This window comes from Adlercreutzia rubneri (genome assembly GCF_009755265.1).
Lineage (GTDB): Bacteria > Actinomycetota > Coriobacteriia > Coriobacteriales > Eggerthellaceae > Adlercreutzia > Adlercreutzia rubneri.
On sequence record NZ_WPOO01000014.1, the window covers coordinates 1 to 57,671 of the forward strand.

At 63.3% G+C, this 57,671-nt stretch carries 47 protein-coding genes, 1 pseudogene and 1 riboswitch (1 of these 49 running past the window's edge); of the genes and pseudogenes, 40 read left to right on the top strand and 8 right to left on the bottom strand.

Annotation, left to right across the window (positions count from 1 at the left end; all coding sequences use genetic code 11):
• From GO707_RS08350 to GO707_RS12765, 4 genes and pseudogenes are all read left to right on the top strand, one after another.
• Positions 1 to 516, top strand: a pseudogene (locus tag GO707_RS08350) (N-acetylmuramoyl-L-alanine amidase family protein); the annotation flags it as partial.
• A 31-nt stretch (positions 517 to 547) separates the two neighbouring features.
• Positions 548 to 1,270: a glycosyltransferase family 2 protein gene (locus GO707_RS08355; protein WP_232325738.1), complete on the top strand. Its 723-nt coding sequence runs from the start codon at positions 548 to 550 to the stop codon at positions 1,268 to 1,270.
• A complete protein-coding gene (locus tag GO707_RS08360) occupies positions 1,271 to 1,636 on the top strand; it encodes a DUF2304 domain-containing protein (RefSeq protein ID WP_157012780.1) in 366 nt (121 codons plus the stop codon).
• 135 nt (positions 1,637 to 1,771) lie between these two features.
• Entirely contained in the window at positions 1,772 to 4,885 is a 3,114-nt protein-coding gene (locus tag GO707_RS12765; RefSeq protein WP_302403752.1) for a hypothetical protein, read from the top strand.
• Positions 4,886 to 4,973: 88 nt separating this feature from the next.
• On the opposite strand, the gene GO707_RS08370 is transcribed toward GO707_RS12765, so the two are convergent.
• On the bottom strand, positions 4,974 to 6,326 hold the full coding sequence (locus tag GO707_RS08370; protein WP_157012781.1) for a L,D-transpeptidase family protein: 1,353 nt from the start codon (positions 6,324 to 6,326) through the stop codon (positions 4,974 to 4,976).
• Positions 6,327 to 6,517: 191 nt separating this feature from the next.
• On the opposite strand from GO707_RS08370, the gene GO707_RS08375 reads away from it, so the two are divergent.
• Together GO707_RS08375 and GO707_RS12615 are read left to right on the top strand one after the other, a co-directional pair.
• A complete protein-coding gene (locus GO707_RS08375; protein ID WP_157012782.1) occupies positions 6,518 to 8,614 on the top strand; it encodes a GH25 family lysozyme in 2,097 nt (698 codons plus the stop codon).
• A gap of 165 nt (positions 8,615 to 8,779) precedes the next feature.
• Positions 8,780 to 10,483 (top strand): GH25 family lysozyme, encoded by a 1,704-nt coding sequence (locus tag GO707_RS12615; protein WP_198161056.1) that lies wholly within the window; start codon positions 8,780 to 8,782, stop codon positions 10,481 to 10,483.
• Positions 10,484 to 10,589: 106 nt separating this feature from the next.
• On the opposite strand, the gene GO707_RS08385 is transcribed toward GO707_RS12615, so the two are convergent.
• From GO707_RS08385 to GO707_RS08395, 3 genes are all read right to left on the bottom strand, one after another.
• Positions 10,590 to 11,534, bottom strand: coding sequence for a DMT family transporter (locus GO707_RS08385; protein WP_157012784.1), 945 nt, complete (start codon positions 11,532 to 11,534; stop codon positions 10,590 to 10,592).
• Positions 11,535 to 11,540: 6 nt separating this feature from the next.
• Entirely contained in the window at positions 11,541 to 13,364 is a 1,824-nt protein-coding gene (locus GO707_RS08390; protein ID WP_335878773.1) for an NTP transferase domain-containing protein, read from the bottom strand.
• 363 nt (positions 13,365 to 13,727) lie between these two features.
• Entirely contained in the window at positions 13,728 to 14,789 is a 1,062-nt protein-coding gene (locus GO707_RS08395; protein ID WP_157012786.1) for an acyltransferase, read from the bottom strand.
• Between the two features lie 116 nt (positions 14,790 to 14,905).
• Here GO707_RS08395 and GO707_RS08400 point away from each other — a divergent pair, with 116 nt between their 5' ends.
• Together GO707_RS08400 and GO707_RS08405 are read left to right on the top strand one after the other, a co-directional pair.
• On the top strand, positions 14,906 to 15,598 hold the full coding sequence (locus GO707_RS08400) for a flavin reductase (RefSeq protein ID WP_157012787.1): 693 nt from the start codon (positions 14,906 to 14,908) through the stop codon (positions 15,596 to 15,598).
• Positions 15,599 to 15,843: 245 nt separating this feature from the next.
• On the top strand, positions 15,844 to 17,013 hold the full coding sequence (locus GO707_RS08405; RefSeq protein ID WP_157012788.1) for an LCP family protein: 1,170 nt from the start codon (positions 15,844 to 15,846) through the stop codon (positions 17,011 to 17,013).
• 198 nt (positions 17,014 to 17,211) lie between these two features.
• Here the strand turns inward: GO707_RS08405 and GO707_RS08410 are convergent, their stop codons facing one another.
• The gene (locus GO707_RS08410; protein ID WP_157012789.1) at positions 17,212 to 17,580 is read right to left on the bottom strand and encodes an Hpt domain-containing protein; all 369 of its coding nucleotides are present in this window, start codon (positions 17,578 to 17,580) and stop codon (positions 17,212 to 17,214) included.
• Positions 17,581 to 17,952: 372 nt separating this feature from the next.
• Positions 17,953 to 19,098, bottom strand: a complete 1,146-nt coding sequence (tgt, locus tag GO707_RS08415; protein ID WP_157012790.1) for a tRNA guanosine(34) transglycosylase Tgt — start codon at positions 19,096 to 19,098, stop codon at positions 17,953 to 17,955.
• A 293-nt stretch (positions 19,099 to 19,391) separates the two neighbouring features.
• On the opposite strand from tgt, the gene queA reads away from it, so the two are divergent.
• From queA to GO707_RS08435, 4 genes are all read left to right on the top strand, one after another.
• On the top strand, positions 19,392 to 20,489 hold the full coding sequence (queA, locus tag GO707_RS08420; RefSeq protein WP_157012791.1) for a tRNA preQ1(34) S-adenosylmethionine ribosyltransferase-isomerase QueA: 1,098 nt from the start codon (positions 19,392 to 19,394) through the stop codon (positions 20,487 to 20,489).
• A gap of 349 nt (positions 20,490 to 20,838) precedes the next feature.
• Entirely contained in the window at positions 20,839 to 22,059 is a 1,221-nt protein-coding gene (locus GO707_RS08425) for a hypothetical protein (protein ID WP_198161057.1), read from the top strand.
• A gap of 373 nt (positions 22,060 to 22,432) precedes the next feature.
• Positions 22,433 to 24,073 carry an FAD-dependent oxidoreductase gene (locus GO707_RS08430; protein ID WP_198161058.1) on the top strand — a complete coding sequence of 547 codons (1,641 nt, stop codon included), beginning with the start codon at positions 22,433 to 22,435 and terminating at the stop codon, positions 24,071 to 24,073.
• A 174-nt stretch (positions 24,074 to 24,247) separates the two neighbouring features.
• Positions 24,248 to 25,672, top strand: coding sequence for a helix-turn-helix transcriptional regulator (locus GO707_RS08435; protein ID WP_157012794.1), 1,425 nt, complete (start codon positions 24,248 to 24,250; stop codon positions 25,670 to 25,672).
• 91 nt (positions 25,673 to 25,763) lie between these two features.
• Here the strand turns inward: GO707_RS08435 and GO707_RS08440 are convergent, their stop codons facing one another.
• Positions 25,764 to 26,084, bottom strand: a complete 321-nt coding sequence (locus GO707_RS08440; RefSeq protein ID WP_147272696.1) for a hypothetical protein — start codon at positions 26,082 to 26,084, stop codon at positions 25,764 to 25,766.
• Positions 26,085 to 26,345: 261 nt separating this feature from the next.
• On the opposite strand from GO707_RS08440, the gene secD reads away from it, so the two are divergent.
• From secD to GO707_RS08530, 18 genes are all read left to right on the top strand, one after another.
• Positions 26,346 to 29,042 carry a protein translocase subunit SecD gene (gene secD, locus GO707_RS08445; RefSeq protein WP_114539801.1) on the top strand — a complete coding sequence of 899 codons (2,697 nt, stop codon included), beginning with the start codon at positions 26,346 to 26,348 and terminating at the stop codon, positions 29,040 to 29,042.
• A gap of 162 nt (positions 29,043 to 29,204) precedes the next feature.
• On the top strand, positions 29,205 to 29,528 hold the full coding sequence (locus GO707_RS08450; RefSeq protein ID WP_114539800.1) for a DUF1292 domain-containing protein: 324 nt from the start codon (positions 29,205 to 29,207) through the stop codon (positions 29,526 to 29,528).
• Positions 29,529 to 29,551: 23 nt separating this feature from the next.
• Positions 29,552 to 29,776, top strand: coding sequence for a response regulator transcription factor (locus GO707_RS08455; protein ID WP_114539799.1), 225 nt, complete (start codon positions 29,552 to 29,554; stop codon positions 29,774 to 29,776).
• Positions 29,777 to 29,852: 76 nt separating this feature from the next.
• The gene (locus tag GO707_RS08460; protein ID WP_114539798.1) at positions 29,853 to 30,686 is read left to right on the top strand and encodes a hypothetical protein; all 834 of its coding nucleotides are present in this window, start codon (positions 29,853 to 29,855) and stop codon (positions 30,684 to 30,686) included.
• Positions 30,687 to 30,690: 4 nt separating this feature from the next.
• Positions 30,691 to 31,791: a hypothetical protein gene (locus GO707_RS08465; RefSeq protein WP_114539797.1), complete on the top strand. Its 1,101-nt coding sequence runs from the start codon at positions 30,691 to 30,693 to the stop codon at positions 31,789 to 31,791.
• Between the two features lie 186 nt (positions 31,792 to 31,977).
• The gene (gene nirJ2, locus GO707_RS08470; protein ID WP_157012795.1) at positions 31,978 to 32,991 is read left to right on the top strand and encodes a putative heme d1 biosynthesis radical SAM protein NirJ2; all 1,014 of its coding nucleotides are present in this window, start codon (positions 31,978 to 31,980) and stop codon (positions 32,989 to 32,991) included.
• Positions 32,992 to 33,160: 169 nt separating this feature from the next.
• On the top strand, positions 33,161 to 34,171 hold the full coding sequence (locus GO707_RS08475; protein WP_232325742.1) for an ABC transporter substrate-binding protein: 1,011 nt from the start codon (positions 33,161 to 33,163) through the stop codon (positions 34,169 to 34,171).
• Between the two features lie 21 nt (positions 34,172 to 34,192).
• The gene (locus tag GO707_RS08480; RefSeq protein ID WP_114539795.1) at positions 34,193 to 35,191 is read left to right on the top strand and encodes a FecCD family ABC transporter permease; all 999 of its coding nucleotides are present in this window, start codon (positions 34,193 to 34,195) and stop codon (positions 35,189 to 35,191) included.
• Entirely contained in the window at positions 35,184 to 36,080 is an 897-nt protein-coding gene (locus tag GO707_RS08485) for an ABC transporter ATP-binding protein (protein WP_232325744.1), read from the top strand. The genes GO707_RS08480 and GO707_RS08485 overlap by 8 nt, the downstream gene beginning before the upstream one ends.
• A gap of 180 nt (positions 36,081 to 36,260) precedes the next feature.
• Positions 36,261 to 36,413: riboswitch (FMN riboswitch) on the top strand.
• Positions 36,414 to 36,568: 155 nt separating this feature from the next.
• Entirely contained in the window at positions 36,569 to 37,210 is a 642-nt protein-coding gene (locus GO707_RS08490) for an ECF transporter S component (protein WP_407925152.1), read from the top strand.
• Entirely contained in the window at positions 37,210 to 38,046 is an 837-nt protein-coding gene (locus tag GO707_RS08495) for an energy-coupling factor transporter ATPase (protein ID WP_114540247.1), read from the top strand. The genes GO707_RS08490 and GO707_RS08495 overlap by 1 nt, the downstream gene beginning before the upstream one ends.
• The gene (locus GO707_RS08500; protein ID WP_114540246.1) at positions 38,022 to 39,020 is read left to right on the top strand and encodes an energy-coupling factor transporter ATPase; all 999 of its coding nucleotides are present in this window, start codon (positions 38,022 to 38,024) and stop codon (positions 39,018 to 39,020) included. The genes GO707_RS08495 and GO707_RS08500 overlap by 25 nt, the downstream gene beginning before the upstream one ends.
• Positions 39,013 to 39,822, top strand: a complete 810-nt coding sequence (locus GO707_RS08505) for an energy-coupling factor transporter transmembrane component T family protein (RefSeq protein WP_114540245.1) — start codon at positions 39,013 to 39,015, stop codon at positions 39,820 to 39,822. The genes GO707_RS08500 and GO707_RS08505 overlap by 8 nt, the downstream gene beginning before the upstream one ends.
• 171 nt (positions 39,823 to 39,993) lie before the next feature.
• Entirely contained in the window at positions 39,994 to 40,419 is a 426-nt protein-coding gene (locus GO707_RS08510; protein WP_114540244.1) for a pyridoxamine 5'-phosphate oxidase family protein, read from the top strand.
• A gap of 237 nt (positions 40,420 to 40,656) precedes the next feature.
• Positions 40,657 to 41,817 (top strand): acyl-CoA dehydrogenase family protein, encoded by a 1,161-nt coding sequence (locus tag GO707_RS08515; protein ID WP_157012797.1) that lies wholly within the window; start codon positions 40,657 to 40,659, stop codon positions 41,815 to 41,817.
• Positions 41,818 to 41,827: 10 nt separating this feature from the next.
• Positions 41,828 to 42,598, top strand: coding sequence for an enoyl-CoA hydratase/isomerase family protein (locus tag GO707_RS08520; protein WP_114540242.1), 771 nt, complete (start codon positions 41,828 to 41,830; stop codon positions 42,596 to 42,598).
• A 46-nt stretch (positions 42,599 to 42,644) separates the two neighbouring features.
• Positions 42,645 to 44,189 carry a class I adenylate-forming enzyme family protein gene (locus GO707_RS08525; protein ID WP_147272712.1) on the top strand — a complete coding sequence of 515 codons (1,545 nt, stop codon included), beginning with the start codon at positions 42,645 to 42,647 and terminating at the stop codon, positions 44,187 to 44,189.
• Positions 44,190 to 44,223: 34 nt separating this feature from the next.
• Positions 44,224 to 45,480: a CoA transferase gene (locus GO707_RS08530; RefSeq protein WP_114540240.1), complete on the top strand. Its 1,257-nt coding sequence runs from the start codon at positions 44,224 to 44,226 to the stop codon at positions 45,478 to 45,480.
• Positions 45,481 to 45,567: 87 nt separating this feature from the next.
• On the opposite strand, the gene GO707_RS08535 is transcribed toward GO707_RS08530, so the two are convergent.
• Positions 45,568 to 46,305 (bottom strand): TetR family transcriptional regulator, encoded by a 738-nt coding sequence (locus tag GO707_RS08535; protein ID WP_173113544.1) that lies wholly within the window; start codon positions 46,303 to 46,305, stop codon positions 45,568 to 45,570.
• Between the two features lie 354 nt (positions 46,306 to 46,659).
• Here GO707_RS08535 and GO707_RS08540 point away from each other — a divergent pair, with 354 nt between their 5' ends.
• The 10 genes from GO707_RS08540 to GO707_RS08585 all read left to right on the top strand — a co-directional run.
• Positions 46,660 to 47,415 (top strand): adenine nucleotide alpha hydrolase family protein, encoded by a 756-nt coding sequence (locus GO707_RS08540; protein ID WP_114540238.1) that lies wholly within the window; start codon positions 46,660 to 46,662, stop codon positions 47,413 to 47,415.
• Between the two features lie 15 nt (positions 47,416 to 47,430).
• Positions 47,431 to 48,315, top strand: coding sequence for an electron transfer flavoprotein subunit alpha/FixB family protein (locus GO707_RS08545; RefSeq protein ID WP_114540237.1), 885 nt, complete (start codon positions 47,431 to 47,433; stop codon positions 48,313 to 48,315).
• 12 nt (positions 48,316 to 48,327) lie between these two features.
• Positions 48,328 to 49,623, top strand: a complete 1,296-nt coding sequence (locus GO707_RS08550) for an FAD-dependent oxidoreductase (RefSeq protein ID WP_114540236.1) — start codon at positions 48,328 to 48,330, stop codon at positions 49,621 to 49,623.
• Entirely contained in the window at positions 49,620 to 49,916 is a 297-nt protein-coding gene (locus GO707_RS08555; RefSeq protein WP_114540235.1) for a ferredoxin family protein, read from the top strand. Before GO707_RS08550 ends, GO707_RS08555 begins: the two co-directional genes overlap by 4 nt.
• Positions 49,917 to 50,295: 379 nt before the next feature.
• The gene (locus GO707_RS08560; protein WP_173113539.1) at positions 50,296 to 51,660 is read left to right on the top strand and encodes a molybdopterin-dependent oxidoreductase; all 1,365 of its coding nucleotides are present in this window, start codon (positions 50,296 to 50,298) and stop codon (positions 51,658 to 51,660) included.
• Positions 51,661 to 51,669: 9 nt separating this feature from the next.
• The gene (locus tag GO707_RS08565) at positions 51,670 to 52,152 is read left to right on the top strand and encodes a hypothetical protein (RefSeq protein ID WP_147272711.1); all 483 of its coding nucleotides are present in this window, start codon (positions 51,670 to 51,672) and stop codon (positions 52,150 to 52,152) included.
• Positions 52,153 to 52,242: 90 nt separating this feature from the next.
• A complete protein-coding gene (locus tag GO707_RS08570; protein ID WP_114540232.1) occupies positions 52,243 to 53,709 on the top strand; it encodes a helix-turn-helix transcriptional regulator in 1,467 nt (488 codons plus the stop codon).
• 187 nt (positions 53,710 to 53,896) lie between these two features.
• On the top strand, positions 53,897 to 55,723 hold the full coding sequence (locus GO707_RS08575; protein WP_173113534.1) for an FAD-binding protein: 1,827 nt from the start codon (positions 53,897 to 53,899) through the stop codon (positions 55,721 to 55,723).
• A gap of 207 nt (positions 55,724 to 55,930) precedes the next feature.
• Positions 55,931 to 57,361 carry an alanine/glycine:cation symporter family protein gene (locus GO707_RS08580; RefSeq protein ID WP_157012799.1) on the top strand — a complete coding sequence of 477 codons (1,431 nt, stop codon included), beginning with the start codon at positions 55,931 to 55,933 and terminating at the stop codon, positions 57,359 to 57,361.
• A gap of 267 nt (positions 57,362 to 57,628) precedes the next feature.
• On the top strand, positions 57,629 to 57,671 hold the 5' portion of the coding sequence (locus GO707_RS08585) for an alanine/glycine:cation symporter family protein (RefSeq protein ID WP_157012800.1). Its footprint extends 1,388 nt past the window's final position; 43 of the gene's 1,431 nt are visible here — the first part of the coding sequence; it begins with the start codon at positions 57,629 to 57,631; the stop codon falls past the right edge of the window.

Consider the following 57,671-nt stretch of genomic DNA (forward strand, 5'->3'; position numbering starts at 1 on the left):
TACCTTGACGGCTCCGGCGCCATGCGGACCGGCTGGCAGAAGATCGGCGGCAAATGGTACTACCTCAAGGGCTCCGGCGCCATGGCCGAGGGCTGGGCCAGGGTCTCGGGCGCGTGGTACTACCTGCAGCCCGGCAGCGGCGCCATGGCCACGGGCTGGGCGAAGGCGGACGGCGCCTGGTACTACCTTGACGGCTCCGGCGCCATGCGGACCGGCTGGCAGAAGATCGGCGGCAAATGGTACTACCTCAAGGGCTCCGGCGCCATGGCCGAGGGCTGGGCCAGGGTCTCGGGCGCGTGGTACTACCTGCGGCCCGGCAGCGGCGCCATGGCCACGGGCTGGGCGAAGGCGGACGGCGCCTGGTACTACCTTGACGGCTCCGGCGCCATGCGGACCGGCTGGCTCAAAGATAAAGGCAAGTGGTATTATCTTACTGGATCGGGCGCTATGGCGACTGGCGAGAGAGTTATCGGCGGTGTATCCTATTCCTTCGATGACTCGGGTGCTTTGCGCTAACGAAGGTGTTGTTGAGTTATACTGAATGCCATTGGAAGTCAACGATCCCATGGGAGAAGAATTGAAGGTATTGGCCATCGTCCCCGCCTTTAACGAGGAAGAGAACATCGTATCGACTGTCGAGGATCTTTTGAGCAATGCGCCGGGGGTCGATCATGTGGTCATCAACGATGGCTCCTCCGACCGAACGGAAGCGATTTGCCTCGAGCACGGCTTCAACGTTATTACGCTGCCCGTGAATCTCGGACTAGCGGGCGGTTTTCAGACAGGCATGAAGTACGCCTTCGCTCACGGTTACGATTATGCTGTCCAATTCGATGCCGATGGCCAGCACTCGGCGGCCTATGTTTGGCCCATGGTGAATCAAGCTGAAGCAGACGGGTCGGACATAGTGATCGGCTCGCGATTCTGCGCCCAGAAGAAACCTATTTCGGCGCGTATGATCGGGTCGGCGCTCATTACGGCTATGATTCGCCTCACCACTGGTCAGAAAGTGCAGGATCCTACTTCCGGAATGCGCTTGTTCGACCGCGATATGATTCGCCGATTCGCGTTGAACTACGATTATAGCCCCGAGCCGGATACCATTGCGCTTTGCATCCGCAATGGTGCAAAGGTTTCGGAAATGCAGGTGGAGATGCGCGACCGTACGGCAGGGGAAAGCTACCTGAACTTTACAAAGTCCGTAGCCTATATGCTTCGAGTCTGTATATCCATCATGTTCGTACAGTGGTTCCGGAAGAAGGGGAACTAGATGTATTGGATTGTTCTTATCGCCGGAGCCATTTTGGCGCTCATCTATGTTGTTGTGAAGATTCGGCATAACCAATTAGCGACATCAGATGCAGTGTTTTGGTTTTTGTTGGCGCTGGTGCTTATTGTTATGGCCCTGTTCCCCCAACTCGTCTATCTCTTCTCAAATGCATTGGGCTTCGAATCACCCGCCAACTTTGTTTTTCTCTGCATGCTCGCCATTGTTATCTTCCGCCAGCTCACTGTTTCGGTGGAAAATGCGAGGCTTCGCAACAAGATCGTTCAGTTGACGCAGACGATAGCTCTTTCGCGCACTTGCGATAGCATAGAGGAAAGTATTGCTCGGCAGGAAGAGTTTTCTGATTAGGGCGAGACTGCGATCATTGGGGCTCTGATCACGCTCGGAAGCTCGCTCTGGAAAGCTTTCGCGAAATTCGGTACACTTGTCACGACTTATCGACATGATGACGACTGGGCTGTCGGGATGGTTGGAGGTTCTGCCGTGCGTGCCGAAATTGAGAACGTCGCGCGTTGCGTGGTAATGATTGTATTATCCATAGTTCTGGTGGCGGGGCTGGTGCCTCTGGTGCCGGGCTACGCTCCTGTGGCTCAAGCGGCCGAGGAGGAAGAGGCGATTTCTTCCCAGGTTGAGGGGGCCGAACTGCTTGCGGCTGGCGTTAATGTTGATGAGGAACAGGCCTCTGAGCTTTACGATACCAACATTGAGGATGCCAATTGCCATCAGCTCGTGCTCGTTGTTCGCTTCGCGGGCGATACGACAGGGGATGGGGATACTGGGCTTAACGCTGTGTCTACGGGTAGCTCGATCACGAACTGGCAGAGCGTCTACACCTCGTTGAACGGCAAGCCGCTGTCGCGCTATGCTTCCCCGTCGCTCTACAGCTATCTCAAGGAGGTATCTGCTGGGCGCTGTCGTATCCAGAGCATCGTACCGCAGATGAGCGATGATGGCAGAACGGTGACTTACCTCACGTTGCCCGGATCCCGCGATTCCTATGTGGCCCATAGCTCTGTGGTTGAAGCTGCCGTGAACGCGTTCAACGCTTGCTATCCCGAGACGGATCTCAGCGGATTGGCTGACAACGGCGAAGGGTATATAAGCAACGTGCTCGTAATTCCCGAGACGGGTGATGTCGTCCCCGAGGTGGGGACGACGCTGTGGCCGCGTCAGGACGACTACCCCGGCGAGCTGTGGGTGGGTGCCAAAGGCAAGGCCGCTCGGGTAGGCTCCTATACGATTGTCGACACCACGCACGTTCTGCATACGGGAACAATCGTCCATGAGGCTATCCACGCATTCGGTGCGAAGGACTTGTATCGGGCGGCAACCGTGCAATTGTCCAATCATGCTGTCGGCATGTGGGACATCATGGCCATGAACAGCGGATCGCGTTTGATGCGGCCGTTGTTTATCACTCTGCAGGATTGTGGATGGGCGGAAATTGAAGAGGTTGAGCCCGGGACGCACACTTTGAATGCGCCTTCTGCGTCGGGGCGCTCGGCAGTGAAGTTCAAATCGCCCTATTCTGATTCCGAGTACTTCGTTGCGGAGTTTCGTTCTGCCAATACGGATATAGGGAATCTCTCAGCTCTCGACACGGCGTACGATGGATTTACGTACACAATTGGCGGGACGGGCTTAGTCGTCTACCGCGTGAATCCCGCAGCTAAGGATGCTGGCAATAAAGGGGACAAAGACTACGTTTATCTTTTTCGACCGAACGAGACGGTGACCGGTGGTGTGCGGGGGGATGGTGAGGGCGATTTGAAGCACGCCCAGCTGTCGGCTGCGGGCACAAGATCTCTCGGCTCGCTTGATTTGGCGGACAGCCTTGGCGAGGGCGCCATCACCTTGTCCAACGGTGCAAATTCCGGTCTTATGGTGCGCGTGGTCAGCAATGATGACGCATCGCTGACGTTCGAGCTGTCCGTAGCGAAAGACGAGGGAGGGTGGAAAGTACCAGAGATTGCGGGAGTTGCTTTGCCGGCATCCGGCTATTACGACACGAAGCTTGTGTCTGAGAATGGAAAAGTGTACCAGCTTTGCTCGGCGTTCCGAAAAGCCCCTCGAGTTTTCTGCCTCGAAGGATCCACCCGCTCCGATTTGGGCGCACCGAGCGATTGTTCTGAAAGCTTCTATGCTGTCGATTTAGCCGTTTGCGACGGGGTTGTGTACCTGTGCGGTTCGGACGGCGTCCGTACGGTGGTTTGGAGGCGCGTGGGATCGAGTTGGTCGGTGGTAGACGAGGTTACAGTACCTGCGACAACGCCCGTCTTGGGGGTGGCTGCGCGTAGCGTCTATCTGTATGTCGATAATTTTGGCAGCGGAGGGTCGCTGTATCGCGTTGGGGCTGGTGAATTGTCGAAAGTCGGATCCGCATTGGCTATCGATCGGGTGTACAATCCGCGAATTATCGATCGAGCGGGTTCTCCTGCGGTAGTTTTTGGCAGCGGATCGAAAACGAAGATGGCATGGCCGGCGGCGGAAGCATGGAAAGAGAGCGTGCTTCATTCGGGAACTTCGTCGTCGATCTCGACGACTGAGAGCAATGGCGTCACTTATATAGCGAGTTCCGATGGCGAACATGTAAGCATCTCGTCAATTACGGCAGATGGCTTTGTTACGGCTGAGGTGACTGAAGCTTTCCCGAAGCCTTACAGTGTTGCTGTTGCCGCTAGAAACAACATGCTATATCTAGCTGTGATAGAGTCGGGAACGCAATTGGTTCGTGTCTACAAGGCATCCGCGTCGAACCTCACGCAATGGGAGCATCTTGGGGGCATTGTCGTCACTTCTGCCACGGCGGTTGGCCTGACAGTGCGCGATGCGAGCCTTTTCTGCGCCACAGTGGACACGCTTGACTCGCCTGTTGGACTAAGAAGTTTTGTGCTGCCGTCTGAAACGGGTGGCAAGCCCGATATTCCCTCTGGTAGTGGCGGAGCTGGAACGACAGTGCCCGGCGATGGCGGGTCGGGTAGTTCGGGCTCTTCCGGTACGGGGGGCTCGTCAGCGGGATCTGGTTCCGGCGGTGCAGGCGGCTCTTCTGCCGGATCCGGTTCAGGCGGAACGGGAAATGGATCGTCGACCGGAGGCGCGACAGGGGGTAGCAGCGGAGCTGGTGGCTCTAGCTCTGGCTCATCTTCGGCATCCTCGAAGCCTGCAGCGGCAAAGCCTTCGGGGGTTTGGAAGAAGTCTGGGGGGCGGTGGTGGTACCGGCACCACAACGGCTCTTATACGCGCAACGGGTGGGAGCTTATAGACGGCTCCTGGTATCACTTCGATCGTTCTGGCTGGATGCAGACTGGCTGGCTGAAAGTTGGCAGATCCTGGTACTATCTCTCCGCTTCAGGCGCTATGAAGACCGGTTGGCTCAAACAGGGGCGCACCTGGTACTACCTCAAGAGCTCTGGGGCTATGGCTGTGGGATGGTACAAGGTGGGAGGCGACTGGTACTGGTCGAGCGCTTCCGGAGCCATGGGCGCCAACCGCTGGATCGGCAACTATTACCTGAAGGGCTCAGGGGCTATGGCGACCAACCAGTGGATCGGCCGTTACCATGTAAACGCTAGCGGCAAATGGGACAAGACGCGCTAGCGTCCCCTGAGACGTCGTCCGCCTAAGAAATGAGCGTAAAAATGGGCCGCTTTGAAAGCGGCCCATTTTGCTTCAGGAGGGCGTTTGCTTACCAAACGTAGACTTTGCTGCCGCGGGGAACATTGTTGTAGATCCATTTGGCGTTGGAAAGCTGCAGGCGCACGCAGCCGTGGGAGGCGGGGCGACCCATAGTGCCGTCGGTCACGTACTTAGGGGAGGAGGTTTGGGAGTACAGCACGGAATGGAACAGGTAGTTGCCGCTGAATTGGGTGAAGTAGAAGCAGCGTGCAGAGCCGGAATCGAAGTAGTAGCCCTTGCTCCCTACGGTGAATCGGCCCTTCTTCGTAGGAGTGGAAGATTTGCCCGGAGCGCAGTCCATCATGCGCTGCAGATTCCAGTTGCCTTTCGAGCCATAGAATACGCCGACCTTGCAGCGTTTGGTGTCGACCAGGATGAGCCATTTTGTCGCGCTGCTTTCTGGTTGGGCCCATTTCGTGAAGAGCTCGTCTATCTTGTCAAGTCCCTGCCAAACGCCACTTTTGCTGAACAAGTTTGTCTTTCCGTTGATAGTGCGGCTGCCGGTGACCATGGCGCCCGACCCGTCAAGGTAGTACCAGGTTCCGTTCAGGTCGAGCCAGCCGGTCTTCATGGCGCCAGAGCCGGGCATGAGGTAGTACCAGGTTCCAGATGCTTTTGCCCAGCCTTCGGCCATGGCGCCTGAGTTCTTGAGGAGGTACCATTTGCCACCGACTTTCTGCCAGCCGGTCAGCATGGCGCCCGAACCACTCATGCGGTACCAGTGCGACCCGTCGTGCACCCATCCTGTGGCCATGGCGCCGCTTTCAGGTTTAAGATAGTACCAGGTTCCTTTGATCTTCTTCCACCCCTCGGCCATAGCGCCGGAGCTGTTCAGGTAATACCAAGTCTTCCCGAGTTTCATCCAGCCGCCTGACCGCATGGCCCCAGAGCCGTTCAGGTAGTACCATTTTCCGTCCACCTGCGCCCAGCCTTTGGCCATACGACCGTTGTCGTCGGGGTTGAGCCAGTACCACTGGCCGCCCGTTTTCAGCCAGCCGGTTTTAGGGGTGCCGTCGCTTTTGCCCCAGTACCATGCGTTGCCGAGCTTGTTCCATCCTGTCTTAAGGGCGGGGAGAGCGGGCTTGGGCGGCTCGGGGGTGGGCTCAGGTTCAGGTTCCGGCTCGGGCTCCGGAGACGGTGTGGGATCGGGAATCTGGGGTGTGTCGGTAGAGGGGCTGTCCCCCGAGGTATCGTTGTCTGCGCTGTTCTCCGCGCCTGTATTCGCGCTGGCGGTCTGTGGTGCAGTTTCGTCTGCCCAGGCGTATTGTGCAGCTGCAAGAGCGGATGCGGGTATTCCGCCGAAAGCGAGCAGCGCTGCGAGACCGAAGGCGCTGGCAGGCTTTAAGAAGTGGATCGAACTCATGTGACTCTCCTTCTGAAAAATACCTGATGGATCAGATATAAATGTTCCTTGTCGTATCGTCAATACCTTGCTGCTTGCGTAACGCTGATGGTACCATAAACGGCCAATAGCTCCGAGGGGCATGGAATTGATTATGAGAGGTTGGGCGGCGGGGCGCCCCGTTAGCTTGGATTTATTTCAGGAGGTAAAGTATGACTTTTTTCGCAAAAGCGAGGAGCGCATCGTCCTTCGCGATTGCAGCGCTTTTGGCGCTTGGCATGGTGCCCGCCGCGGCTTTTGCGGCCGATGGGGCTGCCGCGACGACCCAGGATGCAGCTGCAAGCGATGATGCGGCTGCCGTGCTGGCGGAATCCGACGATGCAGCCTCCAGCTGGCGTTTCGACGATGGCGAGCCCATTGCCTTTCCAGGGGAGGAGCTTGTTGCCGGCGAAGATGCGGAAGATGTCCCGGGAGACGATGGTCTTGGGGGCGAAAACCCGGGTATTTCGCTTTATGCTAATACGGTCGTTCCCGGTACGGGCATTACGATACCGAGCTACGTTCGTAGGCCCGTCGGCGCTACGCGCATCGGCATCGATGTGAGCGAGCACAACGGAAGAATCGACTGGCAGGCCGTAAAGCGGGCGGGTGTTGAGTTTGCGATCATTCGCTGCGGCTACGGCCAAGATCACGAGAGCCAGCATGATGATCGCTGGCTCGATAATGTTCGGGGAGCTACCGCCGCGGGCATTCCCTACGGCGTCTACCTGTACTCCTATGCTGACACGGTAGCGAAGGCGAAGGGGGAAGCGGGCCATATTATTCGCTTGCTGCGGGAGAGCAACTGCAAGCCCGAGTTCCCCATTTACTACGATTTGGAGGAGAGCTCGCTCGAATCTTCGAAGAAGGTGCCGTTGCTGGCGGAAATGGCCTTCACGTTCTGCTCGGAAGTGAGTCGCGCTGGTTACACGCCTGCTGTGTACGCCAATACGAACTGGTTCAACAATTATCTGACTGATCCCGTGTTCGACGCATGGGGGCGTTGGGTGGCCCAATACAACAGCGTCTGCACCTATAAGGGCACCTACCAGATGTGGCAATGCACGTCCGACGGCTATCTAGCCGGCCTCTCCGGAAACAACGGGCGAGTCGATCTCAATTACGAGTTGAACAACAGCTCGGGACATCTAGCGAGCAAGACCGGGCTGCAGATGATAAACGGAGACATGTATTATCTGGACGGCGCGGGCAACAAGAAGACTGGATGGCAGACGGTTGGGCGCAATACCTATTATTTCGGCAGCGACGGTATCATGTTCCGCGGCGAGCAGACCATCGATGGGAGAAAGCTGTCGTTCAATCAGGCGGGTACGCTCGAGGGGTATTGGGCGAAAACGGGGGACGCCTGGTACCTGCGCGACCAGAATGGCAGGAACAAGATCGGATGGCAGCACGTCAAGGGCTCTTGGTACTATCTCGATCCCGAATCCGCACGCATGAAAACCGGATGGCTGCAGCAGGGAGGCAATTGGTACTACCTGAACGGCTCCGGTGCCATGGCCACCGGATGGGTAAAAGTGGGCGGCAAGGACTACTACCTGCGTCCCTCTTCGGGCATTATGGTGACGGGCAAACAGACAATCGGTGGAAAAGTGTATACCTTCGACAGCTCGGGCGCGCTGGTCGTGAACACCACCCCTCGATGGGTGAAGAGCGGCGGTGCCTGGTACCTGCGCAGCCCTGAAGGTAAAAATCTTACTGGTTGGCAAAAAGTTTCCGGTACCTGGTATTACCTTAACGGATCCGGCGTCATGCAGACCGGCTGGCTCAAGTTGGGGAAGACCTGGTACTACCTCAAGGGCTCCGGCGCCATGGCGGAAGGATGGGCGAAGGTTCGCGGTTCTTGGTATTACCTGAACCCCGGCTCCGGCGCTATGGCCAAGGGATGGAAAAGCGTAGGAGGAACGTGGTACTACCTTAATGGGTCGGGCGCCATGAAAACAGGGTGGCTCAAGCTGGAGAAGACCTGGTACTACCTCAAGGGCTCCGGCGCCATGGCGGAGGGTTGGCAGAAGGTCTCCGGAGCTTGGTATTACCTCAATCCCGGTTCGGGTTCCATGAAGACGGGATGGCTCAAACTAGGGAAGACCTGGTATTACCTCAGCGGATCTGGCGCTATGAGGACCGGATGGCAGAAGATCGGCGGAACATGGTACTACTTCAGAGGCTCTGGGGCCATGGTGGCCGACGAGGCGATAACGATTGGGGGAAAGACTTATCGCTTCAGCGCGAGTGGTGCCTGGATATAGGAGAACGGGTCTTTTTGCCATCCCGTCAATATCGGGTCTTTAACGCATGACTTTCTGATGCTACTATTGTGCTTCAAAAGAAGGCTTCAAACGAACCAGAACCGTACGCATGGCCCTCTTCTGCGCATCTGCGCCGGCTATGCCTCTTTCCAGGAGGTGCTCTTTATGTCGAAATCGCATCGTTCAAAGTCAGTTGCAGCCGTATTGGCGGCGGTCTTGGCGTTGGGGATGGTGCCCTCTGCGGCGTTCGGTGTTCCTGCGGGCGCGGCTGCCGATGATGTTCCCGATAGCTGGCGCTATGACAAAGGCGAGTGGATTTTCGCGGAGCCAGAGCCACAGGGCGATGTCATGGTTTTGTCATATCAGGAAGGCTGGAACTGGCCGAAGATAGAGGGCGGCTATCAAAGCAACGACGGCAATGTGGTCAATGCTGTTAAGCGTGGCATGGACGTCAGCTATTGGCAAGGCCTTATCAACTGGGAACGAGCGAAGGCTGATGGCATCGATTTCGCGATCTTGCGTTGCGGCTACGTCAAAACCTTAGGGCGCCCTCAGGTTGATCAGCAATGGAAGAGAAACGCCCAGGAGTGCGAACGTCTCGGCATTCCCTACGGTGTCTATATCTACTCGTATGCCAAAACCGTTGAAGCCGCCAAGGCCGAGGCTGATCACGTCATCAACACGCTGAAGGGCTTCAGTCCGACCTATCCGGTTTATTTTGATCTGGAGGAGAAGAGCCTTGAAAGCACGAGCAATCGAATGCTGCTTGCCAACATGGCGAGTGCCTTCTGCGACAAGATCGCGGCAGCCGGCCATACTCCCGGAATCTACGCGAACACGAACTGGTGGAACAACTATTTGACTGACCCTGTTTTCGATCAGTGGGAGCGTTGGGTGGCTCAGTACAATAGTAAGTGCTCATATACGCGTGGGAGTTATCGTTTGTGGCAGTGCTCTGCGTCGGGGAAGGTCGATGGTATTGTCGGCAACGTTGATCTCGATCTTGAGTTCGACGGGGCCTTTGCAAGCAACCCCGTGAGAAAGACGTGGGTTAAGGTTGGCTCGAACTGGTATCTGCGCGATTCGGGTGGAAACAATCTGATTGGCTGGCAGGTGGTGAATGGGCAGCGCTACTACCTCGCTGCCAGTGGTGTTATGCAGACGGGTTGGGTGAGCTACGAGGGGTCTTGGTACTACCTGAGTGGCTCGGGCGCCATGAAAACCGGCTGGGCCCGAAGCGGAGGAAAATGGTACTACCTCGATCCGTCGTCGGGGAGGATGCTCACGGGCTGGCAGACGGTTGATGGCAAGCGATACTATCTTACGCCCGGCAACGGCGCGATGGTCACGGGCACGCAGACCATCGGCGGCGTGACGTACCGCTTCGACGATTCGGGCGCGCTTATCGAAGGGGGAGCGGGCAATGCGAATACGGGCGCGAGCGCTTCGGGCGTATCGGGCTGGGTGAGCTCGGGCGGCCATTGGTATCTCAAGGACTCGTCTGGCCGCAACCTTACGGGATGGCAAAAGGTGAGGGGAACTTGGTACTACATGGACGCCTCCGGCGTCATGCTCACCGGTTGGCAGAAGGTGGGCGGCACGTGGTACTACCTCAAGGGCTCGGGTGCGATGGCGACGGGTTGGCAGAAACTTGGCGGCACGTGGTACTACCTCAAGAGTTCCGGCGCCATGGCCAAGGGTTGGTATAAAGTGGGGGGCAAATGGTACTACTCCAACTCGTCAGGGGCCATGCAGGCCAACCGGTGGATCGGCAACTACTACGTAACGGGCTCCGGCGCCATGGCCACCAGCGCCTGGATCGGCCGCTACCACGTGAACGCCTCCGGTCTGTGGGATAAAACGCGCTGATAGCGCTTAACAACGGAATTGTTCAACGAAGAAGCGCCCCTCGTATTCGAGGGGCGCTTGCATTGCGGGGGAATGCTCGAGCAAGTGGACAGGACGTCCGTGCTTTCTACGCCTCCGCCTTCTTGGTGCCGAACAGCTCGCCCCAGTCGCAGGCGGCCAGAATCGTGCCGCAGAGGATGGCGATGCAGCAGACGATCTCCACCGGGCCGGGCACGGTGCCCAGAAGGATGAGCCCGAACAGCACCGCCCAGGCGGAGTACGAGATGTTCAGCGCCATGCCGCGGGCGGCGCCGATGACCGAGATGCCCTTGTAGTAGAACAGGTACGAGCACGTGCCGGCGAGCGCCGCCAGGGCCACTACCGCTGTGCCCGGATTCGGGATGGCGTTCCACGTGAAGGCCCAGGCGCCGAAGATGGGCAACACTACGATGAGGTACACGAGGGCCGACGTGGTTTCGCGGATCTGCAGGGCGGTCTCGTTGTCCACGGCGTCGTCGCGCATGCCCCAGGCGCACAGCACCGCCTCGCTGCCCCAGCCGAACACAGCGGCGAGAGCTCCCAGAAGTCCGATGATCGGGTCGCCCGTCACCGTGGTGTCGGCCGACAGGTAGCCCATGGCGATGATGCCCGCCAGCGCCACGATGAGGGCCACCACGCGGCCCGGGGTGATCTTCTCCTTCAAAAGAAGCACGGCCATAAGGGTGCCGAAGGCCGGATAGAACGACGAGATGATGGCCGTGTAGCCGGCGCCGATGTTGTTGATGGCGATGACGTAGCCGGTCATGCCGATGGGGCCGCCCAAAAGCGCGCCCAGGATGACCACCTTGCCGCTGCGCGTCTTCAGCGCCGCCAGCGTGTCCTTCAGGCGGCCGCGCACGCCCATGTACAAAAGCAGCCACAGCGCGCAGCACACGTCGTGCAGCGCCGAGCTGACGATGGCGCCGAGCGCCAAGGCCTCGGCCGTGCCGATGAACGGCACCATGGTGAGGGCGATGCCCAGAATCACCGTGTCCAAGCCCCAGAGGCACCCGCTGAAAAGTCCGTACTTCATGATGAGCTATCCTTCCGTGTAGAAACTCTCGTCGTACCAACGCAGTACTTTGGCCAGATACTTCTTCGCGTAGTTGTAGTAGATGTAGAGCCACTCGCCCACGAAGTCGCCCTCCGCCTCCTTCACGAGGCTCCAAACGTACCAGCACCACCCGGCCAGGGCCACGTAGGCGAAGTTGTGGCGCACCTCCTCGAAGGTGGGCTTGCGGTCGAAGTAGTGCTCCAGCGCCCGCAGCGCTTCCTCGTCGGAGCATTCGCAGCACACGACATAGGTGCCGAAGTCGTTGGCGTAGTCGCCCATGCCGGCGTACTCCCAGTCGATGAGGTAGAGGTGGTCGTCGCCGTCGATGAGGAAGTTCAAATAGAAGAAGTCGTTGTGGGTCAGGCACACGGGCGCCCCATCGGCTTCGGCATACTCCTTCACGCGGCGGGCCATGGCGGCCATCTCATGGTAGCCGGGCACATCGATGGGCCCCTTCTCGCGCAGCAGCGCCTCGTAGTGACAGCCTTCCTCATAGAAATCGAAGCGGTTGTCGACGCTGGCGCCTGACTCGTGGATGAGGCGCGCCATCTTCATCGCTCGAGCCACCTCTGCATCGCTGCGCGGATCGAGGTTGCGGGCGTTGGAAACGAACCGCGAGATCTTCCAACCGCGGGGATCCTCGTGGACGAAGGTGTCGTCGAGTCCCAGCTCGTGGGCGATTTTCTGCGCCGCGCTCTCGCTTGTGCGGTCGATCATGGCCTCGGTGCCGATGCCGGGGTGGCGGTAGACGTACTCGCCGTCGGCGGTGGCGAAGTGACAGGAGAGGTTCGTGAGCCCCTGCTTCAGTGGGTACACATCGTGGATGGCGCTTTTCTCGCAGCCGAGCACGGCCACGATGTTGTCGAAGACCTCGGAGTCGAGGTTCTCCAGGAACAGGGGATCGAACTGGCGAACCTCGTCCAGGCTGTCGAACTCGAAGATGGTGCCAGCGGGGTAGCGGCGGGCGACCATGTCGAGCTTCTTGATGTTGTCCAGGTAGATGTGCTCCCACAGCTTGTCCGCCGTGGCCGGGTTGTCGTAGACGGCGTCCAGTAGGGGGACGTAGGTTTCGGAGAAGGCGCGGTCGAAGTAGACCTGGCCGATCATGTACCATGCGTCCGCACCTCCGATGGTCACGCCGGTGATGCGGTCGTGAGCGCCGGTCTGGACGCACCACTCAGGTGTGGGGCCTTCGGCGTATTCCACGGCGTAGTAGGCCTTCCACACGTAGGGCTCGAAGGGGTTCTCCGTGAAGTAGTCGTCCGAGGAGCAGATATAGGTGTTGCCGAGGCGATCTTCCACGCGCTTGATGGAGGAACTGTTGTTGCGCGAGGCGTAGTCGGGATTCACAACGATGGAGACACCGAACTTGTCCTCGAGATAGAAGAAGTACTCCTTCTTGTAGCCGACGACCACGGTGATGTCGGTGATGCCCGCAGCCAGCAGCTGCTCGATCTGGCGTTCGATGAGCACTTCGCCGCGCACCTTCAGCAGGCCTTTGGGCTTCTCGTAGGAGATGGGAGCGAACCGGGACGAGAGGCCCGCGGCCAGGATGATCGCGTTCTCCACGCGATAGGGCTCGAGCGCTGCCGCGCCTGCTTCCGTGGGCTCCCCGTCCGCAATGAGACCGGCCGCGGAGAGCGATTTCGCTGCGCTGTTCACGCTGCCGAGCGAGAGTCCCGTGGCTTCCACGATCTTGCGTTGGGCGCAGCCCGGGTGCAGGACGATTTCCCGCAATACCAGAAATTCGTTCTTGCTGAGCGACAAGATGTGACCTCGATTCTTCGAATACGATGCTGGACGCATCATAGAGCAATTTTGGATCAAAGTGTTCAATATCTCTAAAGTAATCTGAAAATTGAACATTTTCGGGAACGAATGGACTGCAATGGTTGCTTTTCGAAGAAGAGGAGCTTTGACGACTGCAAAATACAAGACCATGTCGCATCGGACAAGCGCTTGCACTGGCTTTCGATTGGGGCGTTCCCAAAGAACTGTATCGCCAAGGCGCGACTTCTCTTTCGTGCTTGAGCTCACGCGAGAGCGCGCTGCTACCGATAATCGCCCAAGCGAAGACAGCTTGTGAGAACTGGGCCCAGTAAACCGGAGGCAGCCTATCGTCGTCGTTGCGGGCGCGAGGATTCTGGACAGCGCTCTCCTTTTCGGTGCGCTCTATCGGGAGCTTTTCAGATCCGCTAACCAGCGATTCCCCTTTTCCAGCGGTTGAGTTAACTTTTCCGAGACCCACCCCATCACGGGTCTTTCCAGAAGTCGAATTCTTGCGAGGTCAATGGTCGCGCCCATGGCGTATGCCGCGACACCCGACAGTACGCCCACGGCCAGGATCGCCGCCGGGCCCAGGGCGTACGCCCATGCCAGATGCGGCCACAGCCAGGCGCGCATGATGGGGTTGTCGTGGATGAGGTAGACGCCGAGTGCTCCTTTCGCAGCGGTGTTCACCCAGCGGATGGGCGGCATTTTCCACTCGGCAAACAGGCTGAAAAGGCCCAGCGACGCGGCGAAGGTCGGCACCATGTACTGCCAGATGAAGTAGTCGGGCAGCACGTAATCGAACCCGAAGGCGCGCTGCGCCCAGCCGATCGCGGCCATCGAAGCCCATACGAACAGCACGCCGGCCGCGAGGGCGCAGGCATTGCCGCGACGCGTCCATAGCGGGCGGTCGCGCAGCCAGCCGCCCATGAGGTACAGGTAGAAGAACCACACGAGATCGCTGCCGATGGGGTTGTAGGTGGTGATCGTCGGGATGGCGGATAGCACTACGAAGCCGATGACCATGAGATTTCTGCGTCCACTGTCGCTCAGATGCCGGTACAGAACGTTGAGGAACGGGCTCGCCACCATGAGCGCCAGATAGCACGTGATGAACCAGTATTCTCCCGAGGTGATGGGCGTCACGGCCTTGCGCAGGCGATCGGGCGTGACGAGGTCGGGCTGGGCGATGGCGAATATCGCAAGAATCGCGAACGAGTAGAACCACGTCTGCAGCACCACGCGCAGCAGTGACTGCACTTTCAGGCGACTGTGCACCATGAAGTACCCCGTTATGAGCACGAAGCAGTTCACGCCGATCTTTCCTCCGAAGCTCAGCATTTCTACGGCGGTGTCGGAGGCAAGTGGGCCACCTTCCGGCCACGTGCCGTGCACGCTGAAATGGAACATGGCGATGAGTACCATGCTCACGATGCGCAGAAGTTCGATGTTTGAGTTACGCATAGGTCTCCTTGGGCGGTTTTGCCGGCGAGACGAAGTATAATCGAGCGAGTCATCGTATCCAATGCCCGCGGGATGGCCTTCAGGTTCAGTCCTCGGGCTTGCAGAAAGGACGTTTCATGATTGATCGCAAGGCATTCCGCTCCCTGTCTTCGGGGCTCTACCTCATCACGGCCAAGGCGGGCGATGTGCGCTGCGGCTGCGTGGTAAATACGCTCGTGCAGGTGGCGAGCGAGCCGGCCACGCTGTCGGTGTCGCTGAACAAGGAGAACGCCACCACTGCCGCCATCCTGGAGTCGGGCCGCTTCGCCGCCACGGTGCTCGCCGAGGACACGCCCATGGAGCTCATCGGCACTTTCGGCTTCCACACTTCCGCCGACACTGACAAGTTCGCCGCCTGCGCGAGCGCCCTCGACGGCGCGGAGGTGCCCTACGTGACCGAGCACGGCCTGGCGCGCTTCTCCGTCTCCGTCACCGAGACCATCGACGTGGGCAGCCACTACCTGTTCGTGGGCGTCGTGGAAGAAGCCGAGGTGCTTTCCGCCGGCGACCCGCTCACCTATGCCTACTACCACGCCGTGAAGGGCGGCAAGACCCCGCCCAAGGCCGCCACCTACAACAACGGCGACGAGGCGGCGGTCCCCGGGGTCACCGAGACGGCTGCCGGCGCGCCCGAAGCCGGCAAGAAGATCGCCTGGCGCTGCACCATCTGCGGCTACATCGAAGAAGGCTACCCGGACGGCCTGCCCGAGGGCTACATGTGCCCCATCTGCGGCGCTCCCCGCGAGATGTTCGAGCGCGTGGAACTGTAGAAGGCGCCGCTCATCTTCCTTGCATGGATCTGCAACGGGCCTGCAAGCCCATCGTAGGGGCCGATCTCGGTCGGCCCTCCCGAGCGGGGAGTCTCGCTTGCGGTGAGGGGCGACCGAGGTCGCCCCCTACGGAGGTTTCCGGGGCCCGATGAGTTGATCTCCGCCTGCTGCGCTCGAGTCTTTCCCTGCGCGCTATAATTGTTTGTCAAAGTGTCAATGAGGCGAAGCGCGCGCAAGGAGACCCTATGGAAGAGGAGCTGGCATCGGGGGAGTTGGCAGAATCGGTGGAGGGGCCGAAGAATTTGAGCGACTCCGCCGAAGGCTACATCCCCGTTCAATGGACGCGGAAGAAGATCGCGCTGGCGGTGGCGGTCGGCGTTGTCGTGGCGGCGCTTTCTCTCGGCTGCGTGGCGGCGCTGTATCTGCATACCCTTGACTTGGCCCTTACCGGCGGCATGGACGCCGCCCAGCAGGACGACCTCGCCGAGGCGCTGCAGCCGCCGAAGCCCAAGGCCGCCGCGCCCGATGCGCCTGCCAAGGAAACCGACGAGCCGGCTTTCTCCGCCTACTACGTGGCCATTCTCGGCTGTGACGCGCGCCCCAACGAAACGATCGCCCGCTCGGACGTCACCATGCTCGCCCGCGTCGACACCGAGACGGGCACGGTGCACCTCGTCTCGGTGCCCCGCGACATGATGGTGGAGATCGAGGACCATGGCACCCAGAAGATCAACGCCGCCTTGGCCTTCGGCGGCCCGGCCGGTGCCGTGCGGGCGCTGTCGGCCTTCGCCGGCGTGCCCATCACCCATTACGTCGAGCTGCGCTTCGAACAGCTGGTGGAGCTGGTCGATCGCCTCGGCGGTGTCACCGTGGACGTGCCCGAGGGCTTTACCTCCGACACGAGCGGCATCACGCTGGCCGCCGGTACCCAGACGCTGAACGGGGAAGAGGCCCTCGCCTTCGCTCGCGAGCGCCACGCCGTTTCCTCGGGCGACTTCAGCCGTGCCGCCGCCCAGCGGGCCATCATCTCCGCCATCGCCGATGAAGTGCTCGCCTCGCCGCCGACGGAGATGCCCTCACTGGTGGGCTCGCTCGCCGCCTGCGTGACCACCGACTACACTGTGGCCGAGCTGGCCGACACGGCCCTCGCCCTGAAGGACGCCGGCGTCACGGTGTATTCGGCTGCCTGCCCCAGCTACTCCTTCGGCGGGGGCGGCATCAGCTACGTCGGTGTCATGTACGACGAGTGGCGCGCCATGATGCAGCGGGTCGATGCGGGGCTCGATCCCGCCGACGAGTCAGCGGAAATCCCCGAGCCCCAGGTCGGCGACGAGGATCTCGGCGCCGCCGCCAACGCCCGCTCCCCGCGCGACTATTCCGGCCGCGTCGATCAGGCCGGTTTTAAGGACAACTGAGAACGGGCTGCTTGCGTCCCATCCGTAGGGGCCGACCTTGGCCGGCCCTCCCGAGTGGGGGAGTCTCGCTTGCGGCGAGGGGCGGCCAAGGTCGCCCCCCCCTACGGAGGGTGCTACACTCGCTCCATGCTCCAAATTGAAAAACCCCGGCGACTTCCATCGCCGGGGTTTTAGCTCACAGGAGGTTGTGCCGAGCGCCTACAGCGTGTCGTCGCGCCAGTCTTCCAAGCCTTCGATGACGAGCGCGTGGGCGCGTTCCACTTCGGGGAGGTGCTTGGCGGCGGCCTCGTACTCGCCGGCGTACAGCGCGTCGGAGACGAGCGCCGCGCACTCGTAGAGATCCTTGAACGACAGATTGCCCGCCACGCCCTTCAGCGCATGGGCCTGGCTGTAGCCCTCCGAGTAGTCCTTGGCCTCCATGGCGGCCTGAAGCGCCACCAAATGCCCGTCGTCCAGGTACTTCAGGGCCAGGCGCTCGTACAGCTCGGCGTTGTCGCCGAAGCGGTCCATGGCGTCCACGTAGTCGATGCCGAAGGGGCGAAGCTTGTCTGCGAGCTGAGCGGTCATGATCGGTCCTTTCCCGTGCTATTCCAGCGCCCGCGGCCCTCTCTCCTCTTCTTTGGACGGCAGTCGCGTTAAGTAAAACTGCTGCTCAGTGTAGTCGCACGTCACGAAGCTGTCAGCGGAGCGGGTCACTCGTTTCCGTTTCGTAGCCAGTTGTAAGCAAGCTGTAATATGAATTTTGACAAACCGTCACCAAAGTGCGGACGATATGTGGTATTGACGCTCGTCAACAATGTTTTCCGACGTCAGGCTGCCGAAACGGAAACTGGTTCCAAGGGGAGCGCGGCATCAGTCCGGCGGTTGCCGCGCGGTGTGGCGTCGGCGACTCCGACGGCGGTTGACGGTGGTGGCGGAGCCGCCGGGCTTAACGGGCGCCTAGTAGTCCGCCGCCGCGTCGCTTTCCATCCACTGCTCGAAGAACTCCTCGTAGACGTCGGCGAGCACGGCTTCCCGCGCGCGGCGCATGAGATCCAGCAGGAAGTGCAGGTTGTGCACCGACAGCAGAATGGCGCCGAGCATCTCGTTCTGCTTCACCAAGTGCCGGATGTAGGCGCGCGTGTGGTTTTTGCAGGTGGGGCAGTCGCAGGCCGGATCGAGCGGCGTGAAGTCGCGGGCGTATTTGGCGTTGCGCATGTTCATGCGGCCGGCGCTGGAGAACGCGGTGCCCATGCGGGCCGTGCGGGTGGGCAGCACGCAGTCGAACATGTCGACGCCCTCGCGCACCGCGCGCACGAGCGTGGTGGGGTTGCCGACGCCCATGAGGTAGCGCGGCCGGTCGTCCGGGCAGGCGCGGGCCACCTCGCCCAAGGTCTCGAACATGACCTCGTGATCCTCGCCCACGGAGTAGCCGCCGATGCCGTAGCCGCCGAAGCGCCGGCCGCCCGCGGCCAGCGACTCGTCCTCGATCGCGCGCAGCCGTCGTACGCTTTCCAAGCGCAAATCCAGGTGCATGCCGCCCTGCACGATGCCGAAGAGCGTCTGATCGGGTCGTTTGTGGGCGGCCAGGCAGCGGCGCGCCCAAGCGCTGGAGTAGTCCACGGCCCGCGCCACGAACTCGCGGGTGGCGGGGTAGGGAGCGCACTGATCCAGCTGCATGGCGATGTCGGCGCCGATGAGCTCCTGGATGCGCATGTTCTCCTCGGGCGTCCAGTGGATCCTGCTGCCGTCGTAGATGGACTGGAACGTGACCCCGTCGTCGGAGAGCTTCACGGTGTCCGCGAGGCTGAATACCTGAAAGCCGCCGGAGTCGGTGAGCATGGGGCCGTCGTAGTTCATGAAGCGGTGGATGCCGCCGGCCTCGGCCACCAGGTCGGCACCGGGCCGCATGGCCAGGTGGTACGTGTTCGCGAGCACTACTTGGCTGCCCAGCTCGCGCAGCTGGCTCGTCGTGATGCCCTTCACCGTGGCGGAGGTGCCCACGGGCATGAACATCGGGGTGTGGAAATCGCCGTGGGCGGTGGTGTAGGTGAGCGCGCGGGCGTGCCCGCTGGTAGCGTCGCACGTGCAATCGAAGAGTGCCAAAGTCGCTCCTTCTGTTCAAACGTATCTATGGGCGTCCGGGTGCCGAGGGGGTGCTCGCAGACCTCTGATCGCCCCCCGGAGAACGCGATTGTTAAGAATCAGCTTCCACTTCAGCAGCAGCGATGCCGGGATGGTACCGACTGATGTGCGTCATCTTCGCTGATTCTGTTATCGCGTTCGGAGGGGGATAAAGCGATCAGCGGGCTGCGAGCACCCCCTCGGCACCCGGACGACGCGGGTTGAGTTGGGTCATGGTAGTATAGCGCCTGCATGCATTCTAAGGAGCGCTTTTCATGAGAACCGATGATTTCGACTACAACTTGCCCGAAGAACTGATTGCTCAGGAGCCGGCGGCCGTGCGTGACGAGTGCCGGCTGCTCGTGATGGATCGCGCTGGCGGGGAAGTGGAAGATCGCATCTTCAAGGACATCATCGACTACTTGCGGCCGGGGGATTTGCTCGTGGCCAACGAGACGCGGGTCATGCCGGCGCGCCTGCTCGGTGCCAAGCGGGGCACGGGCGGGGCGGCCGAGGTGTTTCTGCTGCGCGAGTGCGGAGGCCCGGAACCGCGCACGAACCGCGTGGCCTTCTGGGAGGTGCTCGTGCGGCCGGGCAAGCGCCTGAAGCCGGGCGCTGGGGCCGTGGTGGATTTCACCAACGCCGCCGGGGACGTGGTGCTTTCCGCCGAGATCATCGATTGGGCCCGCGACGGCCAGCGCGGCGAGCGCGTGGCGCGGCTTTCCACGCCGCTGGCTTCGCTGGACGAGGCCCTGCACGCCGTGGGGCACACGCCGCTGCCTCCCTACATCCGCGACTACGCCGGCGACGAGGAGCTGTACCAGACGGTGTACTCGCGCCGGGAAAGCTCGGCGGCCGCGCCCACGGCCGGGCTGCACTTCACGCCCGAGCTCATCGAGCGCTTGCGCGAGCGCGACATCGGCTGGGCCACGGTAGAGCTGGAAGTGGGCCTGGACACCTTCCGCGTCGTCGACGAGGACGATCCGGAAAAGCACCACATCCACACCGAGTTCTACACGGTGCCCCAGGCCACCGTGGATGCCGTGAACGCGACCCACGCCGCGGGCGGCCGCGTTGTTGCCGTGGGCACGACGAGCGTCCGCAGCCTGGAAAGCGCCTGGGATCCCGAGGCCGACGGCGGCCGGGGCGCTCTTGTCGCCCGCGATCGCGAGGCCACGAGCCTCTATATCCTGCCGGGTTACGAGTTCCATGTGGTGGACGCCCTCATCACCAACTTCCACGTGCCGCGCTCCACGCTTATGATGCTCGTCTCCGCCTTCAGCACCCGCGAGCACATCCTGGCCGCCTACCAGCACGCCATCGACGAGCGCTACCGCCTCCTCTCCTTCGGCGACGCCATGTTCTTGCATTAAACGCGTTTGCAGCTCGCCTGTTCATGTCGAGCGGTTCCCTGTTTCCCTTTGTCTGGCTTGCAAAATGCGATTTTAGGGACGGCCGTCCTTCGGCGAGGCGACCGCCCTCCTTCGGCGATGTCGCGTTGTGTGCAAATCCGCGGGTCCCTTCCCCCACCACGCGGGGCATCTCGACCTCTTGCTTGCGTTGGCGCGCAAAACTGCGGGCGCTGCTTGCTGAAATGGCTTGAAAATCACGAAACATCGGCGTCGGAGGCGAAAAACGCGTTTCGTTGTAATACGCCACCTGGGAAAACTCCGCGAATCGAGACATAACCGTCCTTTTTGGGACGCCAACTGCTGATCTTTCGTGTTTTTCAAGCCATTTCAAGCGATTGAAGCGCTGATTTTCTACTGCATTCCGATCTTTCGTCATTTTCAAGCCACTATGCCAGCTTCGCGCGGAGAAGGTGGCGTATGGGCGACGCGGGGGCTCTGTGTCGGCAGCAGGGCACTCGCTCGGCAAAAGATGATGCATTTACTTTCAGCAGAGGATATTTCATGTATCGCGTTATTCCGAGAACACGTGGTGAGCAGAGGTCTTAGAATGCCGCGAATGCGGTTGATCCTCTTTGGCATATCGGCTTTCTCCTACTGGCTTTGCGCGCCGTCGGCGCCCGACGCCTCGTGCAAGGTGTCGGCGAAAATTCTGAAGAATTGCGAGCCCGTCCTTGAAGCACTGCGCCATTTGGAAGGAATCTTCCCGTTCCTGCCCCGGCCGCATCATGTCTCTACGACGTCTCATACCAAAAGGCCGTTGTCGGAAGCGATCTGCCATCTCATGGTTCGCATGCCGAAGGGAAAGGACTTCTGCCGCGTGGAAAGCGGCGTGTTCGCCTCCTGCCCCGAGCTGTGTTTCGTGCAGCTTGTGCAGTCGCTTCCTTTTCACGAGCTCGTTCGCGCGGGCAATGTGCTTTGCGGCCGCTTCTACCTCGACGCTGGGAAGGGTGGCGAGCTTGGGCGACGCGAGCCTCTTACCTCGAAGCGGCGCATTGAAGCGTTCCTTCGCGCCAACCCCGGAATCAAGGGCGTGAAGGAGGCTCGTCGGGCGCTCCCGTGGGTTACGGAAGGCGCAGCCTCTCCTCCGGAGGCGTTTCTCGCTATGGTGTTCGGGCTGCCTTACCGCTATGGCGGCTTTCAGCTCTCAGACCTTGCGGTAAACCGGCGGTTGCGGCCGAGCCACAAGGCTCAGCAGATAGCACGCCGCACCACGCTCGTCCCTGATATCCTCTTTGCTGATGCTCGCCTTGCGATCGAGTACGACTCAACGGCCGAGCACACCAGCTCCTCACAGTTGACGAGAGACGCCCAGAAGCGCCTGGCGCTGGAGGCAGACGGCTACAAGGTCGTTACCGTGACGGCGGGGCAGATCGGCGATTCGGGCGAAATGCGGCGCATTGCCGAGCAGTGCTATCGCCGGCGGGGCAAAAGATTTCGTCCCCAAAGCAAGGAATTCGCGAACCGGCAAGCGCATCTGTTCCGCATGGGCTGGTCGCTCGAGGATTACTGTCTCAAAGAGCAGCCTCGCTAGGTGCTTTTCAAGAAAATAGTTTTCCCAGTTCAGAGTAAAGGATTAGGGAAAAGATTACGAGAATAATCTTTTTCTCGCTCGCTTTCCGATGCGCGATGGCGCGGCGGCGTCCATAGTGGGGATCGTCACGGGGTGCCGAACCCGCACACCAGTTGAAGGTTGTCGCGAGGTGCCGTACTCGGGCGGCAGCTGGAAGGCTGCCCGAGTGCGAGAGCGGCGGTGGAGGCCGCGGTCGTGGTTCCCCGGACGGCATCTGTCAAGGAGGGCGCGCGGCGCCCGACAAAGCGCAGGGCGCGAAGGAGCGCCCGGCGCAAGGAGAGGCACGAGGGCGCACGAAAGGCGTCCCGCGCAACGGAAAGAGAGGGAGTTCACCATGACCACCACTGTTACTCGTCGCGATCTGTTCAAGTTCGGCGGCCTGGCCGCGCTCGGCGTGGCCGGCGCCAGCACGCTCGCCGGCTGCGGGCAGCCCAAGACCGTCGCCGAGGCCGCTGCTGAGAAGGGCCTGGCCGGCACGGGCGCCGCTACCGGCCCCGCGTTCCTCGCGCCGCAGGAGCCCATCACCGATTTCGCCGAGACCCACGAGTACGACGTCGTCGTGGTCGGCGCCGGCGAGTCGGGCCTGTCTGCCGTGCACACCGCGCTTGAGGCCGGGGCGCGCGTGGCCTGCGTGCAGAACATCAACGCCGCCCAGACCACCGGCAACATGGCCGCCTCCATCGACCTCACCCAGACCGACGAGGCCGCCGTCCAGGCCTGCGTGAGCTTCATCAATTGGAAGAGCGACTACCGCTCCAACCGCGACCTCGTGAACATCTGGGCCCACAACTCCCAGGAGGCCCTGGCCTGGTGGGCCGAGGAGGCGGCGAAGGGCGGCGTGGAAAGCAAGCCCCACGATGCCGTGCTCTCCTACAACGGCTACGACATCCACCTGCACGCCAACACCTACTTCCACGTGGAGGGCAACCACAACGCCGCCGCCACGGTGATCGCCGAGAACCTGGCCGCCGCCGGTGCCGAGTTCTTCTACAACATGCCCTGCAAGCAGCTGCAAACCGACGAGTCCGGCGCGGTCACGGGCGCCATCTGCGAGGACGCCGACGGGGCGCACCACCTGTTCACGGCGACCAAGGGCGTCATTCTGGCCTGCGGCGACTACTCCTCCAACCAGGAGATGCTCGACTACTACGCGCCGGACACCAAGGGCTTCTCGCTGTTCACCGACTTCCGCGACGGCTCGGGCCTGGTGGCCGGCATGAACGCGGGAGCCATCATGACGCCGCACACCCACACCAAGATGATCCACGGCGAGCCGGCGGCCGTGCGCTTGGAGATGCCCTTCCTCTTCGTCGACCAGGAGGGCAACCGCTTCATGGACGAGACCTGCTGCCGCATGGGCTACATGAACAACTTCGCCCGCCCGTACCTGGCGAAGGCCGGCTTCGCGGACTCCACGGCGGCGAAGTTCTTCAGCCTGGTGCCCGCGAACTGGGAAAGCTACTACGAGGAGTGGAAGGCCGCCAGCCCCTACGACATCTCCCAATACAACGGCGACAACAAGGTGAACCCCGAGAAGTGGATCACCGCCGACACGATTGAGGGCCTGGCCGAGGCCATGAACGCCTACGCCGCGGAGAACGATTGGAAGCTCACGAACATCGATGCCGCCACCCTGGCCGACACCGTGGCCCGCTACAACGAGCTGTGCGCCGCCGGCCGCGACGAGGACTTCGGCAAGGCCGCCAAGTACCTCGTGCCCATCGAGGGCGGCCCCTACTACGCCATCCCCCGCGGCTCCAACAAGCTGCCGGCCATTCTGGGAGGCCTCGTGGTCGATAGCAACCACCAGTGCCTGAACGGGGAGTTCGAGCCCATCGGCGGCCTGTACGCCGTGGGCAACGCCTCGGGCCAGTTCTTCGGCGGCGTGGATTACCCCATGGATATCGAGGGGCTCTCCATCGGCCGTGCCATCACTTCGGGCTACTACACCGGCCGCTTGGTGGCGAGCCTGTAGGCCACCTGTCGTCTCACCCTCCCGTGCCCGGCCGACGTTCCCTCCCCATCGGCCGGGCTTTTTGCATGCGGTCCCTTGCGGCCTTTGCGGCCTTTGCGGCCCCGATGTCGCAAGGTCTCGGGAAAGCGCCGACCCGGCCGCCAGCCGGCCCCGTCACCTGCTATAATGGCCGTCATGGGGAACCTGTTGAAGGACATACGAAAGGGGAGGGAGAACCGCTCCCTGTACCTGCGGGGCATACTGCCCTACCTGTTCGCGCTCGGCTGCGCCCGTGCTTGGGTGACGCTGGCCGTGGCGGCGCCGGCCCTCGCGCTGCCGGCCGCCTTCGATCTGCACGACATCTTCGATTACGCGTTCTGCCTGATCTCCATTGCCGTGGCGCTCGCCGCGCGCCGTCTTCTGCCCTTGAACGCCACGGGGTGGATGCGCGCGGCGTCGGCGGCGCTGATGGTCGCGGCGTCGCTGTGCCTCATTGCGGTCGGCATCGGCCTGGTCGCAGGGCCGGCGGCCATTGCCCTTGTGGCCGCGGGCGCGGCGGCGGGAGGCGCGGGCTTCGGCCTCTTCCTGCTTCTGTGGGCCGAGGTCCTAAGCTGCATCTCGCTCATCTGCATTTTCCTGTACACGACGGCCTCCCAGCTGGTGGCCGTCGTCTGCGTGTTCTTCTGCGACGGCCTGGACGATTTGCGCGTGGCCTGCGCTCTGGTGATCCTGCCGCCGGTGGCGCTGCTCTGCCTGCGCCGGGCCTTCTCGGCGCTGCCCGTCGCCGATCGCCCCTCGCCGGTCATTCCGAAGTTCACCTACCCGTGGAAGATCTTCGTGCTTCTGGCCCTGTACTCCTTCGCCTACGGGCTGCGCCAGCACCAGCTGGCCGCCGGCGCCGGCATGCACTCGTCGGTCTCGACGGCCATCGTCATGGCGGTGCTGTTCGCGAGCGCCTACTTCTTCTCGAACCGCTTCAATATCGGGACGCTGTACCGCTCGCCGCTCGTGCTCATCGTGTGCGGCTTTCTGCTTGTGCCCGTCGAGGGCGTCTTCGGCACGGCGGCGTCCAGCTATCTCATCTCCATGAGCTACTCGCTCGTGGGCATTATCGTGGCGCTGCTCCTGTACGACATCTCGAAGCGCCTCGGGGTCACGGTCGTCATCTTCGCCGCCATCAAAGGCGCCGAGCAGGTGTTCGTCATCTGGGGCAAGGGGGTCGCCGAGGCCATGGTCGCGGCCGGCATGAACGCCGGCGCCCAGGACGCGGTCATCGCGGTTGCGGTGGTGGCCATGATGTTGGCGGCCACGCTCATCCTGCTGTCCGAGAAGGAACTGGCGAGCCGCTGGGGCGTGCGCATCCTGGATGCGGGCGGCCTTGTGGAGAAGACCCCGGAAGAGCTGCGGCGCGACGAGCGGGCGGCCGAGCTGGCCGAGCACGCCCGCCTCACCCCGCGGGAAACCGAGATTCTGGCGCTGGTGGCCCAGGGCAAGAACGGCCCGGCCATCATGCAGGAGCTGTTCATCGCCGAGGGCACCTTCAAGGCCCACATGAGCCACATCTACGAGAAGTGCGGCGTCGCGAACCGCCGCGAGCTCGTGGCGCTTTTGGGCGCGTGATAGGGCGTCATCGCCGCAACCTGCCGGCCCTCGGATGGCTTGGAAATCACGAAACATCGGGTTTAGGGGCAAAAGCGCATGTGCTCAGCCTTCAAATGGCTTGGAAATCACGAAACATCGGCGCTAAAAGCGAAAAAGGCGTTTCGTTGTAATACATCACCTGGGGAAACTTCAGAAAAATGAAGGAAATAGCCTGCCGAGAGGCGCCAATCGCCGATGTTTCGTGATTTCCAAGCCATTTTGGACGATCGTAGGGTTCGTTTCCCTCTGTATTCCGATGTTTCGTGATTTCCAAGCCAATTTCCAAGCCAGATTGATAGCTTGCGGCCTTGAGGCGAAGGCGGGTGTATTCGTTTGGCGCGCTCGTCGCCGGGTGGAGGGGTCTTCTGGCGTTGGAGCACGCTCGTTTCACGGGTTCGCCGCCGAGCGGAGGAGCGTTGTCACGTTGGGGCGCGCCCCTGAGGCTCCCGAGGCGCTCCCGATTATGTCGCATTAGTTGTCGTGATGTCAGAATCAGGCGTTGACCTTCGGTTCATTTATGGCACAATAGGCAAGTTGAAGTGAAAGCGCCGCTTCGGGGGAGGCTTGGGCGCTCTTCGCGCAAGAGAAAAGGAACGCGCGGTATAAAGAACGCGCGGGAAACTAGGAACGCGAAAGAAGAAGGTCGCATCCCATGGCATTGGAACGCAACGTCAAGAAGAAGCCGGCCCGTACGGCGGATCGCCGCAACGTGTGGCTTCTCATCCTCACCACCCTGCTCATCGTCGTGTCGGTGGTGCTGTTCACCCCGCCCAACGAGAAGATCAACCAGGGCCTGGACATCCAGGGCGGTCTGTCGGTGGTGCTCACGGCGAAGTCCACGGACGGTGCGCCGGTCACCCCCGAGGACATGGAGAAGTCCCGCGCCATCATCGAGAGCCGCGTGAACGCGCTGGGCGCCTCGGAGGCCACGGTGCAGGAGCAGGGAAGCGACCAGATCCTCGTGCAGATCCCCGGCCTGGCCGATACGGAAGAGGCGCTCGCCACCATCGGGCGCACCGGCTCGCTGGAGTTCGCCCGCCTGGATTCGTTCACCGATGAGGACGTGAAGAACGCCATCGACTCCGGCCAGACTTCCGGTGAGGGCACGGTGACCGACGAGTTCGGCAACGCCTTCCCCTCGGGCCAGGTTGAGCACATGGCCGTGGAGGCCGGCACCTACACGCCCATCGTCACCGGCGCCGACATCACCAACGTCACCATCGGCCGCGAGAGCGAGGGCAGCACCTACTACAGCGTGAACATCACGTTGAACTCCCAGGGCGCCAAGGCCTTCGCCGACGCCTCGCGCGATTTGGTGGCCGACCACGGCAAGATTGTCATCATCTTGGACGGCGAGGTGCAGTCCGCCCCGGCCGTGCAGTCCGAAATCCCCAACGGCGAGGTGTCCATCACCGGCCAGTACTCTTTGGAAGACGCCAAGGCGCTGCAGACCATCCTAGAGTCCGGCTCGCTGCCGGTGTCCTTCGAGTACGCCCAGTCCCAGGTCGTCGGCCCCACCCTTGGCCAGGACGCGCTCGTCTCCGGCGTCGTGGTGGCGCTGATCGGCCTTGCGGTCGTCATGCTGTACCTGCTGTTCTTCTACAAGGGCCTCGGTATCATCACCGCCGCGGCCATGGCCGTGTTCGCCGTGCTCTACCTCGGCATCCTGGCGGCCCTTTCCGCCTTCCACCTGTTCAGTCTGTCGCTGGCGGGCATCGCCGGCATCGTGCTGACCATCGGTATGGCTGCCGACTCCTCCATCCTTACCGTGGAGCGCTTCCGCGAGGAGATCCGCATGGGCCGATCCGTGAAGGCGGCCTCCATCACCGGCGTGAAGCACGCCATCTTCACCTCCATCGACGCCGACCTCGTGACCATGGTCTCGGCGCTGTGCCTGTTCTTCCTCGCCGCCGCCTCCGTCAAGGGCTTCGGTATGACGCTGGCCTTGGGCATCATCTGCGACATCGCCATGATGCTCATCTTCAAGGCGCCGCTTATCCGCCTGCTGGCGCCGAAGGTCATTGCGAAGCACCCCGGCTTCTGGGGCATTAAGGACTCCATCGACGCGTCGAAGGGTTACGCCGAGCTGGCCGCCGCCGAGGGCGTGCCCGAGGCCGAGGCCGAGACGGCGGCCCAGATGAACGCCGCCGAGACCCGCGCCGTCGCCGAGGGCGAGGGCGAGCCGGGCTCGGTCGCCGTCACTGCCGTGCGCAAGATCCGCGGCCGCTTCATCAAGCACGACATCAACTTCCTCGGCTACCGCAAGGTGTTCCTCACCGTGGCCGTCGTCGCCATGGTGGCTTGCCTCGCTATCGTCGGCATCCGCGGCCTGAACTTCGGCATCGAGTTCGTCGGCGGCACGTCGGTGGCCTTCCACGGCACCGGCGATATCACCACCGAGCAGATGCGCGAGGCCATGAACGACGCCGGCGAGCCCGACGCCGTCATCCAGACCACCGAGACCAACGGCGAGCCCGGCTTCCTCGTGCGCACCACGACCACCTCGGCCGAGGACGCCACGGCCCGCGCCAACCAGGTGGCCGAGGCCCTCGGCATGACCGCCAGCGACTTCGAAGTCACCACCATCGGTCCCGACTGGGGCGCGAGCGTCATCCAAAGCTCGCTCATCGCCTTCCTCGTGTCCATCCTGCTCATCATCGTCTACATCGCCATCCGCTTCGAGTACAAGATGGGCGTCATGGCCATCGTCGCGCTGTTCCACGACCTTATCCTGGTGGTGGGCATCTACGCGCTGGTGGGCCGCGAGGTGAACCCGAACACCATCGCCGCCCTGCTCACGATCCTCGGCTACTCGCTCTACGACACCGTGGTCGTGTTCCACCGCATCAACGACAACATGAAGGGCGAGGACATCCGCTGCACCTTCATGACCATGGCCAACCACTCCATGAACCAGGTGTTCATCCGCACCATCAACACGACGCTCACCTCGTTCATCCCGGTGTTCGCGATGCTGCTGTTCGGCGGCGAGACGCTGAAGGATTTCGCGTTCGCCATGGCCATCGGCCTCATCGCTGGCTCCTACTCGTCCATCGCCATCGCGTGCCCGCTCTACTGTATGTGGAAGACCCGCGAGCCGAAGTTCGCGAAGCTGCAGAAGAAGTACGGCACGGAAGTGGGCCTGTTCGAGTTCGACCACTCGGCTTCCACCGGTATCGCCCAGGTGCCGCTGGCGCGCCTTGAGGCCAACGCCCGCGCCGAGGCCTACGTGGCCGAGCAGAAGGAAGCGACCGGCGAGGCGCCCGACGCCGCGGCGGTGGCGGCGGCCGTCAAGCCCAAACCGGTGAACAACAAGAAAAAGAAGCACCGCCACGGAAGGGCGCAATAGCAGCTCTCCCGGGATCGGGCCACGGGGTACTGCTCAGTCGCGCGTACTGTCCTCGCTCGGCGAAACAGCCCACTGGGCTGTTTCGTTCGCTGCGGAACTCGCTTGGTGAGCAGCACCCCGTGTCCCTCTACGCTCTTCCACGCTTGAGAGAAAGGCGCGAACATGGTTCGTGAAGGTTCGGCTCCTAACTTTTGCCCGCCTACCGAAGAGGGCATCACCATCACGCTCGTCGATGAGAAGGGCGAACAGGTGGAACTAGAGTTCCTCGGGCTCGTGCTGAAGGGGGAGAGCTCGTTCGGGTTCTTCTTCCCGGTGGATGACGAGCATCCGGCTACCTCCTCTGGTGAAGTGGTGGTCTTGGAAGTGACCGAGGTGGACGCCGACGGCCAGCCCTGCTCCTTCGAGTTGGTGGATGACGAGGTCATCGCCGCCGAGGCCTATGCGGACTTCCAGGAAGCCGCCAAGGATCTGTACGACTTCGCCTAAGGGCGGCTCGTCAAGGACATCCGATGATCTTCGTCGCCGACCCCGATTCTGCATTCACCCTGCGCGAGCAGCAGATTCTCTACTACATCGCCGGCGGTCTCTCGAACAAGGAGATCGCCGGGCGGCTTTCCCTCTCCGAGCAGACGGTGAAGGCGCATCTGTCCCACATGACCACGAAGTGCGGCCGTGCGAACCGCGCGGCGCTGGTGGCCTACGGCTTCGAGACCGGCCTGCTGCGCCGCCGCTGATTAGCCCGAACGGGGGATGGCGGGAAAGGCGCCCTCGGATAGACTTGAACCCTCAGGCTGGGAGGATAGCGCGCTCATGACCCTGTTCGTCTTCGAAATACTCTGCATCCTGCTCTACGGCGCGGCGAGCGCCTTGGGGGCGTTCGGCCTCAGGCGCGGTCACCGGCGGGCCGCGTGGGCGGCCAAGGGCGTCTATCTGGTCGCCGTGGCGGCGCATTCCGCGGTCATCGGCATGGAGTCGGTAAGCACCGCAGGCACGCTGCTCTCGGGCCCCAACATCGTCATGCTGGCCTCGTGGGTGCTCGCCGTGGTGACAGCGACGGGGCTGCTCGTCACTCGCCGTGGACTGGCCTTCTCCACCGTCGCCGCGCCGGTGGTGGCGCTTCTGATCCTCGTGTCCCAGTGGCTGCGCATCCTCGACCCCGCGGGCGCCGACAACATGGCCTTCTACCACTGGCCGCTGCTCGTGCCCCATATCGTGCTCGTGTTCGTCGCCCTGGCCTGCTTCGCCACCTCGGCCGTATCGGCTGCGCTCGACTGGTACCAGCGCCGGCTTATGACGGCCCGCAGCGCCAAGGTGCTCGAGCTGAACACGCCGGCGCTGGATACGCTCGCCCTCATCTCGCGCTTGGCGGGGCTTGTGGGCCTTGCGGTGCTCATCGCCGCCATGCTCATCGGGTTCACGCACCTGGTGGCGCTCTACGCGGCCATGGCGCAGATCGGCACCGAGGGCAACCTGGGCTATCTGGTGCCGCGTGTGGCGCTTTCCCTGGCGACGACGGCCGTGTGGTCGGTGTTCTGCGCCCTGTCGTTTCTGGCGCCCTGGGCCGCGTCGGCGAGAACCCGCGACGCTTTGGCCATTGCCGGCCTTGCGGCGGCGGTGCTGCTCATCGCGGTGTCGGCGGGGTAGGGCCATGGGTCTGTTCGTTGCGGGTGTGAACCCGCGCCGCCCGGTGTTCCCATCGGCGAGCCAGCATTTGGCCGACGCCGCCGCCCGCCGCGCGCTGCTCGGCGCCGTCTCGGGGCACCGGAGCCTGAGCGAGGGGCTTCTCGTGGCCGCGGACGGCCGGCTGGAGCTGTACGCTGTGGCCGACGAGGGCTGCGACGCCTACGATATCGCCGCCGGGCTTTTCGGCGCTGTGGCCGAGGGGGAGGTGGCCGGCGCGCTCTATTTCGCCGAGGGGATCGACGTGGCCTCTCACTTGTTCGCCGCCTTGTGCGGCCTGGACGAGTTCGCTCGGGGATCCCGGGAAGGCGCGTTGCTTCCCGGGGAATGCGACGGGCTTGCCGATGCGGGAGAGCTGTCGCAGCCGGGAGGCCGCGGGGCTCTTGGTGCGCCGGGCTTGCCGGCCGCGCTGCCCGCCTGTTGGGCGCGCGCCCTGTCGGAGGCGCGGAAGGCGGCCACGCTGGGCGATGCCCTGACCCGGCTCGCTGCGGCGGCCTCCGGTCTGTCCAGCGCTTTGTCCGCGGCGGATGCGTCCGCCTCGACGGCGGCGCTGGCCGAGACGGCCGTGGAGCTGGCCCGGCGCGTGTTCGGCCATCTCGAGCGCCGGTGCGTGCTTGCTGCCGGCGCGGGCGATTTCTCGCTGGCCCTCGCCGGCGCGTTCCTCGGCGCCAGCGTAGAGCGCTTCCAGGTGCTCGGCGATGGGGACTGCGAGGAGGCCGCCCGCGTGCTCGGCGCGCCCATGGCCGATCCCCAGCTGCTCTCGGCGCTGCTCGTCGATGCCGATATCGTCTTGGCGGAAAGCGCTGTGGAAGGCACCTCGCTCGATCGGCGCCTCATGAAGGGCGTCGTCCGCCTGCGCCGGGGCCGGCCGATGCTGCTCGTCGACGCCAGCGCGGATGGCTCGCTTATCGATCATCGCGTCGCCTCCCTCGATGGCGTCTTCCTCTACACCGTCGCCGATCTGGCCGCCATCACCCGCGACGCCCCTTGGGCGCGCCTGGGCACCGACGACGCCCGCGAGCGCCTTTTTGCCGATGCGGTTCGCACTTTCGCCCTGCAGACGGGTTAAGGTGCGCGTCCTCATCTCCCGCGGCGTCCTTCCAACCTAGCCCGTTCGGGCGATTCCTGCGGAAAGCGCTCTGGGTATCCTTGAAACCACCTTGCGGCCGAACGCGCGGCAAACCTGCCGTCGAGCCTGCGGCACGTGAGCCGTCAGCCTGAGGCCGCGTCCATGCGTGGGAGAGGAGACCCCGACATGATCGTATCGTGGATGACCACGAACCAATGCAACCTGAAGTGCGTCCACTGCTACCAGGACGCCGAGGAGGCCACCGAGCGCGAGCTTACCACCGACGAGGCGAAGAAGATGATCGACGAAATTGCCCGGGCGGGCTTCAAGATCATGATCTTCTCCGGCGGCGAGCCGCTTCTCCGTCCCGACATTTACGAGCTGGTGGCCCATGCGGCCTCCCGCGGCCTGCGCCCGGTGTTCGGCAGCAACGGCACGCTCATCACCGACGAGGTGGCCTGCCGCCTGAAAGAGGCCGGCGCGGCCGCCATGGGCATCTCGGTGGACAGCCTGGACGCCGCCAAGCACGACAAGTTTCGCGGCCTTCCGAACGCCCATGCGCTCACCCTGACCGGCATCGAGGCCTGCAAGCGCGCCGGCCTGCCCTTCCAGCTGCACACCACCGTGGTCGATTGGAACCGCGATGAGGTGTGCGCCATCACCGACTTCGCCGAGGAGATTGGCGCTGTCGCCCATTACATCTTCTTCCTGATCCCCGTCGGCCGTGGCGAGTACATCCAGGAGACGAGCCTGGAGGTGCTGGAAAACGAGACGCTTCTGCGCGAGATCATGGAGAAGTCGGCGGAAGTGTCCATCGACGTGAAGCCCACCTGCGCGCCGCAGTTCACCCGCGTGGCGAAGCAGCTCGGCATCGACACGCGCTTCACCCGCGGCTGCCTAGCGGGGCTCACCTACTGCGTCGTGGGCAGCGAGGGTATCGTGCGCCCCTGCGCCTACATGACCGAGGAGGCTGGCGACGTGCGGACGCAGCCCTTCGACGAGATTTGGAAGACGAGCCCGGTGTTCGAGCGCCTGCGCACCCAGGCCTACTCCGGCGCCTGCGGCACCTGCGACTACAAGGACGGCTGCGGCGGCTGCCGGGCCCGTGCCGCCTACTATCACGACGGCGACATCCTAGCCCAAGACGACTACTGCGCCCACGGCCAACAACTCGACGTTCATTCGGCTATTGCCGAATGAACGTCCTGACGCTGCGGTTCCGACAGGCACCTGATCTGGCCCCTTGTTTTGGGCTCGGCGCGGCACGAAGGCCGCTTGGCCCAAAGGCGGGGCCATATCAGGCACCTGTCGCAACCTCGCTGACTTCCTTGGGCGAACCTGTGAGTTTTTGTATAGAAAGGATTTTGTTTTGAAGAAGTTTGTACTGTGCGCTGCTGCGGCGGCGTTGGCGTTGGCGCTGGCCGGATGCGGCCAGCAGGAAAGCGAGGCTCCGGCGGCCGATGCGACCCAGCAGGAGCAGCAGAACCCCGAGGCTCCCGCGGCCGAGGCGGTGCCCGGTCCGGTCACCTTCACCGACGATGCGGGCAACGAGGTCACCGTGGACAACCCCCAGCGCGTGGTGGCCTGCATGGGCAGTTTCGCGAACGCCTGGGAACTGGCTGGGGGCACGCTCGTGGGCGTCTCCGATGATGCGCTCCAGGCGGCCGGTTGGACCATCCAAAGTCCTGATGTGGCCACGGTGGGGGACTTCACGGCAGTGAACCTCGAGGCTGTCATGGCGCTTGATCCCGACTTCGTCATCATGACGAGCGGCACCGGCGGCCGCGGCGGCGATTCCAGCCAGGCCGACCTGCGCGACGCGCTTGTGGGCGCGGGCATCCCCGTGGCCTACTTCGAGGTGACCACCTTCGACGACTACGAGCGCTTGATGCGCACCTTCACCGACATCACCGGGCGCGCGGACCTCTACGATCAGAACGTGGCGAAGGTGGCCGAGGCTATCGACGCCATCGTGGGCGCGGCGCCGGCCGAGAACCCGCCGACGGCGCTTTTGCTCACCACGTTCTCCGGCGGCACCCGTGTGCAGAACTCCGGTACGCAGACCGGGGCCATGTTGGCCGATCTCGGCGTGAACAACCTCGCCGACGAGAATCGCAGCCTTCTGAAAGATTTCAGCCTGGAAGCGGTCATCGAGATGGATCCCGACTTCATCTTCGTCATCCCCATGGGCAACGACACCGAGGCGGCCATGCGCAACCTCGAGGAGGCCACGGCGGCCAATCCGGCGTGGTCGAGCCTGTCCGCCGTGCAGAACGGCCGCTACATCACCCTGGACCCGACGCTGTACCTCGCAAAGCCCAACGCCCAGTGGGATGCGGCCTACCAGGGGCTCTTCGATAACCTTTACGGGCAGAACTAGCGGCGGAAGATGCCTTGCGCCATGGGTTCTGTCTCCCGCAACATCATCGTCGTGGCCGCGACCGCCATCTTTCTCGCGGCGGCCACGGCGGCGGCGCTCACGCTCGGCGCCTCCTCGGTGAGCCTGCCGGAGTTGGCGGCGTGGCTTGTCGGCGGCGATGTCTCCGATATGGCCCGCAACATCTTGGAGAACGTCCGCGTGCCGCGGGTGCTGGCGGCGCTTCTGGCCGGCGCGGCCCTGGCCACCTCCGGCGCGCTGATCCAGGCGTGCCTGGACAATCCGCTGGCGAGCCCCAACGTCATCGGCGTGAATTCCGGCGCTGGTCTCGCCGTGCTGCTGGCCGCCTCGCTCGTTCCCGGGGCGCTGTGGCTCACGCCGCTGGCGGCCTTTATCGGGGCGCTGGCGACGGCGCTCATCATCTTTGCGCTGTCGCTGGGCACGGGCTTAAGCCGCCTGACCGTGGTGCTCGCCGGCATCGCCATCACCACGGTGTTCGGCGCGGGCATGAACACCATCCTCATCGTGGATCCGGACGCCTACATCGGCTCGTCCACCTTCCTTGTGGGCGGCCTGTCCGGGGTGCTCATGCGCGATCTGGCGTGGCCCGCTGCCTACATCGCTGTGGGCCTGGTGGCGGCGCTGGCGGGGGCGGCGAAGCTGAACATCCTCTCGCTCGGCGACGAGGCCGCCCACAGCCTGGGCGTGAACGTGCGCGCCGTGCGTCTGGGGATGCTCGCCGTGGCCGCGGTGCTCGCCGGTGCGGCCGTGAGCTTCGCGGGGCTTATCGGGTTCGTGGGGCTTGTGGTGCCGCACCTGATGCGCTTCTTCGTCGGCCACGACAACCGCTGGGTGGTGCCGGCCTCGGCCTTGGCCGGGGCGGCCTTCGTTGTGGGCTGCGACCTTCTGGCCCGGGTGCTGTTCGCCCCCTACGAGCTGCCCGTGGGCATCCTTCTGGCCTTCATCGGCGGCCCCTTCTTCATCTACCTCATCCTGAAGAACAAAGGAGGCGGCCTTGACTGAGTGCGTTATCCGGGGCGAGAGAACGCCGTCGTGTGCGCGTCCCGCCGACGTTGGGGCGCGCTCGCCGGAGTGCGCCATCCGCTACGAGGGCGTCTCGTTCTCCTACAAGCCGGGTGCCCCCTTCATGGAAGGGCTTTCCGCCGCCATCCCCGCCGGCGCGGTGACGAGCATCGTCGGTCCCAACGGCTGCGGGAAATCGACGCTGGTGAAGTTGGCCGCCGGCCTTTTGCGCCCTGTGGCGGGGCGGGTGGAAGTGGCCGGCCACGACACGGGTGAGCTGGCCTCGCGCGAACGGGCGCATCTGATGGCCGTGCTGGCCCAGACCTCCCGCGTGCCTCCCATGACCGTGGAGGCTCTGGTGGCCTGCGGCCGCCATCCGCACCTGGGGTGGGGCGGCCGACTCGGGCCGACCGATCGCGCGGCCGTGGAAGCCGCCATGGAACGGGCCGGGGTCGCGGTCTTCCGCAATCATGACCTGCACCAGCTTTCTGGCGGCGAGCGTCAGCGTGCCCATGTGGCCCGCACACTCGCCCAGGACACCGACCTCATCGTGCTGGACGAGCCCACCACCTATCTGGATATCAGCGCCTGCCACGACCTCATGGCCCTCGTGCGCGACTTGAACCGCCGCGAGGGCAAGACCGTTGCTATGGTCATCCACGATTTGGATCTTGCCCTGCGCTACTCCGATTACCTCGTGGTGATGCGGAAGGGGAGGGTCGCCGCCCAGGGCCCGACCGACGAGGTGCTCGCCTCGGGCGCCGTCGGCGACGCCTTCCATATGGACATCTGCCCCCACGACCGCCCGCGTTTTGCAGAACGCGGCGAGGATTTCGAAGGGCGCGCCGAAACCGAGCGTGGCTACGTGCTGTACCCCCGTCGCCGCTGACGGGCGGCGCGAGGCCCCGAGGCCTCGAGGCCCGAGGCCCGGAAGCCCCGAGGCCCGAGGCCCGGAGATCCCGAGGCCCGGAGGTCCCGAGGCATCGGCGGCGTCTATCGACCGCCGCGCGCATCCAATGGCCCCGGGGGTTGCGCGCACGGCGGCCGTCGCCTACAATGTGCCCCGTGAATTATGTTTCAGGGCGAGGTGGAAATCCTCACTGGCGGTAAGCATGGCGGCGGACACGAGCCGCCCGCAAGCCCGCGACCCTGCGCGAGAGTGCAGGCTGACCCGGTGAAATTCCGGGGCCAACGGTCACAGTCCGGATGGGAGAGGCAGACGTTCGCGTTTCTGGCGCCCCGACCGACGGGGCCGATGCAAACGGAAGCGCGACATCATGGAAGCCTGTATGAAAGGAATTCATACGGGCTCGTTTTCTTTTTGCGAGGGGAAGCGGCTCCGGAAGATACGCCTCGCGAAGAGAAAGAAGGTCCATCATGGCCAACAAGCCCACGACCCATCCCGCTGTCGGCTCCTCCACCGTGCGCCCCGCCAAGGCACCCACGGCCCAGAAGACCATGGCGAACACGAACCGCTGGTCCACCCGCGTGCTCGTGACCATCGCGCTTCTGTGCGCCATCTCGGTGCTCCTGTCCTTCGTCGAGTTCCCGCTGCTGCCCGGCGTGGCGTGGCTGTCCTACGACGCCTCCATCATGCCCGCGGCGGTCTGCGGCTTCGCCTTTGGCCCGGCGGCGGGTCTCGCCTGCGGCATCATCTCGGTGGTGGCCCACGGCATCCTGTTCGCCGACTTCACGGGTGCGCTCATGAACCTGCTCGTGGTCATCGGCTTCATTCTGCCCTCGGCGCTCGTGTACAAGAAGATTCACACCCTGAAGGGCGCCATCATCGGTCTGGTGCTCGGCATCGTGTTCGCCGTCATCATGGCCGTGCTCGGCAACCTCGTGGTCACCCCGGCCTGGCTCGGCGTGCCGCTCGATGCCGTCGTGGCCATGATCGTGCCCATCCTCATCCCGTTCAACCTGCTGAAGGGCCTTTTGAACGCCATTCTGACGCTTATCGTCTACAAGGCCATCTCGAACCTCATCACCCCGAAGAAAGACCAGGTTAAGGGCCGCTAATGAGTGCAGACGTCTTCGTCGATTTCCGCGATGCCGCCTTCACCTACGATGGGGAGGCCTTCGTCTTCCGTCATCTGAACCTGACGGTGCCCCAGGGGCAGTTTCTGTGTCTGCTCGGTGGCAACGGCTCGGGGAAGTCCACCCTGGCCAAGCACATCAACGCGCTGCTTCTGCCCGACGAGGGCGAGGTGGACGTGTTCGGCTGCGACACCCGCGACGCAGAGCAGACCTACTTCATCCGCTCCAACGCCGGGCTCGTCTTCCAAAACCCCGACGACCAGCTGGTGGCGAGCCTCATCGAGAACGACGTCGCCTTCGGCCCGGAGAACCTCGGCATCCCCAACCCCGAGCTGCGCGAGCGCGTGACCCGGGCGCTCGCCGAAGTGGGCTTGCAGGGCTTCGAGGCCCACGAGACCAATGCGCTCTCGGGCGGCCAGAAGCAGCGCGTGGCCATCGCCGGGGTGCTCGCTATGGACCCGGCCATCCTCATCCTGGACGAGGCCACGGCCATGCTCGACCCGCGCGGGCGCGCCGGGCTCATGCGCGTCGTGCGCGAGCTGCATGAGCGCGGCATGACCGTCGTGATGATCACCCATTTCATGGAAGAGGCGGCCGCGGCCGACCGCGTGGTGGTGCTCGACGGCGGCGAGATCCGCATGGACGGCGCCCCGGAAGAGGTGCTCGTGCGCGCCGACGAGCTGCGCTCGCTTTCCCTGGAGGTGCCCTTCGCCTGCCGCCTTTCGCTCGAGCTGCAGGCCGCGGGCGTTCCCGTTTCCACCTGCATCACCGACGACACCCTGAAGGAGGAGCTATGCGCCTTGCGTTCGAAGATGTGAGCTACTCCTACGAGGGCGGCGAGGCGAAGAAGAGGCGCGGCCGCCGCAAGAAGGACGCCGCCCGCCAGGCCGATTGGGGCAACGCGCCCGATGCCGTGTGGGCCCTGCGCGATGTGACCTTCACGGTGGAGCCGGGGGAGTTCTTCGGCGTCGCGGGGCACACCGGCAGCGGAAAATCCACGCTCATCCAGCATATGAACGGACTCGTGCATCCCACGTGCGGCCGTGTTCTGGCCGATGGGCGCGACTTGGCGGAGAAGGGCGTCGCCACCGAGGTGCGCCGCCAGGTGGGACTCGTGTTCCAGTATCCCGAGAACCAGCTGTTCGCCAACACCGTCTACGACGACGTAGCCTTCGGGCCGCGCAACATGGGGCTTGGCGCCGAGGAGGTCGACCGCCGCGTGCGGGAGGGCCTGGCCTTGGTGGGGCTGTCTTTCGACGAGCTTTCCGAGCGCAGCCCCTTCGATCTGTCCGGCGGGCAGCAGCGCCGCGTGGCCTTCGCCGGCGTGCTCGCCATGGAGCCGGAGGTGCTCGTGCTCGACGAGCCGGTGGCCGGGCTGGATCCGCTCTCCCGCGAGGAGTTCCTGGGGCTCATCCGCGAGCTGCACGCCGGCGGCCGCACCATCGTCATGGTGTCCCATTCCATGGAGGATTTGGCGGCCCTAAGCGACCGCATCCTCGTGCTGTCCGAGGGACGCGTGTTCCGCCTGGGGACGCCGGCCGAGGTGTTCGCCGACGCGGCGGCGCTGAAGGCCGTGGGCCTGGGGGCTCCGGCGCCCGAGGCCTTCGCTGCCTCCCTGCGCGAGGCCGGCTTTACGCTGGGTCGCGACCTCTACGACGAGCGCACCCTGGCCGCCGACATCGCCGCCCAACTTGCGGGCACCCCGGTGGCCGCCGCGCCCGATGCGGCGGTCGGCTTCGCGGCGTTGCGGGCTGCCGACGCCGTCGCCGAGGGTGGTGGCGACGATGCCTGATCGCGCCATCATCGGCCAGTACTGGCCCGAGGACTCGCTGGTTCACGCTATGGATCCCCGGGTGAAGTTCATCCTGTCCTTCGTGCTCATGGCAGCGGTGTTCTGCGCGGCGACGCCCTTGTCGCTGGCGGTGGCGGCCCTGTTCATCGTGGGCTTCTACGCGGCGAGCCGCATCCCGCTGCTGCAGGCCATCCGGGCTATCGGCCCCTTGCTTGTGCTCGTAGTGCTGACGGCGCTCCTGAACGTGCTGTTCGTTCAGGGCGGCCACGTCTACTTCGAGTTCGGCATCATCTGCATCAGCGAGAAGGGCCTGCAGTCGGCCGTCTTCATCGGCTGTCGCCTGCTGCTTCTGCTCATGGGGATGAGCCTGCTCACCCTGACGACCGCGACCCTCGACATCACGGCGGCCTTCGAGCGTCTGATGGCACCGCTTTCGCGCATCGGCGTTCCCGCCCACGAGCTGGGCATGATTCTCGGCATCGCGCTGCGCTTTTTGCCGCAGTTCATGACCGAGCTCGGCATCATCTACTGCGCCCAGAAAAGTCGCGGCGCCCACTTCAACGCGAATCCCTTCCGTGGCGGCATCCAGTCGCTTACGGCTCTGCTCATCCCGCTGTTCACGAGCGCCTTCCGCCACGCCGAGACCCTGAGCGCCGCCATGGAGGCCCGCTGCTACCACGGTGGCGTCGGCACCACGCGTCTCGACCCGTTGCGCCTCACCTGGCGCGACGCCGTCGGCACCGGTGCCCTCGTCCTCATGATCGCCGCCGTCGTCGCCACCAACTATGTTCCCTTGTCATAAAGAGTTGAGCAGCGGGAGGTCGGAGGCGGTGGCGCCGCGCGCAGTTCATTCAATGGCATGGGTAGAACGATGCGGCCCTCATCGAGCCCTGCCATTGAATGCTGTTTGAGCACGGCACTTCCGCCTCCGACCTCCCGCGGACAAGCCAGAATTTCAAGAAAGGAACCCGAAATGACCGGAAACGAGCTTATCGTCGACTACCTCACGAGCGTCCCCGCCTGGTACCTCGCCACGGTGGAGGATACCCCGGAGGGCGCCCAGCCCCACGTGCGCCCCTTCAGCTTCGCCGCGCTGCAGGACGGCGAGATCCAGTTCTGCACCGCCACCACCAAGGACTGCTACCGCGAAATGCAGGCCATCCCCCGCGTGGAGCTGACCGCCTGGAAGCCCGGGCGCGGCTGGATCATCCTGCGGGGCCGCGCGAACCTGGAAGACCGCGCCAACGCGACCGTGCGCGAGGAGGGCTTCAAACACATGGTCGCCCTCGGCGAGGACTGGGACGATCCGGCTGACCCGCGCCTCACCTTCTTCACCATCGACGACGCCGAGGCCTGGCTCTGCGACATCGACGGCTCCTGGAACCCCATCGAGCTGTAAAGCATTTTAGGCCAGGGTTTCTGCCTTGGCGAATCGCGACTTCGCGTTCCGCCTGCGACTCGATAGGTGATCTTTTCAAGATCCAGGCAATCAAATGCGCTCACAATGACAAAGTGTCACCCTATGATACTGTTCTTTCCCACTTGAGAAATCTGTGAGTTCAGTAAGAGAGAACATCCGATCAGACTTTCGCGTAGCGGGCCATAGAGAGCCCGGTACGCGAAAGGAGATCGGCCTATGTATGAGTTTTCTCCGACCGATGAGCAAGAACTGCTCATGGAAGCAGCGGATCAGTTCATGGATTCCTGCGGATTCGACGAGGAGTACTTCAAGCGATGCTACGACGAGCATCGCGTTCCCGAGGAGTATTACGCTGCCCTGAAGGAGTCCCCGTTCGGAACGCTCGGCCTTCCCGAGCAGTTCGGCGGCGTGCCCGTCGACCAAGTGACAATGATGCTCGTGCAGGAGCGCTTCTTCCGCCGCAACTTCCCCTTCAACACCCCCGTGCTGCAGATTAAGGATGCGCAAGAGTTCGGCTCGGAGGAGCAGCTGCGCAAGGTGACCGAGGCATTGAAGACGAAAGCCATGGCATTCTCCCTCGGCATATCGGAGCCTGGCGCTGGCTCCGACAGCACGTGCATCGCCTCGACCGCAACGCGGCGCGACGGCAAGGTGTACCTGAACGGCACCAAGACGTTCATCACTAATGCCGCCTATTGCCCCTACATCCTGTTTGTGACACGCGATCTCGACAACCCGAACCCCTACGCAGGCATGACCATGTGGTTCGTTGACGCCAGCGCGCCGGGCATCACGATGAGCCCCATGCAGAAAATCGGCAACAAGTCGGCTCCGATCTGCGAGGTGTACTTCGACAACGTCGAAGTGGAGGAGTCGGATATCTTCGGCAAAGAGAACAACGGCTTCATGCAGCTCGTGAAGAACTTCGAGCTTGAGCGCATCTCCATTGCCAATCAGTCCCTCGGGCAAGCCGAGTACTGCTACCTCACGGCGCTCGAGTACGCCGTCACTCGCGAGCAGTTTGGTAAGCCCATCTCCTCGTTCCAGCTCATCCAGGACAAGCTCGCTGAGATGCGCGTGAAGATCGACAACATGCGCTTCCAGGTGCTGCAGGCTGCCTGGATGAAGGACAACGGGAAATCGACGCAGGTGGAATCGGGTCTCGCCAAGTTGTACAACGCGCGGGAGGCCTTCGAGGTGTGCGATATGGCCATACAGATCCTCGGCGGTCTGGGCTACACCGAGGAAAGCCCCGTCGGGCGCGTGTGGCTCGATGCGCGCATGAACCGCATCGGCGGGGGCACCGACGAGATCATCATCAAGTCGGTGGGCAAGGAGCTGGCGAAAGCCGAAGCGAAGCGCTTGAATCGACGCTAGGGGGCAACTGATGAACGAGCTTGTTTACATCGAGAAGCACGACACGGGCGTTGCGGAGATCGTGCTGAACAACCCGGCCCGCAAGAACGCCATGGGAGCGCCCATGATGAGGGAGCTGTGCGCGGCCGTGCTCGAAGTGCAGGACGACGACGAGGTGCGCGCGATCGTGCTGCGCGGCGAGGGCGGCTGCTTCTGCTCGGGGGGCGATCTGTCCGGCGTGGCCTCCGGTGGCCGCAAAAGCGTGGAGGAGAGCCGCGACAGCATCTCCGTGTTCGGACGCGCCGTCTCTTATATCCAGAATTGCGAGAAGCCCTTCATCGCGGCGGTCGAGGGGTACGCCATGGGCGGTGGCTTCAGCCTCGCTCTGGCGTGCGATATGGTCTATGCCGCCGATGAGGCGATCTTCTCCTCCAACTTCCTCCACGTAGCCCTTGCCCCCGAGATGGGCGCCATGGTGTTTCTCTCCCAGGCCTGCGGCGTCTACAAGGCGAAGGAGCTGTGGTACAGCGGGCGTCGCGTCACGGGATTGGAAGGATTCGATCTGGGGTTCGTGAGCGTTCACGCGCCGGCGGCCGAGCTGATGGAAAAGGCCATGGAGAGCGCCGAGAAGATAGCGACGCTCCCGCGCACGCCTCTTCGCATCATGAAGCGCATCGTGAACACGCATGTCCTCAGCGAGGTTCCCGCCGTGCTCGCGGCCGACGCCCAAGATTCCCCGCTGTGCTTTTTGTCCGAGGAAGGTCTGGCCTATCTGGCCGAGAACTTCATGAAGAAGAAGTAGACGCTGTAGAAGGACAATCGTGGATTTGCGGGTAAGGAGGGCCGTCGTGCGACACACGTTCTATAGGATGTTCTGCGAATCGTGCACGGTGTTCGCCGATGGAACGGCGTTGGTCGACGGCGAGGAGCGCATCACCTACGCGCAGCTTTTCGAGGGCGTCGAATCGGAGGCGGCCCGTCTCAGACACATCGGGGTGCGCCGTGGCGATCATGTCGCGCTGCTCTTCCCCAACAGCGCCCGTTTCGTCGTGGAGCTCTTCGCCCTCATGCGCCTTCGCGCGGTCCCCGTCCCGCTGAATTGGCGCTTGACGGCTGGAGAAGTGGCCGAGCAGCTGGTAGCCGCCTGCTGCTCGGCGCTGATCGCCTCCGACGATTACGCAGCCCTGGCCCGCGATGCCCTCGGCGAGCTGTCGTGGCCGGTGGTCCTCCTTCCTGAGGGCGGTGTGCTCGGGGACGACGCTGCGGTCTTGCGACTCGGCGATGCTCCGCGCATTGACGAGTCGCCGGAAAATGAGTGCGCTCTCGTACTGTTCACGGGCGGTTCGACGGGCACCGCCAAAGCGGTGGCCTACAGCGATCAAGCTCTCGTGGCGAAGATACTCGCTTTCAAGAACGGTGATCACGCCTACCGAAGCGACGACGCGCTGCTGCTCTTCAGCCCTTTGTTTCACCAGGGTGGCTTCTCGTTTCTCGCCTTTGCCCTTCTCTGTGGAGCCAAGGTGGTTCTACAGAAATCTCTCCGCGGTTCCTACGTGGTGGAGATGCTTCGCCGCGAGCGCATTACGCAAATGCTCTTGCTGCCGCCTTCCCTGGTGGCGCGGATCCGCGATGCCGCATTTGGCTGCGACGTGGCGTTCCCTGATGTTCGATGCATAACGCTGACGGGCGGGAAGAACCGGCTGGAAACCATGGGGGAGGTGTTCTCGTTGTTTCCCCGCGCTTTCGCCCGCGTCGGGTACGGGCAGACCGAGAACGCCGTCTGCCTCTCCCGCTACCTGAGCAAGGAGCAGTTCGAGGGCGATCCCGATGCCGCCCTTTCCATCGGCTACCCCGATCCTTTCTGCACGGTTTGCCTCATAGACGAAAAGGGGCTGGCGGTACCCGAAGGGGAGGTGGGGGAGCTGTGGGGATGGTCGCCCGCCATGTTCGACGGCTATCTCAACGCGCTCGATCCGTGCGTGAACGGATGGTATCCGACCGGGGATTTGGCGGTAAAGACGGCTGACGGCTCCTATCGCTTTGTCGGCCGTAGAAACGATATGGTGAAGACGGGCGGCGAGAACGTGTACGCCCTCGAGGTGGAAGGCGTGCTCGAGGGACACCCCGGCGTGCGAGAGGCGGCAGTGTTCGGGATCGATGATGAAGATCTGGGGGAGGCAGTGGCCGCGGCTGTCGTTCCCGCCGAGGGCGCGTCCGTCGATCCGGTCGAACTCGTGGAGTACTTTAAAACAAGGGCGGCGAGCTACAAGAAGCCCCGAGCGATCATGGTCATGACCGAGCTTCCGCGCACAAGCGTAGGGAAGGTTGACAAGCCCGCCTTGGCGGCGCTCTGCGTCCAGAACACGCGCGGGGTCGTTGAAGGCGCTGCTTGAAAAAATGTAAGAACAACCGTAAGGAGAAAGAGTTATGAGAAGAACTGATATTCCCCAATTCGGCCCGCTCCAGGGCGTGAAGGTGGTGCATTCGTCCATTTCGATCGCTGGTCCCTTTTGCGCGCAGCTCATGGCCGACATGGGCGCCGACGTCATCTGGATCGAGAACCCGAAAGCGCCCGACATCGCGCGAGGCGGCGGCTTCCATCAGGGCTGGTCGGTCGAGCTCAACCGCCGCAATATGCGCTCTATGGCGCTCGATATCCCCTCGGAAAAGGGCCGCGAAGTTTTTCTGAAGATGCTCGCCGCCACGGATATCTTTATCGAGGCCTCGAAAGGCGGCCAATACGATCGCTGGGGCCTGTCCGACGAGGAGCTGTGGCGAGCGAATCCGGCTCTCGTCATCGTGCACATCTCCGGCTTTGGCCAGGCGGGCGAAGACTCCTACGTGTCCCGGGCGTCCTACGATCCTATCGCCCAGGCGTTCGGAGGGTTGATGTACGTCAATTCCCTTCCTGGTATGGCGCCATTCCCTTCCTCCCAAGATGTGGGCGACGTCTACTCGGGCTATTTGGGAGCGGTTGGCGCGCTGGCCGCCCTGTACCGCGTGCGCGAAACAGGGCGGGGGGAAAGCGTCGATATCGCCCAGTACGAGGCCGTTCTCCGCAGTCAGGGCCAGAACATGATGGCAGAGCTCAATACGGGCAACCCCATTTCCCATACGCCGTTCCCCAACGCCGAGTTGGTGGCGGGCTACGGGGCCTACGAGTGCTCCGATGGCAAGCACTGCGTGGTGATGACGCTCGGTCCGGCCGTGTTCAAGAGCGTCATGGAGGTGCTCGGGCTGCCTTACGGGACCGACGAGATTCCCGCCGGCTCGGCGCGTTTGTATCACAATACGCCAGGCGGGAAGATGATTGACGAGGCCATGGCCAAATTCTGCGCCGAGCGTCCGGCTTCGGAAGTGGAGCGCATCTTCAGCGGGGCGAAGGTACCGGCGAGCTTGGTGTACTCCTACACCGATATGAAGGACAATCCCCACTTCCAGGCACGCGAGACGTTCACCACCTATCCGAGCGCGCGCTACGAGACTGACGTCATTGCGCCCAACGTGCAGCCGGTTCTCAAGAATGAGCCGGGTCTAGTTTGGCGCTCCGGGGTGGATTCGGGATTCGACAACGAGGATATTCTGCGCGATTTCGGTTTCGACGAGAGCCAGATCGAAGCTCTGCGAGCCGACGGCGTCATCGGCTATCGCGAGGACAGCTGCCCGCAGCTCACCCATCGCTAGAATCGGCTCTGCGCAAGACGAGACGTTAAGGTATTCGGAGGACCCGCTTGCGGGTCCTCCGTTGTTGTTCGATGGGCTCAGTGACGGCTATCTGAGACGTCGGAACTGGCGCTCGATGCTGACCCGCTCCGGGGCGATGGAGCCCGATTCGTGGTTCTCGAGGGCCTTGAGCAGAAGCTCCTTGGTCGAGAAGGTGTGCACCATTTTCTGCTCAAGGTCGAGAGCGGTCAGCGACTCGGGGGGCCGCAGAGGCTCTTTCGCCGTCTTTGGCTTGTTGAGCCAACGGCCGATGATCTGGTTGTTGACGACTTCCTCCTGATAGAGGTAGTGTTCCAGCTCCTCGGCATCGGGCTCGCGATCGCTGAGGAGCCAATAGCTGGCCATCATGCGGCCGCGATCCACCGCGAACGCGAGGGACAGGTGCGCCAGTTCCTCATCGGCCATACTCTCCTCGTAAAAACGCCCCAACCGGCCGTCGATGAGGTAATAGAGCACATCGCTGAAGAGCTGCCCGAACGATCCGGGGGTCATATCCAGCAGGGCGTGCCCGTACAAAATACGGTTCTTCTCGATGAAGAAGCTTATGAGGCTGACGTAGCTGCTCGGGCCATCACTGGTATCGGAGTGCGCCCACTCGATGAGATCCTGGATGCAGATCCAGCGGACGAGCCGTTCTTTGTCCTCGAAGTGGTAGTAGAACGTCTTTCGCGAGATATGGGCCCGTTCGCATAGCTGGCTCACATTGATTTTGCCGTAAGGAGTCGTCTCCATGCACTCGAGGAAAGTGCGGGCAATGCGCTCCTTGGTGTCATCGGATTTGCTCATAACGCCCCTTTCGCGACCTTGGGCACAGTGTGACGAAAGAAAGAGCTGCTGAATACTCCCAATTTGCGATTCTGGGAGAAAACCGGAATATGCCATCTATCTGAGTCGGTATAGCAATTATGTGGCTCTGTGAGTTGTTACGCAAGCTTTTTCGGACTCGTTGCTGACAAGCTCCTGTCTCTATTGGGACACTTTTGCCAAGTGTCCCTTCAAGGTGTGTTTTCAGCTTAATAGAATGGCACTCGAGGATAGAGTCGGTTCCTGCCCAAAGTCACGGATGGCGCAAGCGGAAGCGCTCGGTGAGCGTGCGGGCAGTGCGGGGACCGATGCACTCCGCGAGAAAGGAAATGCTCTATGCAAGTAGTCGCCGCAATCAAAATCGTCCCCGACGACCAGGACATCCAGGTGGCCGCCGACCGGTCGCTGGACTTCTCGAAAGCCCGGCCGGTCGTCTCCGAGTACGACCTGAACGCCCTGGAGGCCGCGGTCCAGCTGGCCGCCGCCACGGGAGGCTCCGCCATCGCCGTGACGGCGGGGGCCGCCTCCATCGACGATTCCAAGACCAAGAAGAACGTCCTCGCCCGCGGCATGGAGGCCCTGTACCTGACGGCCGACGACGCCTGCGCCGACATGGACGCCTACGCCACCGCCCAGGTGCTCGCCCCCATGGTGGAGGACCTGGACGGGTGGGACGTCGTCCTTGTGGGCGACGGCTCGGCCGACCTGTACGCCAAGCAGACCGGCGCCCAGCTGGCCGCGCGCCTGAACGTCCCCTACGTCGCCGGCGCCATCGCGCTGGAGGAGGACGGCGGCTCACTCAAGGTGCGCCGCAAGACCGAGGACGAGGTGGAGGTGCTCTCCGTGCCGCTGCCCGCCGTGGTGTCGGTGCTGCCCGAGGCGGCCGCGCCTCGCATCCCCGGCATGAAGGACATCCTGGCCGCGGGCAAGAAGCCCATGGAGGCCGTTGCCCTGGCCGAGGCCCCCGCGGCCGCCCTTGAGGTCGTGTCCTGCAAGGCCCCGGTTCAGGCCGAGCGTGCCATGGAAGTGTACGACGCCACCGACGACGGCGCCGTGGAGAAGTTCGCCGCCGCCCTCAAAGCGGCGCTGTAGGGAAGGAACGCCAGTATGAAAGCTCTGATCATTGCCGAGAACCAGGACGCCGCCGCAGAGATGGGCGCCGCAGCCCGTGGATTCGCCGACGAGGTGGTGGCCTTAGGGATCGGCACCGACCTTGCGGGCGTTGCCGACAAGAGCCTGAAGGTCTCCGTGCCGGACGACCGCATCGTGGAGGACGCCTGGGCGACCGTCTGCGCCATCGCGGACGCCGAGCAGCCCGCCCGCGTGCTCGTCGAGCCCACAACGCGCTTGTCTGGCGTGGCTGGGCGACTGGCGGCCCATATGGGAGCCGCCGTCATCACCGACGTCCTCGCGCTCGGCCCCGACGGCGCCACGTCGCTCTACTTCGGCGGCGCGGGCGAGCGCACGGTGGCGCCGGTCGGTGACGTAGCCCTGTGCACAGTGAGCCGCGGCGTCTTCGACGGCGCGGGCACCTCTGGCACCGATGCGGTGGAGGAGGTGGCCTTCGTCGATCCTGCGAACCCCGTGGTGCGCGTGGCCGCCGAGCCTCTGGAGAAGTCCGACGTGAACCTTGCCGCCGCCGATGTCGTGGTGGGCGCGGGCCGCGGCTTCGCCGAGGAGGATCAGCTGGGCCTTGCCCGCGATCTCGCCGCCAAGATCGGCGCCGAGATGGCCTGCACCCGCCCGCTCGCCGAGGGCTCGGGCTGGATGCCCACGGAGTCCTACATCGGCGTGTCCGGCCAGATGCTCTCGCCCAAGGTGTACGTGGGCATCGGCACCTCCGGCCAGATGCAGCACATGGTAGGCGTCAACCGTGCCGGTGCGATCTTCGCCGTAAACAAGGACAAGAACGCCCCCATTTTCAAGCAGTGCGACTACGGCCTGGTGGGCGACTTGAACACCGTGCTGCCCGCCCTTTCGGCGGCGCTGTAGGCGGTGGTCCCCATGGCAGATTTCGACGCCATCGTCGTGGGCGCGGGCTGCGCCGGGTCGGTGGCCGCCTATGAGCTGGCGAGCGCCGGCAAGAGCGTGCTCGTGGTGGAGCGCGGCAACTTCGCCGGGGCCAAGAACATGACCGGCGGCCGCATCTACTCCCATGCGCTCAAGCTGGTGTTCCCCAACTTCGAGGAGGAGGCACCGCTGGAGCGCCGTATCACCCACGAGCGCATCTCGCTTATGAGCGACGATGCCAACTTCACCATCGACTTCTCGTCTAAGGCCATGAAGCAGGAGGGACGCGACTCCTACTCCGTGCTGCGCGGCCCCTTCGACCAGTGGCTTGCCGGCAAGGCCGAGGAGGCCGGCGCCGAGTTCATCTACGGCATTGCCGTGGAGAGCCTCGTGAAGGACGACGCCGGCAAGATCTGCGGCGTGCGCGCCGGCGAGGACGAGATCACTGCCGAGGTCGTGCTTTTGTGCGACGGCGTGAACTCGCTGCTCACCGCTGAGGCCGTGGGAGCCAAGCGCCCGCCGGCGAGTGCCATCGCCGTGGGCATCAAGGAGGTCATCGAGCTTCCCGCCTCGGTCATCACCGACCGGGTGCTGGCGGCTTCCGACGACGAGGGCGCGGCGTGGCTCATCGCCGGCGACTCCACCAAGGGCACCTTCGGCGGCGGCTTCATGTACACCAACAGGGAGTCCATCTCTCTCGGCGTGGTGGCCGGCATCGAGGCCACGGCGACGCATGGCCGCGCGCCGGTCTACCAGATGCTGGAGGATCTGAAGAGCCACGACGCCGTCGCGCCCCTCATCCAGGGCGGCAAGGTGGTGGAGCACTCCGGGCACATGGTGCCCGAGGGCGGCATCAACATCATGCCGCCGCTTGTGGGCGACGGCGTCCTGCTCGCCGGCGAGTCGGCCATGATGTGCATCAATTTGGGCTACCAGGTGCGCGGCATGGACTACGCCGTGGCGGCCGGCATGCACGCCGGACGCGAGGCAGCCCGCGCCATCGACGCCGGCGATACGAGCGCCGAGGGCCTCAGCAGCTACGTGGCCGCCCTGGAGGCGAGCTTCGTGCTGCGCGACCTGCGCCAGTATCGGAAGGTGCCCGCCTTCATGGAGGGCTTCACCCGCATGTTCGACGGCTACCCGCAGACGGTGCGCGACCTCATGAACGGCATGTTCGTCGTGGACGGCGAGCCGATGCCTCCAATGAAGAAGCAGGTGACAGGCGCGCTGAAGAGCGTGGGTGTGATGAACCTCGTCAAGGACGCGAGAGGAGTGATGAAGGCCCTATGAGCAGGTTGGATTACACCGTCAACGTCGACGAGTACCTCGCCTTGAACAAGTACGAGGTCGACGAGGAGAGCGCGCACATCGAGCTTGCGGAGGACCAGGACCCCGCGGAGTTCGACAAGCTCATCATGGTATGCCCGGCGGCGTTGTACAAGCGCGACGAGGACGGCAACGTCTCCTTCGACTACGCCGGCTGCCTGGAGTGCGGCACCTGCCGCATCATCTGCGGCGACACCATCATCAAGAAGTGGGAGAACCCGGGCCCGACCATGGGCGTGGAGTACCGGTTCGGCTAAGGGCCGACGGCGATGCTGCCGAGGGGGCTATGGATCGCAAAATACGCGATCAGACCAATATCCCCCTCTTTCGGTATGGACTTTGGCCTGGGGGTTGAGCCATCATGAATGACGTGCCCGGGTCGGGTAAGGAGGAGGAAATCGCCGTTGCGGCGACGGGCGCGTTCCCTATCGAGAGAAGAATGAATTGAGAGGATAAGGAGGGTTGGCTATGCCATTGAACACTCTGGTAACAACGAGAAGGCCATCGCCGAGGCGTGCTGCGCTCGCGGTAGCCGCTGTCAGCCTCGTGCTTGCGCTTGCGGTTGGATGCGCACCCCAGACGCCTGTTGCGAGCGATGGGTCGTCAGAGACTGGAACGGACGATAGCGCAACGACTTTGGCGGTCACGTCCCCCGAGGAGGTAGATGCCGGGTTGCTGCCCGCAAATACCTATAACGAGGCCTTCGTGAACGCCGGCAGCCGCGGATGCGGTTCCTGTCATGGCGATTTGGGTCTGCTGATGGAGAACTCGGGGCTTAACCACATCAAGATCGAGGGGGAGTACGGCAAGCAGGTCACCATCGCCGATTGCCTGCCCTGTCACCGCCAGCATTGGGTCGGAGCAGGCCCCTATTATGGAGATATGCTTCACGAACGACATTACAGCAGCGATTCCTTCGATGGCAACTGCTGGAGTTGCCATGCGCAGGATTCCTCGGGTGAAGTGGGGGAGTACCAATGGGAGCTGTGGGACGAGTACAAGTACACGGCATCTCTCGGCGGCTTTCCCGAAGATTACTTTGATGATCGCGTGAAGGGATGGCTTCAGCAGCGTGGAAGCAGCGCCACGGGATCTATGGCCAACATGTCGCTCGATGCCGAGCCGCAGCTCGATGTGAGCCTGTCCCAGGATGTGCTGGACGAAGAGGACGTCTTTGTCCTGAACAACTACGGCACCCTGGAAGTCGATGTCACCCAATGGGGGCTGAACGTGACCGGCGTGAATGAGGAGAAGACGCTCACGCTGCAGGATCTGCAGGCCCTGCCGCAGACGGAGATGACGGTGACCCAGGTCTGCTACACCTCCGCGATCAATTCGCCCTTTGCGGCGAACATTCCAATGAAGGGCGTGCTCCTCTCCGACGTCATTGAGGCGTGCGGTGGCCTGGCCGGAGGCACGAACACCTTCGCTCTCGCCGGCGCCGACGGCTGGGCAACGGCCTATATCATCGATTTCATGGTGCAGAATAACGCGATGATCGCCCTGGAGTACTTCGGCCATCCGCTGACGGCCGATCAAGGCTACCCGGCAACGCTCGTCATTCCCGGGATGCCCGGTGCGCCCTGGGTCAAGCACATTGTCGCGCTCAGCGGGCTGGAGCAGCCGGCCGAAGCTCTCGTCAACTCCTATGCCCTTCGCTCTGATGGCGTTACGAGCCACAAGGCGAACTCCGCTTGGTTCCAGAGCGACGGCGTGACGGCGAAGGCCGGCGAGCCGCTCGAGCTTGCGGGCTACGGCTTCGCATGGAGCGGCACCGATCTTATCGCGCCGCTTGCGACGATCAGCTTCAGCTTCGATTACGGTGCGACGTGGCACGATGTGCCGATTCCCGAGGGAGCCGATCCCTACCAGTGGTCCACCTTCACGGCAACGTGGACGCCGCAAGCTCCGGGCACCTACATGGCCTGGGTGAAAGCCACCAATGCCGACGGTTTCGAGCAAGAGCAGCCATCGGGCCTGTTCGTTGTCGTAGAGGAATAGGGGGAACTTATGAATAAGGCGGCAAAGACTATTGGTGCGACGGTGGGGTCAGCGACGTTGCTGGGTGCCGCAATGATGGCCGCAGCGCCGATGCCGTTCGTTTCGAATGAGGACTACGGATTGGAGGAGGCCTCCCTTGAGACGACCTCGGCAGTGACTGAGTCCATTAAGGAAGTGCGAGGCGCTTTTGCCTTCGATCAGACCACGACCGTTGCCACCGCTTCCATCGTGGAGGTGTTCAACAAGGCAGCCGCGACGCTTTGCTCGGCCATGCCCCAATACGCCATGGACGCGCAAGGACGGCCGGTGTGCGTGAAATCTCCCAACACCTCGTTCACTGCGACGGTCGACGAGCTGTCCGATGAGGAAGGCGCACAAAGCTACATCATCGGCTGCGCGTGCGCGACCAATGCACCCGGAGGCGGCGCGATCGTCAATGCGGATGTGCAGGGTGTCCCTTTCGCGTCTATTGTGGCGCGCGCGGGCATCTAGTAGGATCCGGAAACGCTGTGGCGGAAGGCGACCGAAGGGTCGCTTTTCGCCGTTTGCCGGGGATGCGTCGTCGGTTGCTAGGGGAGGGATATGGAAAAAGAGCAGACTACCTTGTCGATGGTCAGGCTCTGTCTGGGGTTCGGATTGCTGCTGGCCATCTCGCCGCTATCGTCTGCGGTGGAGACGGTCGTCTCTTCCATGGTGCTCTCGGCCAGGGTTGTCGGATGGGCCGATCAGACCGTTTTCGCTGCATGCTTCATCGGAACTATCGCGGCGATCGCGCGTTGCTCGTCAAAGGGGTTTAATGTGTCTCACCGCGCGGCGCTTCTCTGTGCGGCCATGGTGGCTATCGAGACGGGTATGGGGCTGACGGCTTTGGCTGAGGCGGGGGCTGCTCACGACCTTGCCAGCGTCCTTCTCACGGTAAGCTCGGCCCTTCGCGGTGTCGGAGTGGCGGTCTTCCAGGTGCTCTACGTCTGCGAGCTTGCGCAGGCTTCTTCCCGCGAGAGGCATTTCGACGCCCTGTTGCCTTTGGCGCTCGTCGTGTCGGCTGTGGCGACGTTGGGCATGTGGGCGCTGTCGTTTCTCTTCGGGCCATGGCCGACGATTATCGCCATGACGGTTCTCCCCATCGCGTCGCTTGCCCTCTTTCCCCGTCGCCCTGATCCTGGAGACGTTGAAGAGCGGGCGCCGCGGAAATCGCCCGCGAAGATCGATATGCCGCTTTCCACGTGCGTCATCCTCGGATCTTTCGGTGTGGCTCAAGGCTGCACCTGGGCGGTGCTCTACTCAATGCCCGGGGAGAGCTTGCCGCTCTGCTCCTGTTTGGGGTTTCTCGTTCTTGATGTCTTCCTGCTCGTGGCGGCACGAAAGCGTCCCGTTGGATCCGAGTCGTCCCTGGGGGCCGCCTTGCGCGGGGTGACGCTGGTTACGTCCTTCGCGTTCCTCGTCCTTCCCCTTCTTTTGCCGGTATCTCCTCGTGCCGCAGTTTTTCTCATGTCCGTTGCGTGGGCCGCCCAAATCCTCATACTAATTATCGTGCCCATGCAGATGCTTGATCAGCTCCCCGTGAGCGTTCTCAGCGTCATCGCATCGGGAAGCTTTCCGGTGGGGGTCGGAGTCGTCCTCTCCTCCGTTGTTGCCGGGATCGTTGTTGGCTCATCGAACGGCAGCAGCTTGGGGCTTTCGGTGATTACGGCTTTGGCGTGTTTCTGCCTCGTGTGCTCGGCTCTGCTCATGCCCGCCGGTTCCTTCGATGCTCGCGCCTTGGGCATTCGGGAACATCTGAAGACCGACGATCCCATCGAGCATTTGCGTCTCCGCTGCGATGAGGTTGCGCGCAAGGAAGGGTTGACGGATCGCGAGAGGGAAGTGATGTTCCTGCTTGTCCAAGGCCTGAGCCGCCCCCGGGTCGCCGAGGCCCTGACCGTGTCGGAGCAGACCGTCAAGACCCACGCCAAGCACATTTATGAAAAGCTCGAGGTTCACAGCTTGCGCGAGATGGTGCTCCTTGTCGAGACAGGTCGCCGCTACGGCGATTCTCCCCAGGATGAGTGATCCGTTCCGAGTGTTTTGCGGGGAATGCGCGGCTCACCTTTTCGGGGGATGTTGGGAGGAGGCCGCAAATCCCACTAACGGTGTATGGCTCGACCTCTTTTAAGGTGCTTGACTGGTTCGCGGCCGCATGAGGCGGTCGCGAGAGGACAAGAGGTCGGCTGCGGTCGACCGAAAGGAGGGCTGGCTCATGACGAGCAGCGAAAAGAGCATAAGTCGGCGGAGCTTTCTGGGATTGACGGGCGCGGCCGCCACAATTACGGCGGCAGCCGGGCTGTACGGCTGTGCGCAGCCCGCCTCGTCTTCGGGCGGGAGCCTTGCGAGCACGAAGGGAAGCGCCGCCGGCCCCATCGAGGCCGTCTCCGCGCCGGCGTCCTGGGATGAGGAAGCCGATGTAGTCGTGGTGGGCACGGGCGGCGGCTTGGTCGCTGCAGCCTATGCCGCGCAAGCCGGCAAGAAGGTGGTCGTCTTGGAGAAGGCGAGCACCTGGGGCGGCAGCTCGAAGGAGACGGACAACTTCAGCGTCATGGGAACCAAGACCCAGCAGGCCATCTATCAAGGTCTTGCCGCCCAGATGAAGGCCGCCGGTCAGGACGAAGCGGCGGCGCAGTTCGAGCAGATGGGGGCGCTCGATCCCATGGTCATGCGCGCCCAATGGAAGGAAAAGTTCTACGTGAAGCCCAACGGCGGCGATGTGGGCGAGCTACCCAACGGCGAGGAGGGGCCGCGTGCTTGCGCTCCCATTCAGCCCATGCTCGAGACGCTGACCGCCTGCATTCCGGATGCCATTGACTACATGGGAGCCGTGGGCGTCTCCTGGGGCCCGGTGACCGAGTTCGGCAGCGCTGGTTTCGTTTCCGGCGTATGCCCCGAGGGCTCGGAGCAGGGGAGCCTTATCGCCCGCGCGAACTACACGGTGTTCGAAATCCTGTACAATTTCTGCCTCGATCAGGGTGCTGTATTCCATTTTCTCACGCCGGCCACGGCGCTCGTCGTCGAGGACGGCAGGGTTGTCGGCGTTCAGGCCACAGGCGACGTGTCGTTCGTGAAGGCCAACGATGGCGTGGTGTTGGCCACAGGGGGCATGACCTTCAATATGGATATGCTGGAGGAGTACGTCCCGCACGTTGCTCGCCGCTGCCTGAACTCCACGGCCGCCTCCACCGACGAGGGCGACGGCATTCGCATGGGCCTCGGCGTCGGCGGCACGATTTCGGGTTATGACTCCGCCTTTATTTTTGATGGAGGCGTCGACTGCGGCGCATGGGGCCGCTATCTATACAAAGGCGACGTCCAGTTCGCCCGTCAGCCGTGGATGCTCATCAACATCAAGGGTGATCGCGTCCCCTATTACCCGGTCACTACGCTCGGCTTTACCAAACAGGCCGGTGTCCATATGCACAATCCCGGCTGCGTGAGCTACGTGGTTTGCGACTCCCATTACGATGAGGTCATCAAGGGATGGGAGGCGGAAGGCAAGCAGCAGCTCATTTGCCGCAATCCCATCACGCGCGAGCATTGGGAAGCCGCGGGGGCTAACGTCGAGCGCATGGGCGACATGGTCGATGAGGACTACACCATCGGCATGCGCGAGGGAATCGAAGCGGGCTACATATTCGAGGCTGACACGATCGAGGAACTTGGTGAGGCGTTGGGCTTCGACGCCGACATCTTCTCCACGGCGGTGAAGAACTGGAACGAGCTGTGCGAAGCGGGTGTCGATGAGGTGTACAGCTACGCACCCGAATGGCTCAACAAGGTGCAAGACCCCCCGTTCTACGGCATGAAGGTGGGTGGTACGGTGCTGTCCACCATGTGCGGTTTGACCGTTGACACCAATATGCGGGTTCTTGATGAGAAGGCGCGGCCCATTGCGGGTCTTTATGCTGCTGGATGCACCATTGGCGGACTGGGCGGCGACAGCACCTATGGCGATTGCCGCAACCCCGGCGGCGGCGTGGCCATGGCTTGCGGTACGGCCTACCAAGCCGCACGGGCCATCTGCGGCGATATTTAGGCGGTAGCAACTTACGAGCCCTGGCGTTCTTGCGCCAGCGGATTGCCGAGAGCGGCGCGACCGGACTCCCTCCCCAAGGCTGTGCCGCTTTCGGCGCTTTGCGTCGGAGTCTTTCATTACCTGGCAAAGAGCTTGCGCTGTCCCTCACTTTGTTGACATTCGGCGCATTGCGCGCGGAAGGCCCCTCGATGCAGTACAATCGCACCTATGACTGAACTTCTTACAACCATCGACTCTGTCGTGTGGGGCCCGGCGATGATCGCGCTGTTGCTCGGCACGCACATCTACCTGACGTTCCGCACGGGGTTCATCCAGCGCAAGCTGCCCCAAGCCATCCGCATGTCGGTGCGCCGCGACCCGTCGGGCAAGGGGGACATCTCCAGCTTCGGAGCCCTGGCCACGGCGCTCGCCGCCACCATCGGCACCGGCTCCATCGTCGGCGTGGCGACGGCGCTGCTCGCCGGCGGCCCCGGCGCCATCTTCTGGATGTGGATCGCGGGCCTCTTCGGCATCGCCACCAAGTACGTCGAGACCTACGCCGCCGTGAAGTACCGCGTGCGCGATAAGTCCGGCGCCATGCTGGGCGGCGCCATGTTCGTGTGGAAGCGCGCCTTCGCGCGGCCGGACGGTAGCGTGCCGTGGTGGGCGACGCTGGGTGCCGTGTCCTTTGCTGCCTTCGCCGTCATCGCCACCATCGGAACGGGCTCGGCGGTGCAGGCGGCGGCCATCTCCGGCATCGTCACCTCGTCGGTGCCCGCCATTCCGGCCGTGGCCGTGGGCGTTGTGATCGTCGTGGCCGTGGCGGCGGTCATCTTCGGCGGCGTGAACTCCATCGCACGGGTGTGCGAGTGGCTCGTGCCTATCATGGCCGGCGCTTATGCGCTCGGCTGCCTCGTTATCATGGGCATGAACGCGCCGGTGCTGGGAGAGGCGGTGGGGCTCATCCTGGAGTGCGCCTTCACGCCGAAGGCGGCCTTTGGGGGCGCCGTGGGCTCGGGCCTGATTATGGCCCTGCAGTTCGGTTGCGCGCGAGGGCTCTTCTCCAACGAGTCCGGCCTGGGCACCGCCCCCATCGTGGCGGCTGCGGCCAAGACGAAGAACCCCGCCGACCAGGCGCTCATCTCCATGACCGGCGCGTTTTGGTCCACGGGCGTCATCTGCCTGCTCACGGGGCTCGTGCTCGTGTCCACCATGATCGTGCACCCCGAGATCGGCGAGGACATCTTGGCCAACCCCTCCATCTTCACCGGGGCCGCCCTCGCGAGCGCCGCCTTCGCCGAGATCCCCGTGTTCGGGACGCCGGTGCTCGTGCTCGGCATGTGCGCCTTCGCCTATTCCACCATCCTCGGCTGGTCCTATTACGGCAACCGCTGCGTGGCCTATCTGTTCGGGCCCCGCGGCATCAAGCCGTACCAGGTGATCTACGTGGCCGTGGCCTTCTTCGGCGCCATCGGGGTGGGGGACGTGGTGTGGACCATCTCGGACATCGGCAACGCGCTGATGGCCATTCCCAACATTATCGTCATCCTGCTGTTGTCGGGTATGATCGCCCGGGAGACCAGGCACTACGTCTACGATGGCAACCTCGACGAGGAGTACGGCGAGCCCGTGCCTCGCGTAAAGGGCTCGCAGCTTTAAGGAATGTGAGATCACTTTTCCTCTTTTTGTCCAGAAAGACCGAAAGTGCTCAGGATGCTGCCTGAGGCGTGTCGCCTGCGACGTACCGCTTGCGGGGAATTCTTCCATTGTTAACAAAAGCGCTTAACTTCTCCCTCTATAATGCGGCTACTTTAGCACGTTAAAGTGCGAAGGCCCGATGAGCGCGTCTCGCCTCGCCGGGACCGCCGCGCCGAGCCGCTGGCTTTAAAGTCCCGCCACATGGCTCACTGAGAGGAGAACCGCCACATGGACATGATCGTTGACGTCATCAACAGCATCGACGCCTTCG

Coding starts and splice junctions, on each gene's coding strand:
- GO707_RS08490 (WP_407925152.1), top strand. CDS start 36,569: ATGGCCAACAAGCCCACGACCCATCCCGCTGTCGGCTCCTCCACCGTG.
- GO707_RS08510 (WP_114540244.1), top strand. CDS start 39,994: ATGACCGGAAACGAGCTTATCGTCGACTACCTCACGAGCGTCCCCGCC.
- GO707_RS08580 (WP_157012799.1), top strand. CDS start 55,931: ATGACTGAACTTCTTACAACCATCGACTCTGTCGTGTGGGGCCCGGCG.
- GO707_RS08520 (WP_114540242.1), top strand. CDS start 41,828: ATGAACGAGCTTGTTTACATCGAGAAGCACGACACGGGCGTTGCGGAG.
- GO707_RS08495 (WP_114540247.1), top strand. CDS start 37,210: ATGAGTGCAGACGTCTTCGTCGATTTCCGCGATGCCGCCTTCACCTAC.
- GO707_RS08545 (WP_114540237.1), top strand. CDS start 47,431: ATGAAAGCTCTGATCATTGCCGAGAACCAGGACGCCGCCGCAGAGATG.
- GO707_RS08500 (WP_114540246.1), top strand. CDS start 38,022: ATGCGCCTTGCGTTCGAAGATGTGAGCTACTCCTACGAGGGCGGCGAG.
- GO707_RS08550 (WP_114540236.1), top strand. CDS start 48,328: ATGGCAGATTTCGACGCCATCGTCGTGGGCGCGGGCTGCGCCGGGTCG.
- GO707_RS08505 (WP_114540245.1), top strand. CDS start 39,013: ATGCCTGATCGCGCCATCATCGGCCAGTACTGGCCCGAGGACTCGCTG.
- GO707_RS08430 (WP_198161058.1), top strand. CDS start 22,433: ATGACCACCACTGTTACTCGTCGCGATCTGTTCAAGTTCGGCGGCCTG.
- GO707_RS08565 (WP_147272711.1), top strand. CDS start 51,670: ATGAATAAGGCGGCAAAGACTATTGGTGCGACGGTGGGGTCAGCGACG.
- nirJ2 (WP_157012795.1), top strand. CDS start 31,978: ATGATCGTATCGTGGATGACCACGAACCAATGCAACCTGAAGTGCGTC.
- GO707_RS08360 (WP_157012780.1), top strand. CDS start 1,271: ATGTATTGGATTGTTCTTATCGCCGGAGCCATTTTGGCGCTCATCTAT.
- GO707_RS08435 (WP_157012794.1), top strand. CDS start 24,248: ATGGGGAACCTGTTGAAGGACATACGAAAGGGGAGGGAGAACCGCTCC.
- GO707_RS08460 (WP_114539798.1), top strand. CDS start 29,853: ATGACCCTGTTCGTCTTCGAAATACTCTGCATCCTGCTCTACGGCGCG.
- GO707_RS08405 (WP_157012788.1), top strand. CDS start 15,844: ATGGAAGAGGAGCTGGCATCGGGGGAGTTGGCAGAATCGGTGGAGGGG.
- GO707_RS08570 (WP_114540232.1), top strand. CDS start 52,243: ATGGAAAAAGAGCAGACTACCTTGTCGATGGTCAGGCTCTGTCTGGGG.
- GO707_RS08410 (WP_157012789.1), bottom strand. CDS start 17,580: ATGACCGCTCAGCTCGCAGACAAGCTTCGCCCCTTCGGCATCGACTAC.
- GO707_RS12615 (WP_198161056.1), top strand. CDS start 8,780: ATGTCGAAATCGCATCGTTCAAAGTCAGTTGCAGCCGTATTGGCGGCG.
- GO707_RS08540 (WP_114540238.1), top strand. CDS start 46,660: ATGCAAGTAGTCGCCGCAATCAAAATCGTCCCCGACGACCAGGACATC.
- GO707_RS08370 (WP_157012781.1), bottom strand. CDS start 6,326: ATGAGTTCGATCCACTTCTTAAAGCCTGCCAGCGCCTTCGGTCTCGCA.
- secD (WP_114539801.1), top strand. CDS start 26,346: ATGGCATTGGAACGCAACGTCAAGAAGAAGCCGGCCCGTACGGCGGAT.
- GO707_RS08395 (WP_157012786.1), bottom strand. CDS start 14,789: ATGCGTAACTCAAACATCGAACTTCTGCGCATCGTGAGCATGGTACTC.
- GO707_RS08385 (WP_157012784.1), bottom strand. CDS start 11,534: ATGAAGTACGGACTTTTCAGCGGGTGCCTCTGGGGCTTGGACACGGTG.
- GO707_RS08555 (WP_114540235.1), top strand. CDS start 49,620: ATGAGCAGGTTGGATTACACCGTCAACGTCGACGAGTACCTCGCCTTG.
- GO707_RS08515 (WP_157012797.1), top strand. CDS start 40,657: ATGTATGAGTTTTCTCCGACCGATGAGCAAGAACTGCTCATGGAAGCA.
- GO707_RS08375 (WP_157012782.1), top strand. CDS start 6,518: ATGACTTTTTTCGCAAAAGCGAGGAGCGCATCGTCCTTCGCGATTGCA.
- GO707_RS08480 (WP_114539795.1), top strand. CDS start 34,193: ATGGGTTCTGTCTCCCGCAACATCATCGTCGTGGCCGCGACCGCCATC.
- GO707_RS08455 (WP_114539799.1), top strand. CDS start 29,552: ATGATCTTCGTCGCCGACCCCGATTCTGCATTCACCCTGCGCGAGCAG.
- queA (WP_157012791.1), top strand. CDS start 19,392: ATGAGAACCGATGATTTCGACTACAACTTGCCCGAAGAACTGATTGCT.
- GO707_RS08530 (WP_114540240.1), top strand. CDS start 44,224: ATGAGAAGAACTGATATTCCCCAATTCGGCCCGCTCCAGGGCGTGAAG.
- GO707_RS08465 (WP_114539797.1), top strand. CDS start 30,691: ATGGGTCTGTTCGTTGCGGGTGTGAACCCGCGCCGCCCGGTGTTCCCA.
- GO707_RS08450 (WP_114539800.1), top strand. CDS start 29,205: ATGGTTCGTGAAGGTTCGGCTCCTAACTTTTGCCCGCCTACCGAAGAG.
- GO707_RS08575 (WP_173113534.1), top strand. CDS start 53,897: ATGACGAGCAGCGAAAAGAGCATAAGTCGGCGGAGCTTTCTGGGATTG.
- GO707_RS08390 (WP_335878773.1), bottom strand. CDS start 13,364: ATGATGCGTCCAGCATCGTATTCGAAGAATCGAGGTCACATCTTGTCG.
- GO707_RS08400 (WP_157012787.1), top strand. CDS start 14,906: ATGATTGATCGCAAGGCATTCCGCTCCCTGTCTTCGGGGCTCTACCTC.
- GO707_RS08535 (WP_173113544.1), bottom strand. CDS start 46,305: ATGAGCAAATCCGATGACACCAAGGAGCGCATTGCCCGCACTTTCCTC.